Consider the following 42,716-nt stretch of genomic DNA (forward strand, 5'->3'; position numbering starts at 1 on the left):
ACCGCTTCCCAGATCTCGTTCTCCTGTGGCTTCTTCATTCCCCCAGCTTACTGGCTCCCTGGCGGGCACCTTGAAAGGGATGGCTCGAAGGACAGCATCGCGTGCAGCGCCTCCCACACCGGCGTGAAGCAGCCCTGCAGGTTCTCGTGGTCGTAGACCGGGAATTCCGGCGGCCGGCGCGACGCGCTGGCGAAGGTCGCCAGCTCGCCGGCCAGCGCCAGCGCCAGATCGAACAGCGTGCGCGGATGCACCGAGGGCGCGCGCGCCAGCTCGTGCCAGCGCGGCTCGTGGCGGTTGAGCATCTGCAGCATCAGGAAGGCCGAGATCTCCGCGACCCCGTGGCCGAGCTGGCCCATGTCGCGCGCCAGGGACTGCGCACGCTCGCGCAGCAGCGCGTGAACGCGGCGCACGTCGGCGGGCAGCGGCGTGCTGGCGTCGAGCCGCCACGCGCCGGGAATGTGATCGCGGTCGAGCCGCACCGTGCCGTCGCTGCCGCGCTCGAGCACGCGCACCGCCGCGATCGAGGCCAGGCCGCCGCCGAGCTCGCGCTCGCGCAGCAGCCGCAGGCGCAGCTGGCCGGTCTGGATCTCCTCCGGATCGGCCGAGCCGTCGCAGCTGTCGCGCAGCCGCTCGGTGCGCGCCTCGTAGCGCGCCATGCCGCGTGCCGAGCCGGTCGTGATGCCCAGGTCGATCTCGTCGGGCCCGTCGGCGCTGGCGCGGGCCAGCGCCAGGTGGATGCGCTCGCTCTTGAGCTCGGCGGGAATCTCGAGCGGCTCGGGCGGCGCGTCGTGCTGCGGGATCGCGAAGGGCGTGCCGTCGGGCAGCACGCCGTGCGCCCGCTCGATGCCGACGCGCCCCTGGGCCAGCAAGCCCTCGTCGATCACCAGCTCGCCGAAGCCCCAGCCATGCTCGCCGGCGGCGCGCACCCGCGCATCGAGCAGCCGCTCCTGGTAGCGCGATTCCTGCTGGAAGTGGTGCGGCAGCAGGAACATGCCCTGCGACCAGACGACCTTGCTGCGCCAGCTCATCGCGGCATCCCGTCGGCGGCAGTCATGTCGGCCAGCCCGAGTGCGTGGGCGCTGGCGCGGATGCGCAGCCGGTTGGGCTGACTCGGCTGCAGCGGAACCAGCAGGCGCCAGCGAGCGCGTTCCAGGTCACGGTAGGCGGCCAGCACGCCCAGATGGCGTGCACCGGCCGCGGCCTGACGCTGCAGGCTGCGCAGGCTGGCCGGCGGCAGGATCCATTCCTCGCGGCCGAGCAGGTCGGCGCCGAGCACCTCGCGTTCGCGCTCGAACAGCGCCATGAAGTCCGCCGCCTCGAACTGCGCCGGTCCGGCCAGCTCGTACAGGCGCAGCAGCAGTGGCGAGCTGCGGCCGCGTGCATCCGGGTTGAGTTCGGCGTCGGTGCTGATCTGCAGGTCCAGCCGGGTCGGATCGGGCGACAGCAGACGGGCGATCAGCGGCTGCGGCGCTTCGGCCGGCTGTTGCCGTGCCGGCGCCGCGATGGGGGGCGGACGGCGCATCCCGCAGCCGGCCAGCGGGCCGAGCAGCAGCGATCCCAGGATGATCAGGCCGGTGCGGCGCCGCGGCTCGCCGGCGCCGCCGGCGCGCTCGGCGCAGGCATTCGACATGCAGACGAGGATAGCCGCGCACCCGTCGCGGTCACCATGACTAAGGTAACCCCGCGAGCGCGCGACTCCGGTAGGCTCGCGCGCGATTGCCCTTCATGGTCCAGGAGACAGGAGAACCCGATGCCCGCGATGACCCGCGCCCTGCAGATCCGCCAGTTCGGCGGCCCCGAAGCGATGCAGCTCGTCGAGCTGGAGGTCGGCGAGCCCGGCCCCGGCGAGGTGCGCATCCGCCACCATGCCGTCGGCGTCAACTTCATCGACATCTACCAGCGCACCGGCCTGTACGCCAACCCGCTGCCGCTGACGCTGGGCATGGAGGGCGCCGGCGTGGTCGAGGCGGTCGGCGCCGGCGTGACCCATCTGCAGCCCGGCGACCGCGTCGCCTACGCCAGCCAGCCGCCGGGCAGCTACTGCGAAGTGCGGGTGATGCCGGCGCGCTCGGTGGTGGTGCTGCCCGACGGCATCGACTTCGAGACGGGCGCCGCGATGATGCTCAAGGGCCTGACGGTGCAGTACCTGCTGCGGCGCACCCAGCCGCAGGGCGGGCTGCAGCCGGGCGACTTCGTGCTGTGGCATGCGGCGGCCGGCGGCGTCGGCCTGATCGCCTGCCAGTGGGCGCGCGCGCTGGGCCTGCGGCTGATCGGCACCGCCGGCGGCGCCGAGAAATGCGGTCTGGCGCTCGCGCATGGTGCCGAGTTCGCCATCGACTACCGCAGCGAGGACTTCGTCGCCCGGGTGCGCGAGATCACCGGCGGGCGCGGCGTGCGTGCGGTCTACGACTCGATCGGCCAGGACACCTTCGAGGGCTCGCTCGACTGCCTGGAGCCCTTCGGCCTGATGGCCAGCTTCGGCAATGCCTCCGGGTCGGTGCCGCCGGTGAACCTCGGCGTGCTGGCGGCCAAGGGCTCGCTGCATCTGACGCGCCCGACGCTGTTCACCCACCTGGCCACCCGCGAGAGCACGCAGGCGATGGCCGACGATCTGTTCGCGCGGGTGAGTTCCGGCGAAGTGCGGATTCCGGTGTCGCGCCGCTATGCGCTGGCCGACGCCGCCCAGGCCCATGCCGATCTGGCCTCGCGCGTCACCACCGGCTGCCTGGTGCTGCTGCCCTGAACGGGGCGGGGCTCGGCCCGCCGCTCAGCCGCGTGCGTTGCCGTCCGGGTCGCGGGTCTCGTCGATGACCGCGTCCCGGTAGGCATGCCAGCTGGCGTGGCCGAGGATCGGGCCCAGGACGATCAGGCCGAGAAAGCCCGGCAGCATCGCCAGCACCGTCAGCGCGGTCAGCAGCGCGCCCCAGAAGATCATCACCCCGGGCTGGGTCAGCACCAGGCGCATGCTGGTCAGGCCGGCGGTGATCGCATCGACCTGGCGGTCGAGCATCATCGGAATGCTGATGACGCTGACCGCGAAGATCAGCCCGGCGAAGATCGCGCCGACGCCCAGGTAGGTGACGATGAAGCCGATGTTGTTCGGGTCGAGCAGGGCCAGCAGCGAGCCCTTCATGTCCGGCATGCCGTCGAAGCTGACCGCGAACACCACCATCGCCGCCCGGCCCCAGAGCATTTCCAGCACCAGCAGCACGAAGCCGAAGATCGCCATCTGGCCGAGGTGGCTTTCCCAGGCGACCAGGGAGTCGCCGAAATCGGGGCGCTCGCCGCGCTCGAGCTTCATCGACACGTCGTACAGGCCCATGCACAGGAAGGGGCCCATCAGCAGGAAGCCGGCCGACAGCGCCAGCATGTAGGCCGGCGCGTTCTCGTAGACCTTCAGCAGGCCCCAGCCCATCGCGACGAAGCACAGGCCGTAGAACAGGCCGATCGAGGGGTGGCGGCGGAAGTCGGCCAGGCCTCGGGCCAGCCAGCGCACCGGCGCGCCCATCGGCAGCGGGCGCAGCCGGATCGGTGCGGTCTCCCGGGTCGTGGCCGGGTCGCCGGTCAGGGTTGCGGAGGATTCGGCCGGCGTGTTGTCGGTCGACGGATTGATCGGCGTCATTGCGCATCTCCTGTCGCTCTGCATGGAGATTAGCGCCGCCCCCCGACCCTGGACAGCCCGGGGATTCCCGGCCGGCGGCCGGCCGCTCAGCTGCGCCGCACCCGCAGCAGCTCGTCGAGGATCAGCCCGATCGCGCCGGCGGTCAGCGCGCAGTCGGCCAGGTTGAACGAGGGGAAATAGCCGCCCGGGAACATCGGCGCGAGGACGTCCCAGTGGAACTGCAGGAAGTCGATCACATGGCCGTGCCAGGCGCGGTCGATGACATTGCCCAGCGCGCCGCCGAGCAGCATGGCCACGCTGAAGGCGAACAGGCGCTGCTCGGCGTGGCTGCGGAGCATCCAGATGAACATCGCCGAGGCCGCGAAGCCCAGGCCGATGAAGAACCAGCGCTGCCAGCCCGAGGCCTGGGCCAGGAAGCTGAAGGCCGCGCCGGTGTTGTGGAGCCGCACCAGATTGAAGAAGCCGGTGATGACCTGGCCGTCACCGAGCTGGAAGCGCTGCACGATCAGGATCTTGGTGATCTGGTCGAGCACGATGATCAGGAAGGCCAGGGCCAGCCAGGGCAGCAGGCGGCCCGGACGGGCATCGGTGCGGGAGGACGAGGAAGATCGGGGCTTGGAGGACATCGCGGTCGCAAGGGTCGGAGAAAGCCGGCGCGTGGCCGGCGGATGCGCCACTGTAGCCAGTTTCGTCCCGTGAGCCGGGCGGGCCGCTGTTGGCCGGATGCATCGCCCGTTCGCGGCCCATGTGATCTGCATCACAGTACCCGCAGCCGACTGGCCAGCCTCTGATCTGGTCGCTTGTCAGGCATCATGGCGGATGGGAGAAGTCGAGCCTGCATGACCGGGCCGGGGTGGCAGACGGCCGATTGCCGCCTGGGTCGTGACGATGCAGCGCTGCGTCAGCGCAGCACCCCCGCGAGATCCTCAGAGAGTACAAGAGAGCCGATAGCCATGCTGGAACCGATCAAGTCCGCCCTCCGGAGCGCCTACTTCTCGAAGCGACTGAATCCGGTCGCGGTGAAGGCCTACTCCCGCCTGCGTCCGCCGCCCTACATGCGTCCGCGCATGGAGTTCGACTACGACGTCTGGAACGGCATCTGCGCCTTCCATTCCGACGACGGCCGCCAGATCGGCGAGAACAACACCAATCCCGAGATCTACCGCGAGATCGTCGAGACCGAGAGCAAGCCCTGCAAGTTCGAGGGCTCGCGCTACGGCCTGCCGATCAACCTGACGGCGCTGCGCAACGTGATGGCGTCCTGGGACGACGCGCTGCAGCTGGTCACCACGGTGCGCGCGAACTACATCGCGCGCCGCGGTCTGGACCACTCGCGCTTCAACCTGATGGAAGGCTATGTGCTGTCCAAGATGGGCGCGGCCTATGTGTCCTATCTGGTGCGTCGCCGCGGCAGCACCTATGCCGCGACGCCGCCGCTGGAGACGGTGTTCTTCACGCTGGGCGTCGGCCCCTTCATGGTGGTGCGCGCGCTGATGGAGAAGGGCGACCTCACGCCGCTCGATCCCGAACCGATGAGCGGCGAGCGCCTGTACGAGCTGGCCGACAGCTCCGGCTCGCTGCTGTCGGGCCTGAGCGGTCACGGCTGCGCGGGCAGCAAGAAGCTGATCACCCAGTTCCTCGACGCGACGATGAACGGCACCTACGCCAAGGAGCTGAACTCGACCGAGGTCACGCGCATGCTGTCGGCGATCGACGACTGGGACCGCTTCTACGCCTATGTCTATGCCAGCTCGAAGCTGGAGCTGCTGGTCAAGCTGGCGCAGTGCCTGAGCGCGCAGACGCTGCTGGCGCTGCAGGCCGACCCGGCCGCCGCGCTGGCACCGTCCGAGGCCGAGCTGCTCGCGCGCACGCTGGCGGGCTGCTATCACCGCGCCCGGACCGAACTCGACGACCGCACCGTGCTGGCCAATCTGCTGAAGGTGGTGCTGGCGCTGCTGGCCGAGTTCGACGACCACGAGACGCAGGCCGCGCTGACGCAGGCCGGCCTGCTCGGCCCCGACGGCCAGGCGCGCCTGGGCGAGATTTCCGGCCCCGAGGGTCGCGCCGCGGCCGCACGCCGGCTGCGCCGCATCACCGCGGTGCTGCAGCCGCGCTGCCAGCAGGAGCTGGACCTGACGAACCAGTCGCTCGATCGCTTCCAGGGCACGAAGGTCAGCCAGGACGATCTGCAGGTGCGCAGCTGCGGCGTGGCGGTGCGTGCGCTGCTGCAGTCGCTCGATGCCGAGCAGGGCCTGGATGGCCGCGCGGCCAGGGCGGCGGCCTGATGTCGGCGCTGATGGAGCAGGTCGTGCCCGGCCTGGGCACGATCAGGCTGCGACCGCTGGATCCCGAGCGCGATGCTGCGGTGCTGCACGACTGGCTGCGGCGCGACTACGCGGCGTTCTGGGGCATGCATCGGCTGACGCTCGAGCAGGTGCGCGACAAGTTCCGCGCGATCGTGGCCGAGGGCCGCATCGAGGCGCTGGTGGGCGAGCTGGCCGGCAGCGGTCGGCTGCTTTTCCTGATGGAGGCCTACCGCCCGCAGGACGATGACCTGGCGCGCTTCTACCTGGCCCAGGCCGGCGACCGCGGCTTTCACCTGATCGTCGCGCCGGCCGACGGCCCGGCGGTGCCGGGCCTGTCCTTCCACATCATGCGGCTGATGTGCCGCTGGATCTTCCGCGAGGCGGCGGTGCAGCGCATCGTGGCCGAGCCCGACCTGCGCAACGACCGGATGCTCGAGCGCTGCCTGCAGACCGGCTTCCGGCTGGACCGGGTGATGCACCTGCCGCACAAGACCGCGCAGCTGGTCACGCTGGAGCGCACCGACTTCGAGCGCATCGACGCTCGGGGCGAGATGCCGCCTCCGAAGGCCGCGCTGCCCGCCGGACGTGCGCGCAAGGTGAAGCTGCACCTGCTGGCCGGGCGCATCGGGCGCAAGCTCGGGATCTACGAGCGCAACTGGTGAGGCCGTGAGACGCCGAGGCCCGGGGTACCGGGCCTCGCCGCCTCAGGCGCAGTGGCGCGCCTCGCCCTCGCCGTGCAGGTTGCTGTCGCAGCGGCCGCAGATCGTCGGATGCGCCGGGTTGGCGCCGACGTCGTCGCGGTAGTGCCAGCAGCGCTCGCACTTCGGCGCGGTGCTCGGCGTGACGGTGACCGTCAGCGCGTCGCCGGCCGCCAGCGTGACCGCCGAGGTGATCAGCACGAACTTCAGATCGTCGCCCAGCGAGACCAGCAGCTCGAAGTCGGCCTGCGGCGCGGTGATCGCCACGGTCGCCTGCAGCGAGGCGCCGACCGCGCCGGCCGTGCGCACCGTCTCGATCTCCTTGTTGACCGCCTCGCGCACCGCGCGCACGGCCGCCCACTTGGCCAGCAGCTCCGCGTCCGGCGTGCCCAGATCGGCATAGGTCTCGAAGAAGATCGAGCCCTGCGAGGCGCCGCCGGCGAACTGCGTCCAGGCTTCCTCGGCGGTGAAGCTCAGGAACGGTGCCATCCAGCGCAGCATCGCGTTCGTGATCTTCCACAGCGCGGTCTGTGCCGAGCGGCGCGCCAGCGACTTCGGCGCGGTCGTGTACAGGCGGTCCTTCAGCACGTCCAGATAGAAGGCGCCCAGGTCCTCCGAGCAGTAGACCTGCAGCTTCGAGACCACCGGGTGGAACTCGTAGACCGCGTAGTGCTTCAGGATCTCGGCCTGCAGCTCGGCGGCGCGGCTCAGCGCGTAGCGGTCGATCTCCAGCAGCTCGGCGTCCGCCACCAGGTCGGCTGCGGGATCGAAGTCGCTGGTGTTGGCCAGCAGGAAGCGCACCGTGTTGCGGATGCGGCGGTAGGCATCGACCACGCGCGCCAGGATCCTGTCGTCGATGTTCAGGTCGCCCGAGTAGTCGGTCGAGGCCACCCACAGCCGCACGATCTCGGCGCCGAGCTTGGTGGTGATGGTCTGCGGCTCGACGGTGTTGCCGAGCGACTTGCTCATCTTGCGGCCCTGGCCGTCGGTGGCGAAGCCGTGGGTCAGCAGGCCGCGGTACGGCGCGCGGTCGTACAGCGCGCAGCCCAGCAGCAGCGAGGAGTGGAACCAGCCACGGTGCTGGTCATGGCCTTCCAGGTACAGATCGGCCTCGGGGCCCTGGTCGTGGAAGGGCGCGCGGGCGTAGTTCTTGGCGTGGCTGCCGCGCAGCACATGCTGGAAGGTCGAGCCGGAGTCGAACCACACCTCCAGGATGTCGGTGCTCTTGGTGTAGTGCGGCGCGTCTTCCGCACCGAGGATCTCCTCGGTCGTGACCCGGCTCCAGGCCTCGATGCCGCCCTTTTCGACGATGTCGGCCGCCTGGTCGAGGATCTCCATCGTGCGCGGATGCAGCTCGCCGGTGTTGACGTTCAGGAAGAAGGGCACCGGCACGCCCCAGGAGCGCTGGCGCGAGATGCACCAGTCCGGGCGGTTGGCGATCATGTCGCGCAGGCGGGCGCGGCCGTTCTCGGGATAGAACTGCGTCTGGTCGATCGCGTCGAGCGCGAGCTGGCGCAGCGTCTTCGGGGCCTTGTCGGTCGTGAACACGCCCTCGCCCTCGTCCATGCGCACGAACCACTGCGCCGCGGCGCGGTAGATCACCGGCGTCTTGTGGCGCCAGCAGTGCGGGTAGCTGTGGACGATCGGCTGGGTCGCCATCAGGCGGTCGCTCTGGCCGAGCACCTCGATGACGCGCTCGCAGGCCTTCCAGATGTGCTGGCCGCCGAAGAAGGGCAGCTCGTCGGCATAGACGCCGTTGCCCTGCACCGGGTTGAGGATGTCGTCGTACTTCAAGCCGTGCGCGATGCAGGAATTGAAGTCGTCCACGCCGTAGGCGGGCGCCGAATGCACGATGCCGGTGCCGTCGCCGGCGGTGACATAGTCGGCCAGGTACAGCGGGCTCTTGCGGCGGTAGCTGTACTTGCCGCCTTCTTCGGCCGTGACCGTGTCGTGCAGCGGATGGCGGAAGACCAGGCCCTTGAGCGCCTCGCCCTTGGCGGTGGCGATGACCGTGCCGTCCAGCTTGTAGCGCTCCAGGCACCGGGCCACCAGCTCCTCGGCCAGCAGCAGCACGCCGCGCGGCGTGTCGACCAGCGCGTAGCTCAGCTCCGGGTGCGCGTTGAGCGCCTGGTTGGCGGGAATGGTCCAGGCGGTGGTGGTCCAGATGACGGCGAAGGCCTTCTTGGCCCCGTCGCCCGGCAGGCCGCTCAGGCCGAAGGCGGCGGCCAGCGCGCCGGCGTCATCGGCCTCGAAGGCCACGTCCAGCGTGTCGCTCTTCTTGTCGGCGTACTCGATCTCGAACTCGGCCAGGGACGAGCCGCAGTCGAAGCACCAGTAGACGGGCTTGAGGCCGCGGTAGACGAAGCCGCGCTCGATCACGCGCTTGAAGGCGCGGATCTCGCCGGCTTCATTCGCGAAGTCCATCGTCCGGTAGGGGCGCTCCCAGTCGCCGAGCACGCCCAGGCGCTTGAAGTCCTCGCGCTGCTGCCCGATCTGCTCGGTGGCGTAGGCGCGGCTCCTGGCCTGCATGTCGTCGCGCGAGAGCTTGCGGCCGTGCAGCTTCTCGATCGCGTTCTCGATCGGCAGGCCGTGGCAGTCCCAGCCGGGGATGTACTGCGCGTCCAGGCCCATGAGCTGGCGCGACTTGACGATCATGTCCTTGAGCACCTTGTTCAGCGCGTGGCCGATGTGCAGCTTGCCGTTGGCGTAGGGCGGGCCGTCGTGCAGCACGAACAGCGGCGCGCCCCGGCGCGCCTCGCGCAGGCGCAGGTACAGGCCCTCGTCGTTCCAGGCCTGGACCCAGGCGGGCTCGCGCTTGGGCAGGTCGCCGCGCATCGGGAAGGGCGTGTCGGCCAGGTTGAGCGTCGCGCGGTAGTCGGTAGCGGGGGTCTGAGTCATGGCGATTCGTTCAAGCCGTCATTCCCGCGCAGGCGGGAATCCACGACGGGGGAGGTCGGTGGCAAGGGTGGGTTCCCGCGTGCGCGGGAATGGCAAGGCGGGGCGGTTGCGGCGTGGGGGCGCCGCGTTCAAATTCGGTCGCGCGTGGTCTGGCGGCGTTCGGCGGCGTGGCCGTCGAACCACAGGCGCGCGTTCACCACGTCCTGGCGGATCGCGGCGGTCAGGGCGTCGAGGCCGTCGTAGCGGGCCTCGTCGCGCAGCTTGTGCAGAAGTTCCACCCGCACGAGTTTACCGTAGCCCCCTTCGCGGCCCAGCTCGGCCGGCCAGTCGAGCACATGCGTCTCGAGCAGGATGCGTCCGGCGTCCTCGACCGTCGGACGCACGCCCAGGCTGGCCACGCCGTCGAGCGGCTGCGCCGTCATGCCATGCACCCGCACGACATAGATGCCGGCGGCGGCCGATCGGCGATGCGCGAAGCGCAGGTTCAGCGTGCGAAAGCCGTCGTCGGCGTCGGTCGCCGAGGCCCCGAGCCCGCGGCCGAGCTTGCGCCCGTGCGTCACATGGCCGCTGATGCTGTAGGGACGGCCCAGCAGCGCGGCGGTGGCGGTCATGTCGCCGCGCGCCAGTGCTTCGCGCACCGCGGAGCTCGACACCCGCAGCCCGTGCACCTCGTAGCTCATCATGCGCGCGACGTCGAAGCCGGACGCGCTGCCGGCGCGGTCGAGCATCGCGTAGTCGCCGGCGCGGCGTGCGCCGAAGCGGAAGTCGTCGCCGACCAGCACATAGCGCGCGCCCAGGCCGCGCTGCAGCACCTCGTCGATGAAGGCCTGAGGCGACTGCGCGGCCAGGTGCTCGTCGAAGCGCATCAGCACCACCTGGTCGACGCCGCAGCGCTCGAGCTCGCCGAGCTTGTCGCGCAGCGTGGCGATGCGCGCCGGCGCCTTGTCCGGCTGACCGGCCCGCGCGGCGAAGAAGTCGCGCGGGTGCGGCTCGAAGGTCATCACGCAGCTGGGCAGGCCGCGGTGGCGCGCCTCGTTGTTCAGCAGCGCCAGCATCGCCTGATGGCCGCGATGCACGCCGTCGAAATTGCCGATCGTCAGCGCACAGGCCGGCGCCAGCCCGGGATGATGGATGCCACGGAAGACTCGCATGGGACGCGATTATCCGGTGCCGCCCGGATCGTGGCTCAGATCGCGCCCGGATCGACCCAGCACCACTGGCCCGGCGCGAGCCCGTCGGGAATCGTCAGGCGGCCGAAGCGGCTGCGGTGCAGCGCCTCGACATGGTTGCCCACCGCCGCGATCATGCGCTTGACCTGGTGGTACTTGCCCTCGGTCAGCATCATGCGCAGCGTGAACTCGCCGGTGATCTCGCATTCCTCGGAGCGCACCGGCGCCGGGTCGTCGTTGAGCACCACGCCGGCGCGCAGCTTCGCCAGCTGCTCCTCGGTGACCGGGCGCGCGCAGCTCACCTCGTAGACCTTGTCGACATGCTTCTTCGGATGGGTCAGGCGGTGGATCAGCGCGCCGTCGTCGGTCAGCAGCAGCAGGCCGGTGGTGTCCTGGTCGAGACGGCCGACCGGCTGCAGGTCGCCGCCGCTGCGCCAGCGCAGCGGCGGCGGCAGCAGCGTCATCACGCTGGGCCAGTGCTTGGGCTTCTGCGAGCACTCGTAGCCGGCGGGCTTGTGCAGCAGGATCAGCGCCTTCTCGTGCCAGGGCCAGTCGCGGCCCTCGACGGTCAGCACCAGGCCGTCGGTCTCGACCGGCTCGTCCGGATCGTCGATCACCCGGCCGGCGATCGCGACCCGGCCGTTGAGCACCAGGCCGTCGCAGTCGCGGCGGGTGCCGAAGCCTTGCGAGAAAAGCGCCTGCGAGACGGAGAGCGCCGCAGCGCGGCGGGAGGATTTCTTGGCCATCGCGGAAAGTGGAAAAGAGGGTTCGGGGCTCAGGGCCTGGCGGCGGGCAGCGTGGAGGCGGTGCCGCCCAGGCCGTCGAGCGCGGCCAGCAGCGGCGCGGGCTCGCCGGACTGGCGCATGCTGACCACCTGCTTGCCGGTCAGCATGCCCTGGCGCTGGCCGGTCGCATCCAGCACCACCAGCGCCGGAATGCCGTCGTCGACCGGATTGCCGAGCTGCTGGATGATGCGGCCGTTGCGGTCGAAATGACCGATGTCGACCTTGACGGTGACGAAGCGCTCGGCCACCGGCGCCCCCAGCGCCGGCTGCGCCAGGTCATCGGCCAGGCGGCGGCATTCCGGGCACCAGTTGGCGCCGAACATCACCAGCACCCGCCGGTTCTCGCGCCGGGCCTGGTCGACCGCGCGGCCGATGTCGGCCTGGGCGTCGGCGCGGCGGTCGTAGGGGCCGGGCACCTCCGGGCGCAGATAGCGATTCCAGACCCGCTGGCCGACATGGGCCGCGGGAATCGCCAGCACCACGGCCAGTGCGATCAGCAGGGCGCGCGGGAGCTTCTTTCGCGGGGAGGAGGGCTTGCTGCTTGGCTTGCTGCTTGTCATGGGCCGCGATGATGCCAGCCCGCCAGCCGGCTCAGCCGAACACGCCGGCGGTGTCCTGCATCTGCGCGCCGACTTCGCCGAGGTGGTGCAGCGTGTCGCCCCACTGCAGCTCCATGCAGGTCAGGCGCTTGAAGGCATGCGCGCCGACATAGTCGTCGGTCACGCCGATGCCGCCGTGCATCTGCACGCACTGCTGGCCGACGAAGCGCATCGACTGGCCGAGCTGCACCTTGGCCTGCGCGACGGCGCGCCGGCGCAACTCAGGCGCGTCCGCCAGGCGCAGCGTGGCCAGATAGCTCATCGAGCGCGCCAGCTCCAGCGCCATCTTGCAGTCGGCCAGCCGGTGGCGCAGCGCCTGGAAGCTGGCGATCGGCACGCCGAACTGGCGCCGCGTCTTCAGGTAGTCGGCGGTCAGCGCGACCAGGAAGTCCATCAGCCCGACCGCCTCGGCGCACAGCGCGGCGATCGCCACGTCGGCTGCGTGCTCGAGCGCGGGCAGCGCGTCGGTCCCGGCCGCGCTCAGGCGCTGCGCCGGTGCGTCCTTCCAGGTCAGCTCGGCTGCGCGCGTGCCGTCGTGCAGCAGGTGGCCGCGCGCCGTCACGCCGGGCGCGTCGCGCTCGACCAGCGCCAGCGCCAGCCGGCCGTCGTCGTCGCGGGCGCTGACGACGAAGGCCTCGGCGCGGTCGCCGACCGGCACCAGGCTCTTGCGGCCGCTCAGGCGCCAGCCGCCGTCCGCGGCCGCCAGCCTCGTCTCGACCCGGTCGAGCCGGTAGCGCGCGCCGCTTTCCTGGTGCGCGAGCACGACCCGCGCGTCGCCGGCGGCGATGCGCGGCAGCCAGGCCGCCTGCAGCGCCTCGGGCGCGCCCGACAGCAGCACCGGCGCCACCAGCGCCGCCGCCGCATACGGTGCGCCGACCCGCCCGCGACCGAGCTCCTCCATCACCACCATCGCCTCGACCGGGCCGAAGCCCAGCCCGGCGTGCGCCTGCGGCACCGCCAGCGCGGTCAGGCCCAGCCCGGCCAGCTCGGCCCAGACCGCCGCGCTGTCGCCGCCCTCGTCGCGCACGATCGCGCGGTGGCGCTCGAAGCCGTGCGCCCGCTCGGCCCAGCGCCGCACCGCCTCGCGCAGCTGCTCCTGCTCGTCGCTGAAATCGAAGTCCATCGCCGTCTCCTTGTCCTGTGCCCAGCCCTCAGCCCAGCAGCGTCTGCGCGACGATGTTGCGCTGCACCTCGTTGCTGCCGCCGTAGATGGTGGTCTTGCGGTAGTTCAGGTAGGTCGAGGTCAGCGGGATGCAGTGCGCGTGCGCATCGCCGCCCGGCCAGACGCCGCCCAGCGCCGCGTCGCCCTGCCAGCCGGCCTCCATCGCCTCGAAGATGAAAGGCAGGCTGTAGGGGCCGCCGGCGAGCATCATCAGCTCGGTGTAGCGCTGCTGGATCTCGCTGCCGCGGATCTTCAGCAGCCCGGCCACGTCCAGCGACTTCTTCCCCCCGCGCTCGGCCGACAGCACCCGCAGCACCATCATCTCCAGCGCGACGATGTCGACCTCCAGCAGCGCGATCTGATCGCGGAATCGCGTGTCCTCCCACAGGCCCTCGGCGCGCGCGATGCGCTTGAGGCGCTCGAGCTCGCGCTTGGCGCGGTTGACGTCGGCGATGTTGGTGCGCTCGTGCGCGAGCAGGTACTTGGCGCAGGTCCAGCCCTGGTTCTCCTGGCCGACGAGCTGGTCGGCCGGCACCTCGACATCGTCGAACCAGACCTCGTTGACCTCGTGCTCGCCGTCGAGCGTGAGGATCGGCCGCACCGTCACGCCGGGCGACTTCATGTCGATCAGCAGGAAGCTGATGCCGGTCTGCGGCTTGCCTTCCGTCGAGGTGCGCACCAGGCAGAAGATCCAGTCGCCGTGCTGGGCCAGCGTGGTCCAGGTCTTCTGGCCGTTGACGATGTAGCGGTCGCCGACGCGCTCGGCGCGGGTCTTCAGGCTGGCCAGGTCCGAGCCCGAGCCGGGCTCCGAGTAGCCCTGGCTCCACCAGACCTCGCCGCTGGCGATGCCGGGCAGGAAGCGGCGCTGCTGCTCGGGCGTGCCGAAGGCCATGATGACCGGCGCGACCATCACCGGCCCGAAGGGCACGACCCGCGGTGCGCCAGCCAGCGCGCATTCCTCCTCGAACAGGTGGCGCTGCACCGCGTTCCAGCCGGGCCCGCCGAATTCCTTCGGCCAGCCCCAGCCCAGCCAGCCCTTCGCACCCAGGATGCGCGCCCAGCGCTGCAGGTCCTCGCGCGACAGGCGCAGCGCGCCGTGCACCTTGGCGGCCAGGTCGGCCGGCAGGCTCTCTGCGACCCAGGCGCGCACCTCGGCGCGAAAGGCGATTTCCTCGTCGGTGAAGGACAGCTGCATCGGCGGACTCCTCGGGCGTCGGGTGCTGGCGTCGCAGTGTAGAAATCGCCTGCCGGCCGGTCTTGTCGCTGCCGGGACAGCTCCGGGTTGATCCGGATCCGGCATGCGGGCGTCAAGTTCGGGCCTGGAATGCCGATGCTACGAACTGGTACCAGTGCCGGCGATCCGCCTCCGACGACATGAAGAAGACGCTCACCTTCGTCCATCCCGTGCTGCACCGGCACACCGATGTGTCCCTCGGGACCGATGCGGTGCTGGTGCTGGGCGGCGTCGCTGCGGCGGTGGCCGAGCTGTTCGTGATGCTGGACGCCGGCGGTGGCGGCGGTCTGTCCTGGCCGGTGCTGGGCGCCGGCATCGCGCTGGCCCATGCGCGCCAGTGGCGCCATCTGCGCACCTGGCCGGTGGTGGCCTCGCTGGCGCTGGCGCTGATGTCTTCCGGCCTGTCGATGCTGATCACCGGATGGGTGCTCAACCGCGGCATCGCGCGCCGCTACCGGGGCGCCGGCTGGAAGGTGCGCGACACCGAGGGCGAGCTGGGCGAGTATTCCTCGCGCTTCCTGGCGGTCGACGGGCTGGGCTTTCGCGAGAGCGACCTGATCGGCGGGGTGGTGCGCCGCCATCTGAAGGCCGGACTGGAGCCGGCAGACATGCCTGTCGGCGAGGTGCTGGAGCCGGTGACGCCCCCGGCGCGGCGGCGACGGCGCAGCAGCCGCACCGCGACAGCCCAGGTGCTGCCGCCTTCGCTGCCGACGCTGCTGAACCGGCCGGTGGAGCGCCGCCGCACGGCCGAGACCTCCACCACCGCCGAGGCCGACACGCCGCGCTGAGCGGCACGGCGCGTCTCGACGCGCGCGGTCAGGGTCAGCGCCCTCGGTCAGTCCATCAGTCGCGGAAGTTGTTGAAGCTCAGCGGCGCTTCGGTGACGGTCTTCTTCAGCAGCGCCATCGCGGCCTGCAGGTCGTCGCGCTTGGCGCCGGTCACGCGCACCGTGTCGCCCTGAATGCTGGCCTGGACCTTCATCTTGCTGTCCTTGATCGCCTTCTGGATCTTCTTGGCCAGATCGCTCTCGATGCCGGCCTTCACGGTCACCTTCTGCTTGAGCTTGTCGTGGCTCATCTTCTCCGGGGTGGCGGTCAGGTCGAGGAAGCGGATGTCGACGCCGCGCTTGGCCATCTTGCCCAGCACGATGTCGGTGACGTTCTTCAGCTGCAGGTCGTTGTCGGCGAAGAGCGTGATCTCCTTGTCCTTCAGCTCGACCTTGGCATCGCTGCCCTTGAAGTCGAAGCGGGTGCCGATTTCCTTGTTCGACTGGTCGATGGCATTGCGCACCTCGACGAGATCGGGTTCGAGGACGGTGTCGAAGCTGGGCATGGCGGGTTCTCTTTCTGGACGACGGGCGTCGAAGGGGTTCGGAAACAGGGGAAAATTCTGCCATGCGCATCGAAACCGCCGTCAATCTGCGGGCCTGGAACACCTTCGGCCTGCCCGCCATCGCCCAGACGCTGATCCACATCGACGAGGAGGCCGACGTGCGCCGCGTCGTCGATCATCCCGAATTCGGCCGTGCGCCGAAGTTCGTGCTCGGTGGCGGCAGCAACATCGTGCTGGCGCGCGATGTCTCCGCGGTGGTGCTGAAGGTGGCCATCGGCGGCATCCGGCTGCTGGAGACCCGCGACGACGCCTTCATCGTCGAGGCGGGTGCGGGCGTGCCCTGGCATGAACTGGTCGCCTGGACCATCGACCAGGGCCTGCCGGGGCTGGAGAACCTGGCGCTGATCCCGGGCACGGCGGGCGCCGCGCCGGTGCAGAACATCGGCGCCTACGGGCTGGAACTGCAGGACCGCTTCGAGTCGCTCGACGGCGTCGACCTGGTCACCGGCCGGGGCTTCACGCTCGACGGCCGGCTGTGCCGCTTCGGCTACCGCGACAGCGTCTTCAAGCACGAGCTGGCGGGGAAAAGCGTCATCACCCGGGTGCGCCTGCGCCTGCCGCGGCCGTGGCGCCCCGAGCTGGGCTATCTGGACCTGCAGCGCAAGATCGAGGAAACCGGCATCACTGCACCCGACGCGCGCCAGATCTTCGACTGGGTTTGCCAGGTGCGCCGCGCCAAGCTGCCGGACCCGGCGGTGATCGGCAATGCCGGCAGCTTCTTCAAGAATCCGGTGGTCACGCCCGAGCAGTGCCGCGACATCATCGCGCGCGATCCGCATGTGGTGCACTACCCGATGGACGACGGCAGCTTCAAGCTTGCCGCCGGCTGGCTGATCGATGCCTGCGGCTGGAAGGGCAAGACGGTGGGCGGCGCGGGCGTGTATGAAAAGCAGGCGCTGGTGCTGGTCAACCGCGGCGACGCCCGTGGCGCGGAGGTCATCACGCTGGCGCGTGCGATCCAGGAAAGCGTCTACGGCCGCTTCGGCATCCGCCTGGAGCCCGAGCCGGTGGTGGTGGGCTGAAGCGCTGGGCGGGCGCGTCAGCGCTGCCAGCGGCCGCTGCGGATGTCGTCGTGCGTCAGCCGCTCGACCTCGACCGGGCTGACCCCGCCGGCCACGCCCAGCCGCACCGCCGCGCTCAGGGACAGGTCGATGATGCGGCCTGGGTGAAAGGGGCCGCGGTCGTTGACCCGCACGATCACCTCGCGGCCGTTGAGCGGATTGCGCACCCGCGCATAGCTGGGAAGCGGCATCGTCGGGTGCGCGGCGGTCATCGCGTACATGTCGTAGATCTCGCCGCTGGCGGTGGGAGCGCCGTGGAACTTGGTGCCGTACCAGGAGGCCAGGCCGCTTTCGCGCAGCGGCTCGTCGGTGGTCATCGGCACATAGCTGCGCCCGAGCACCTGATAGGGCTTGTTCGGCCCGCCCCGGCGCAGCGACTCGACCCGGGGCTCGGCATCGGGCACCTGGTTCAGGTCGAAGGGCCAGCGTGCCGGCGCGCCGTCGCGTGCGGCCGGATCGACCCGCTTGCCGCGCTGGCCGCGCTCCGGCGTGCTCGAGCAGCCGGCCGCCAGCAGCACGGCCGCCAGCAGCGCCGGCAGGCCGCGCCGGCCGAAGCCCGAGCGGCTCAGGAAGGACAGATCGATCATCATCGGCGTCATGTCGGTTGAACGAGGAGTGATGGATACCATCGCCGCACGAAAAGGCAGCGATGAATGAATCCCCGCATGAAGGGTCATTCTGTATTTTCCGTGCAGCATGTCACGGTTGAATCCAGATCACCCTGTCCAGGGGATGGACGGGGCGCGGTGTCGCTGCCGCCCGTGCGGCTGTCGTGGCAAAACACCATGGCTGTCTGCTGTCCGGGCCTGGTGGTGATTTCTGACCGAGGCATATTCACAGGCGGCGCCCGAGTTTCTCCCGCGTTCACGGGGTCAAGCCAAGAAATGGGTGCATTTTCCGGATCGGGCGGCGTACGCTGCATTCCGTGGGCACTGTCGTCAGCCCCGCGGATGCCGGTCCAGACCGGGATTCCACGGAAACAGGCGGGTCGCGGCTGTCCATCGCGAGCCTTTCCATACCGGGAGAACCATTTCATGCGCAAGACCTTCATTGCCCTGGCCGCCTCGCTGCTGGCCGCCACCGCCGCTCACGCGTCCACCAACCTGGTCGCCAACGGCACCTTCGACAACCCCGACCTGGCCACCGGCACCTTCGAGCAGGTCAGCACCGTCGGCTTCGGCAACCTGCAGTGGGGCTACTACTCCGGCGGCACCGGCGTGACCAAGCTGGTCGACGTCGCGGGCGAGCAGTTCGCCCAGATCGCCACCGGCGACATCCTGTACGCGGGCTTCACCGCCACCGTGACCGGCACCTACGACATCAGCTTCGACTACTCGGGCGGTGGCATCTGGGGCCTGACCGGTGCCGGCTGGACGCCGTCGATCGTCGACTACTCCTTCGTCACCCCGTCGGCCGCCTGGACCAGCCAGGCCGCCAGCGCGAACCTGGTGGCCGGCGAGTCGTACAAGATCTACTTCGGCGGCATGGTCACCCCGCCGGACTTCCACCCGACGCTGAACATCGACAACGTGTCGGTGGCCGCAGCGGTGCCGGAGCCCGAGACCTACGCGATGATGCTCGCCGGCCTGGGCGCGCTGGGCATGATGAGCCGCCGCCGTCGCCTCGGCGGCAAGGCCTGATGCCTGCCTGACCCACCCGCCGCACTCGCGTGCGGCAGGTGTGCGGTTGTTCTCGCCTCCACCCCCCCGGGCCCGCGTCCGGGGGGTTTTTATTTCTGGCGCAGAGCCGAGGGGTTTTGTTTCAGGGTTTCCTGATTGAAAGAATAATATCCTGGATTGACTTGATCCCTCGGATGGGGTGGTTTTTAAGGGTGGGTGGATGATATTTGACCGACCCCTGTTCATGGGTTGGCATCAGTTTGCGGGGGAGATGGGAATCTCCATTCGCCTTAATCTTCGATCGCTGTCCGGGACAGGACCCTAGACTGCAAATGGTGCTTTCTCGGCCCCGAGAGGGGTTTGCATCTCATCCAACCCGCTTCGACTGGAGTATTCCTCATGCGCAAGTCCATTCTTTCCGCCGCCGTCGCCCTGCTGGCGATCGGTGCCACCGCCGGTGCCCAGGCCCAGAACGTGATCGCCAACGGCGACTTCGAGCTGTCGAATGTCGCCACGGGCGGCTTCGAGAACTTCGCCAACATCTCGGCCACCCAGGGCTGGAACAATCTCCAGTGGGGCTCGTACAGCGGCACCTCGTCGATCGTCGACGTGGCTGGCGACCAGGCGGCTCGTGTCAACGGTGGCGACGTCATCTGGTCTGCCTTCCAGGTGACCACCGCCGGCGACTATGAACTCAGCTTCGATGCGGTCGGCGATGGCTACTACTCGCTGTACAACGCCTCCACCAATGTCGAGCTGGACCGTGTCTTCGTGCAGCAGGTCACCGAGACCACGCTGCAGTCGGCTGCCTACTCGCTCAATACCGGTGATGTCTATCGCCTGTACTTTGGCTCGACCGTGCTGCCGCCGACCTTCAGCAACTCGCTGACCGTCGACAACGTGACGGTCGCTGCGGTGGTGCCGGAGCCCGAGACCTACGCGATGATGCTCGCCGGTCTGGGTGCGCTCGGCCTGATGAACCGCCGTCGCATGAACGGCAAGCGCGCCTGAGCGCCTTCTGACCGTTCTTCTCCCGGCATGAATTGACAGGCGCCCTGCGGGGCGCCTTTTTTGTTGCCGCTATCGCAGCGTCACCCAGACCGGCGCGTGATCGCTCGGGCGCTCGTTGCGGCGCGGGCCGCGGTCGATGCCGCAGGCCGAGGCGCGTGCGGCCAGCGGCGCGCTCAGCAGGATGTGGTCGATGCGCAGGCCCTGGTTGCGGCGGAACGCCAGGTTGCGGTAGTCCCACCAGCTCCAGCTGCGCTCGGGCTGCTCGAACAGGCGGAACGCATCGCTCAGGCCCAGGTCGAGCAGCGCCCGGAAGGCGGCGCGCTCCTCGTCGGTGCAGTGGATCTGGCCGGCCCAGGCGACCGGATCGTGCACGTCGCGGTCCTCCGGCGCGATGTTGAAGTCGCCCATCAGTGCCAGCGCCGGATGCGCGTCCAGCTCCTGCGCCAGCCAGCGCTGCAGCGCGGCCAGCCACGCCCGCTTGTAGACGAACTTCTCCGAGTCCGGCGCCTGACCGTTGGGGAAATAGGCGCCGACGATGCGCAGGCCCCCGACCGTCGCGGCGATCACGCGCGCCTGCGCATCGTCGAGGCCGGGAATGTTGCGGGTGACCTCGGTGATCGACAGGCCTGAGCGGGCCAGCAGCGCCACGCCGTTGTAGGTCTTCTGGCCGAACCACGCGCAGTCGTAGCCGGCGGCCTGCAGCGCGTCGGCGGGGAACTTGTCGTCGGTCAGCTTGGTTTCCTGCAGCACGACGATGTCGGGCGTGGCGGCGGCGAGCCAGTCGAGCAGCTGCGGCAGCCGCACCGACAGCGAGTTGACGTTCCAGGTGGCAAGTTTCATGGTGCGCGCATGGTAGCGGGGGCGGCGGCGCAGGCCAGGGCCGCGGCTTCCATCGCCGCGCCGAGGCTGGGCGCCACGCCATGGGTGCCCAGCTGCGCGACGAAGCCCGAGCGCTCCAGCAGCGAGCGCGGCTGCGTGTTGAGCGCCGCGACGATCAGCCGCACGCCGCGGCGCTGCAGCTGGCGGTGAAGCTGCACCAGCGCGTCGACGCCGGAGGTGTCGACCGAGATCAGCCGGTGCATCTCCAGCACCAGCACCCGGGTGTCGGGGCGCAGCCGCTCGGGCAGCGCCTCGACCTTGCCGATCGCGCCGAAGAAGAGCGTGCCGTAGAGGCTGTGCACCTCGACGCCAGCGGGCGCCCCGGGCAGGGTGTCCTGGAAGGTGGTGGCGTCGATCTCGGGATCCGGCGCCAGGCGCTCGATGCGGAAGAGCTGGCTCATGCGCCAGATGAAGAAGCCGCAGGCCAGCAGCAGCCCGACCTCGACCGCCACCGTCAGGTCGAAGATCACCGTCAGGAAAAAAGTGCCCAGCAGCACCGCGCGGTAGGGCAGCCTGAAATGCCGCAGCCGCGCGAACTCATGCCACTCGCCCATGTTCCAGGCGACGAACAGCAGGATGCCGGCCAGCACCGCCAGCGGCACATGCAGTGCCAGCGGCGCGGCCGCCAGCATGATCAGCAGCAGGATCAGCGCGTGCAGCATGCCCGCCACCGGCGAGGTGGCGCCGGCGCGCACATTCGTCACGGTGCGCGCGATGGTGCCGGTGGCCGGAATGCCGCCGAAGAAGGGCACGACCACATTGGCCACGCCCTGGGCCATCAGCTCCTGGTTGGGGTCGTGGCGGGGCGCGTCGATCATGTTGTCGGCCACCCGTGCGCACAGGAGCGACTCGATCGCGCCCAGCAGCGCGATGGTCAGCGTGGGCATCAGCAGCTGCTTGGCGGTGGCCCAGTCGAAGTCCGGCGACTCGAAGCCGGGCAGCGACTGCGGAATGCCGCCGAAGCGCGAGCCGATCGTCTCCACCGGCAGCCCCAGCAGCGTGCTGAAGGCGGTCAGCGTGACCAGCGCGACGATCGGGCCGGGCAGGCGCGAGACCACCCGGGCGCTGCGGCCCTCGACGATCTCGCGCGGCAGGAAGGTTCCCGGCTTGAAGATCCGTGCCCAGACGAACAGCCCGGCCAGGCAGACGCTGCCCAGGCCGAAGGCCCAGGGGTTGAAGCTCTCGCGGTGCAGCCACAGCGTGTGGATCTGTGCGAAGAAGTCGGCGGGCATCTTCGCGATGTCCAGTCCGAACAGGTCGCGCAGCTGCGACAGCGCGATCAGCACCGCGATGCCGTTGGTGAAGCCGATGACGATCGACACCGGGATGTAGCGCACCAGCGCGCCCAGTTTCAGCAGCCCCATCAGGAACAGCAGCACGCCGGCCAGCATCGTCGCGATCAGCAGGTTGGCCAGACCGTGGCGCTCGATGATGCCGAAGACGATGACGATGAAGGCGCCGGCCGGCCCGCCGATCTGCACGCTCGATCCGCCCAGCAGCGAGATCAGGAAGCCGGCGATGATCGCGGTGTACAGGCCCTGCTCGGGCTTGACGCCGCTGGCGATCGCGAAGGCCATCGCCAGCGGCAGCGCGACGATGCCCACCGTGGCGCCTGCGCCCAGGTCGGTCAGGAAGCGGCCGCGGTCATAGCCGCGCAGGCTGTCGAGCAGCCGGGGACGAAAGCGGTGCAGCCGCTCGGGCAGGGCGGCGAGCACACCGGACAGGGTGTCGGACAGGGAACGGGAATTCACGCGGGCACTCCGGAGACGGAACGGAGCCTGGGCCGGGCGCGCGTCCAGCGCGGCGGGCGGAAGGCGCGGGGGCGATCAGGAGAGCGTGCGTGCGGGCGGGCCGCAGTGGTGGCGCAGCGCGATGAAGCGCCGGCGCCGGCTCAGCGGCCGGACGGCGTCTTTCGGGCGGGGCACCGCGTGCATGGTGTCGCGATTGTGCATCGCGATGGTGCGGCTGCGGATCGGTGAATGCGCGCGTGCCGGTGCGGGCACGGGCTGGATCGCCGACGATGGCTGCCTTGTCTCCGGATCGCTCATGTCCTCGCGTTCGCCTTCCTCGTCATCGCCGCGCGGCTTTCGCGGCAACAAGTCCAGCCTGCCCAGCAAGCCCTGTGCCGCCTGCGGACGCGAGATGAGCTGGCGGCGCGCCTGGGCGCGCTGCTGGGACGAGGTGAAGTACTGCTCCGAGGCCTGCCGGCGTGCGCCGGCTGCGGTCAGACGACCCTGATGCGCGCCGTTCAGGCGTGAATGTAGCGCCCGAACACCTCGCCGAAGTCGCGTCGGGCGTGGCGCACCAGCACCGCCTCGTTGAGGTTGTCGAGCAGCGCGTTGAACTGGTCGGGCAGGTCGCGCGGCAGGCCGACCTGGCCGATGCGGTACATCGACGACATCGCGCCGAGCACCTTGAAGGCGTTGCTGCGGCTTTCCTCGTCGCGCGCCTGCAGCCGGCCGATCGCGATCAGTGCCTTGTAGACATCCTTGAGCTGCTCGAGGAACTGCTTGCGCACATCGATGCTGAAGGCGGTGCCGCCGATCGAGAACTTCAGCTCCACGTCCATGTCGACGGTGCCGGCGGTCTCGATGGTGACGCGCTCGATGACCGAGTCGGCGTAGTCGTGGCGCTTGATGGTGCGCTTGGACGAGACGGCCGAGTCGCCGTCGACATGGATCAGCGCCAGGTTGGTGAAGCAGTACTCGTCCTTGCGCGACTTGATCAGGAAGAAGATCTTCTCGCCGTCCTCGTGGAAGAGGTAGTCGTCGGCGTCGACGCTGCCGTAGTCCTTGGGCTGGATGATGGTGCCGATGTCGCTCAGGCCGAGGGCCTCGGAGGCCAGCTTCTTGAACATGCTCAGTCTCCCGGAACTGGAGAAATCATTGGAGGAATCACGGATGGGCCGCAAGGGGCGCGGCAGTGCAGCATAGTCCGATCACGGCAGGACCGCGGAAAGGACAAGGATGATGCAAACGACGATTGACGCGCGGCACTCGCTGCTGCTGGTGGTCGACGTGCAGGCGCGGCTGGCGCCGGCGATCGACGAGGGCGCGGCGGCGGTGGAGAACAACCGCCGGCTGCTGCAGGCGGCGCAGCCTCTGCAGGTGCCGGTGCTCGTGACTGAGCACTATCCGCAGGGCCTGGGCGCGACGGTCGAGCCGCTGCAGGCGCCGATGGCCGCGGCCGGCGCCACGGTGATCGAGAAGATCCACTTCGGCGCGACCCGCGAGCCGGGCTTTCTCGAGCGGCTGCGCGGCTTCGGGCGCAGCCAGATCGTCCTGACCGGCATGGAGGCGCACATCTGCGTGCTGCAGACCGGCCTGGGCCTGCTCGAGGCGGGCTTTGCGGTGGCGGTGGTGGCCGACGCCAGCGCCTCGCGCACCCGGGCGAACCGGGAGGCGGGCCTGGCGCGGCTGGCCCGCCACGGCGCCGAGATCGTCACCACCGAGATGGTGATCTACGAGTGGCTGGAGCGCGCCGGCACCGCGGACTTCCGGGCGCTGCTGCCGCTGGTGCGCTGAGCGGGGCGGCAGCGGGGCGGCAGCGGGGGGCGGGCTTCAGCGCACGCGCATGCCCGGCTGCGCGCCGGGGAAGGGCTCCAGCACGAAGACGCCCGGATTCGTCTTCTCGTCGGCATGGCTGGCGGCCAGCACCATGCCTTCGCTGATGCCGAACTTCATCTTGCGCGGGGCCAGGTTGGCGACCATCACGGTCAGCTTGCCTTCCAGGTCTTGCGGCTTGTAGGCGCTGGCGATGCCGGAGAAGACGTTGCGGGTGCGGCCTTCGCCGGCATCGAGCGTCAGGCGCAGCAGCTTGGTCGAGCCGTCCACCGTCTCGGCCTTGACGATCCTGGCGATGCGCAGGTCGACCTTCGTGAAGTCGTCGATCTTGATCTCGGGCGCGATGTCCTCGCCGCCGGGGATGAGCTTCTCGGGCTCGGGCGCGGCGAAGAGCTCTTCCAGCAGCTTCGGATCGACGCGCTGCATCAGGTGCTGGTACTGGCCGATGGCGTGCGCGCCCAGCGCGCGCTCGGTGGCGCGGAAGTCCAGCGGCTCGACCTGCAGGAAGGCCTCGACCTGCGCGGCCAGCGCCGGCAGCACCGGCTTCAGGTAGATGGTCAGCAGGCGGAAGGCCTCGATGCAGACGGTGCAGACATCCTGCAGCACCGCATCCTGGCCGGCCTGCTTGGCGATCTCCCAGGGCTTGTTCTGGTCGACGTACTCGTTGACGCGATCGGCCAGCGCCATGATCTCGCGCAGGACCTTGCCGAACTCGCGCGCCTCGTAGAGGCCCGTGACCGTGTCGCGGTGCGCGCGCAGCGTGTCGAGCAGCACGCGGCCCTCGACGCCGACATCGGCGCTGAGCCGGCCGCCGAAGCGCTTGGCGATGAAGCCGGCCGCGCGCGAGGCGATGTTGACGTACTTGCCGATCAGGTCGGCATTGACGCGGGCGGTGAAGTCGTCGCGGTTGAAGTCGACGTCCTCGACATGCGAGTTGAGCTTGGCGGCGATGTAGTAGCGCAGCCACTCGGGGTTCATGCCCAGCGACAGGTACTTGAGCGGGTCCAGGCCGGTGCCACGGCTCTTGCTCATCTTCTCGCCGTTGTTGACGGTCATGAAGCCGTGCACGAAGACGTTGGTCGGCGTCCTGCGGCCGCTGAAGTGCAGCGTCGCAGGCCAGAACAGCGTGTGGAAGTAGGTGATGTCCTTGCCGATGAAGTGGTACTGCTCGATGTCGGGCGAGGCCATGAACTCGGCGAAGCTGCGGGTGTCGCCGTACTTCGCGGCCGGGCCGCCCTTGTCGAACCAGTTCTTCAGCGAGGCCAGGTAGCCGATCGGCGCATCCAGCCAGACATAGAAGAACTTGCCCGGCGCGTCCGGGATCTCGATGCCGAAGTAGGGTGCGTCGCGGCTGATGTCCCAGTCGCCCAGGCCGCCCTGGCCCTCTTCATCCTTGGTGAACCATTCCTTGATCTTGTTGAGCACTTCGGGCTGGAGCTTGCCCGGCTCGGTGGTCCAGTTCTGCAGGAACTCGACGCAGCGCGGGTCCGACAGCCTGAAGAAGTAGTGGTCGCTGGTCCTGAGCACCGGCGTGGCGCCCGACAGCGCCGAGTACGGGTTCTTCAGCTCGGTCGGGCTGTAGACCGCGCCGCAGGACTCGCAGGAGTCGCCGTACTGGTCCTTCGCGCCGCACTTCGGGCACTCGCCCTTGATGAAGCGGTCGGGCAGGAACATGCCCTTCTCGGGGTCGAAGAACTGCTCGATTGCGCGGACCTCGATCAGGCCGTTGTCGCGCAGGCCGCGGTAGATGTCCTGCGCGAGTTCGTGGTTCTCGACGCCGTCGGTCGAGTGCCAGTTGTCGAACGAGATGTGGAAGCCGTCGAGGTATTCCTTGCGGCCGGCGGCGATGTCGGCCACGAACTGCTGCGGCGTCTTCCCGGCCTTCTCGGCGGCGATCATGATCGGCGCACCGTGCGCATCGTCGGCGCCGACGAAATGCACCTGGTGGCCCCGCATGCGCTGGAACCGCACCCAGATGTCGGCCTGGATGTACTCCATGATGTGGCCGATGTGGAACTTGCCGTTGGCGTAGGGCAGGGCGGTGGTGACGAAGAGCTGGCGGGTCATGGTGGCGTCCGTGGGCGCTCGTGGCGCCGCTTGAGGCGGTGGCGTGTCGGAAAGCCGTCGATTCTAGGGCGCCGTCCCTGATATCGTCGCCGCATGACGCCTTCGCCGACCTCTCCCGCCCCGGTGCTGACGCTGACCGCCCTGGGTCGGTGCGTGCCGTTGGCGCCGGGCCAGTCGCTGCTGGAGGCTGCGCGCGCCGCCGGCCTGCGGCTGCGCAGCGCCTGCCGCAACGGCACCTGCCGTGTCTGCCTGTGCCGGGTCACGGCCGGCGAGGCCCATCTGCGCTACCGCGTCGACTGGCCCGGCCTGAGCCCGGAGGAGCGCGCCGAGGGCGGCTGGACGCTGCCCTGCGTCGCGCTGGCTGACGGCGACGTGGCGATCGACGCCACCCTGGATCCGCGCACCGCCCCGCGCTGAAGTCCGGGACGACGGCTGATCGCCCCGGTCATCGGCCGATTTCAGCGCGCCGGCCGCAGGTCCAATCGGGCCGGTCGCGGGAAGGTGTCGATGGCAGTTTGGAGTCGATCAGGCGGGATGGCGGGTGTCGGCCCTCGGGGCTCGGCGGCGCGGTCGTGGCCGGCGCCGCGCCTGCTGCACGGGCTCCTGCTGGCGCTGCTGCTGGTGTTGCTGGTGCCGCTGCCGACACGCGCCGTGCCGGCGGCCTCGCCGACCGAGCCGACGATGCGGGTGCTGGAGGATGCCGCCGGCGCACTCGATGCCGCGCGGGTGCTGGCTGCGCCGGGCTGGCGGGCGCTGCCGGCCGGCGCACCCAATCTGGGCTACTCCGACGCGGTCTGGTGGTTCGACCTGCGCTGGGATCCGCCGCCCGGCGGCGGGCGCTGGAGCCAGCTGGAGCTGGCCTATCCGGTGCTGGACCAGGTCGAGATCCGGCTGTTCGACCGCGACGGGGTCGAGCGCGGCCACTGGCGGCTGGGCGACAAGCAGCCCTTCGGCCAGCGTCCGGTGCCGCATCGCCACTTCATCGTGCCGCTGCCGCGTGCCGCGCCCGGCCAGGAGGCGGTGCGGGCCCTGGTGCGGGTGCACACCAGCAGCGCGGTGCAGCTGCCGGCGCAGCTCTGGACCGAGCAGGCCTTCCTGGCCGGCGAGCAGCTCGACCAGCTGGTGCAGGGCCTCTATCTGGGCGTGATGCTGGGCATGCTCGCCTACAACTTCTTCCTGTGGCGGGTGATGCGCGAGCGCGTCTACCTCTGGTATGTGCTGTGGGTGGCGGCGATCGCCAGCTTCCAGGCCTCGATCGGCGGGCTGGCCTTCCAGTACCTGTGGCCCGAGGCAACGCAGTGGAACGACCGTGCGATCGTGGTCTTCCTGGCGCTGGCGGTCACCAGCGCGTCCTTCTTCATGATCGATTTCCTGGCACTGGCGCGCCGGGGCGGCTGGATGCTGCGGCTGCCGCAGGCCACCGCCTGGCTGTGCCTGCTGGCGCTGCTGTCGGCCTTCGTGCTGCCCTATCCGATGGCGATCCGGCTGGCGATCGGCTGCGCGGTGGTGGCGATGTTCGGCGCGCTGCTGGTGTCGGCGCTGCGCGGCCGCGAGGGCTTTGCGCCGGCACGCATCTTCCTGCTGGCCTGGTTCCTGGTGCTGGCGGGCGGCCTGGTGCTGGCGGCCAGCAAGTTCGGGCTGCTGCCGCGCAACGGGCTGACCGAGCATGCCACCCAGGTCGGCACCGCGCTGGAGGTCATCCTGCTGTCGCTGTCGCTGGCCGGGCGGCTGCAGCATGAGCGCCGGCTGCGCGAGCAGGCCCAGGCCGAGGCGATGGCCACCCAGCGCCGCGCCAACGAGCGGCTGGAGCAGCGGGTGGCCGAGCGCACCCGCGATCTCGAGCAGCTCAACCGGCGCCTGGAGCAGGCCAGCCGCACCGATGCCTTGACCGGCGTGGCCAACCGGCGCCATTTCGACGAGCGCCATGCCGGCGCGGTCCAGCGTGCGATCGCGAGCGCAGGGCCGCTGGGCGTGCTTCTGCTCGACCTCGATCACTTCAAGCGCATCAACGACACGCTCGGCCACCCGGCCGGGGACGACTGCCTGCGCGAGGTGGCCCGGCGCGTGGCGATGCTGCTGGCGGGGCAGGACGGTGGCGAGGCGCTGCTGGCGCGCTATGGCGGCGAGGAGTTCATCGCGCTGCTGCCCGATCTGCGCCCGCCGCAGGCGCAGGCCCTGGCCGAGCGCATCCGCCGGGTGATCGCCGAGCGGCCGGTCGACAGCGTGGCCGGTCCGGTGGCGGTCACCGCCAGCCTGGGGCTGTGCTGCCGGGTGCCGCGCGATGCGGCCGACGGCATCGCGATGCTGCGCGAGGCCGACGAGGCGCTCTACCAGGCCAAGCGCAGCGGGAGAAACCGGGTGGCGATAGACTTGCGCACCGCCGCCGCGGGCGCGCCGTGAGCCGTGCGCCCGTGCCTTTCCTCGACGTCTCTCCCGAAGCCCTCCCGTCATGTCCCTGAACGAGAACACCGTCCGCGCCGCGATCCAGACCGTGATCGATCCCAACACCGGCAAGGACTTCGTCACCGGCAAGCAGCTGCGCAACCTGAAGGTCGAGGGCAGCGATGTCTCCTTCGAGGTCGAGCTGGGCTATCCGGCCCGCAGCCAGGTCGACGGCCTGCGCCGTGCGCTGATCGATGCGGTGCGCACGCTGCCCGGCGTCGGCAATGTCAGCGCCAACGTCGGCTGGAAGGTCACCGCGCATGCGGTGCAGCGCGGTGTCCAGCTGCTGCCGGGCGTCAAGAACATCGTGGCGGTCGCCTCGGGCAAGGGCGGCGTCGGCAAGAGCACGACCGCCGTCAACCTGGCGCTGGCGCTGGCCGCCGAGGGCGCCACCGTGGGCATCGTCGATGCCGACATCTACGGTCCGAGCCAGCCGACGATGCTGGGCATCACCGGCGCCCGGCCCGAGAGCTACGACGGCAAGACGATGGAGCCGCTGGTCGGCCACGGCATCCAGGTGATGTCGATCGGCTTCCTGGTCGACAACGACCAGGCCATGATCTGGCGCGGCCCGATGGCCACCCAGGCGCTGGAGCAGCTGCTGCGCCAGACCAACTGGAAGGATCTCGACTACCTGATCGTCGACATGCCGCCGGGCACCGGCGACATCCAGCTGACGCTGGCGCAGAAGGTGCCGGTCACCGGTGCGGTCATCGTCACCACGCCGCAGGACATCGCGCTGCTCGACGCGAAGAAGGGCCTGAAGATGTTCGAGAAGGTCAGCGTGCCGATCCTGGGCGTGGTCGAGAACATGGCGGTCTACTGCTGCCCGAACTGCGGTCACGTCGAGCACATCTTCGGCGCCGACGGCGGCAAGCGCATGGCCGAGGAGTACGGCCTGGCCCATCTGGGCAGCCTGCCGCTGAACCTGTCGATCCGCCAGCAGGCCGATGCCGGCTGCCCGACGGTGGTGGCCGAGCCCGATGGCGAGATCGCCGCGCTGTACCGCTCGGTGGCGCGCGGCATCGCGATCCGCATCGCCGACAAGGCCAAGGACTACTCGTCGAAGTTCCCGACGATCACCATCTCGAAGTCGACCTGATCGGCACTCAAAGCGGCCGCGTCGGCACCACCCGGATGCGGTGCCAGAAGGCGCGGTCGATGATGGCCATCACGCAGGGTCGCACCTGGCGCGGCGGCTGATCGTCCAGGGTGCGCTTGCGCACCGGCCAGTAGAGCACGCCGCCGCTGAGGCGGATCACCCGCGCCGGCGACTCCAGCCGCACCGCCTCGGCCTGGCGGCCCTGCATGTCGGCAGCGAAGACGATCACCCGCTCGCGGCTCCAGCGCACCTTGCGGCCGAGCGCGGCGACCTCGCCCTGCTGCTCGAGGGTGTCCTCCCACTCGGCCGGCGAGTCGATGCCGATCAGGCGCTGCTGACGCCCGGGCAGCGGACAGTGCATGTGGCTGCGGGTCGCGTGAACCCTGAGCAGGGTCGCGCCGCGGCTGCCGTTGCCGCTGCCGCCGATGCGCTCGGGTCCTGCCTCGGCCGCGCCGCCGCCGGGGGCCGCCTGCGCCGCGCCGGCCAGCAGGCCGCCCGTCACCAGGCTCAGCGCCACCAGCGTGCGCAGCAGGCGCTGGCATCCGCCGTGACGCTGACGCTGGCGGCGATGCTCAGGGGCAAAGGCAAGGGCGGACGGTTTCATGGGCTCCCGGTTCTTTCGATTTGGTCGCCGACTATAGCGTTGCGATACATCCTGGCGTCGGGACTGACCCGCAGCGGCAAGCCGGCCCTCAGAATCGCGCCATGAATCTGCTCGACGCGATGCGCTACCTCAGCGCGCTGGCGCAGGCGCGCCACTTCGGCCGCGCCGCCGAGGCCTGCCACATCACCCAGCCGGCGCTGTCGAACGCGATCCGCGCGCTCGAGCAGGAGTTCGGCGTGACCATCGTGCGCCGCGGCCGCCAGTACGAGGGCCTGACGCCCGAGGGCGAGCGGGTGCTGGCCAGCGCGCACCGCATGCTGCACGAGCGCGAGGCGCTGCGCCAGGAGCTGGGCCAGGCGCGTGCCGCGCCCGGCGGGCCGCTGCTGCTGGCCTGCGTGCCGACCGCGCTGCCGGTGGCCGCGCGGCTGGTGGCGCGGCTGCGTGCGGCGCATCCGGCGCTGCGCCCGACGCTGCGCTCGCTCAGCTCGCCCGAGATCGAGACCGGGCTGGAGGAGCTGTCGATCGATCTGGCGCTGGGCTATGCCGAGCGCATCGAGGCGCGCGGCGTGCGCGCGCGGGTGGCGGCCTCCTACCGCGAGCGCCATGTGCTGCTGCGCCGGCGCGATCCGTCGGCCCGCGGCCGCGCCCGCCGTGTGGCGCCGCTGCGCTGGCGCGAGGCCGCCGCGCTGCCGCTGGGGCTGCTGACGCCGGAGATGCACAACCGCCACATCGTCGACGCGGCCTTCGCGCAGGCCGGCGTGGCGGTGCGGCCGGTCTTCGAGACCAACTCGGTGCTGGCGCTGCTGCTGGCGGTGACCGAGGGCGCGGTGGCCGCCAGCATCATGCCCGGCGTGCTCGCCGGCCAGGCCCGGCGCGATGCGCAGCTGGAGATCGTGCCGCTGGTCGAGCCGGAGGTCACGGTGACGATGGGCCTGCTGGCGCCGCAGGGCGGCCGGCTGTCGCTGGCGCAGCAGGCGGCGCTGGGCTGCGTGGCCGAGGCGGGATGGTGGCGAGAGACGGTCGATCTCGGCGGCGGCGATGCTGCGGATGCGGTGGATGCTGCGGCGCATCATTCATCCCCGCTATCGGACGGTTCACCGACGTGATTGGACAGCGCCAGGGCGCCCGCTCGATGATCGGCGCATGGAGACAAGCCCCCCCTCGACGCGCTGCAGCAGACGGCGCTGGACCAGGTGCTGGCCGCACATGCCGGCCAGGCTGGCGCCCTGCTGCCGATCCTGCATGCGCTGCAGGACCGGCTCGGCTTCGTGCCGCCGGCGGCGCTGCCGCCCATCGCGCGCGCGCTGAATCTCTCGCGCGCCGAGGTGCACGGCGTCGTCAGCTTCTATCACCACTTCCGCACCGCGCCGCCGCGTGGCCGGGTGCTGCAGATCTGCCGCGCCGAGGCCTGCCGCGCGATGGGCGCCGAGGCGCTGTGGGCGCATGCGCAGGCAGCCGTCGAGGCGCAGGGCTGCGACACGCTGGAGCCCGCCTACTGCCTGGGCCTGTGCGCGCAGTCGCCGGCCGGCATGCTCGGCGAGCGGCTGCATGCACGGCTGACGCCGGCGCGGCTCGATGCGCTGCTGGCCCAGGAGCAGCCATGAGCGCGAACGACAACGCGACCCCGATGCTGCGCCTGTGGGTGCCGCGCGACAGCGCCGCGCTGGCGGTCGGCGCCGATGCGGTGGCCGATGCGCTGCAGTCGCTGGCGGCCCTGCAGGGCGTGCCGCTGGCGCTGGTGCGCAACGGCTCGCGCGGGCTGCTCTGGCTGGAGACGCTGGTCGAGGTCGACACGCCGCACGGTCGGGTCGCCTTCGGGCCGGTGATGCCCGAGGACGTGGCGGCGCTGTGGCCGGCGCTGTGCGCCGAGGCGCGCGGCGAGGCGAGCGCGCATCCGCTGCGCCACGGCCTCGCTGAGCAGATGCCTTATCTGGTCCTGCAGGAGCGCCTGACCTTTGCGCGCGTCGGCATCACCGATCCGCTCTCGCTCGACGACTACGCCGCGCACGGCGGCTGGGCCGGGCTGAAGGCGGCGGCCGCGATGGCGCCGGCCGACATCCTGCATCAGGTCACGCATTCGGGGCTGCGCGGGCGCGGCGGCGCGGCCTTTCCGGCCGGCATCAAGTGGCGCACCGTCGCGCACGCTGCCGGAGAGACCAAATACATCGTCTGCAATGCCGACGAGGGCGACTCCGGCACCTTCGCCGACCGCATGCTGATGGAGGGCGACCCCTGCCTGCTGATCGAGGGCATGGCGATCGCCGCGCTGGCGGTCGGCGCGACCGAGGGCTACGTCTACGTGCGCTCCGAGTACCCGCACGCGGTGGCGACGCTGCGCGAGGCGGTGGCGCGGGCCGAGGCCGCCGGCTGGCTGGGCGCGGACGTGGCGGGCTCGGGGCGCGCGTTCCGGCTGCAGGTGCGCATGGGCGCCGGCTCCTACGTCTGCGGCGAGGAGACGGCGATGCTCGAGAGCCTGGAGGGCCGGCGCGGCATCGTGCGCGCCAAGCCGCCGCTGCCGGCGGTCCACGGCCTGTTCGGCTGCCCCACCGTCATCAACAATGTGCTGACCTTCGCCGCGGTGCCGACCCTCCTGGCGCGCGGCGCCGACTTCTACCGCGGCTACGGCGTCGGGCGCTCGCACGGCACGCTGCCCTTCCAGCTCGGCGGCAACATCCGCCACGGCGGGCTGGTCGAGAAGGCGTTTGGGCTGACGCTGCGCGAGCTGGTCTTCGGCTTCGGCGGCGGCACCGCCAGCGGCCGGCCGGTCAAGGCGATCCAGGTCGGCGGGCCGCTCGGCGCCTATGTGCCGGAGTCGCAGTGGGACGTGCCGCTGGACTACGAGGCCTATGCGGCCATCGGCGCGGTGGTCGGCCACGGCGGCGTGGTGGTGCATGACGACACCGCGGACATGGCGCAGCTGGCGCGCTATGCGTTTGCGTTCTGCGCGCTGGAGTCCTGCGGCAAGTGCACGCCCTGCCGCATCGGCTCGACCCGCGGCGTCGAGGTGATCGACCGCATCGTGCTGCACAGGACAAATCCCGTCGTGCGACATCAGCAGCTCGAGCTGCTGCGCGATCTCTGCGACACGATGATCGGTGGCAGCCTGTGCGCGATGGGCGGCATGACGCCCTATCCGGTGCTGTCGGCGCTGGACCACTATCCGGCCGACTTTGGCCTCGATGCGGCGCCGCTCGCCGCTGCCGCCGAGGAGGCGACGCGATGAATCACCCTGTCATCCCGATCCAGGCGATCTCGACGATCAGGACGCTGGACGCCTGCCGCCAGCCCGAGATCGACCGCGGCACGCCGGCCAGCCGCTCCACCGAAACCGTCACGCTCAGCATCGACGGCTTCCAGGTCACCGTGCCGCAGGGCACCTCGCTGATGCGCGCGGCGATCGACGCCGGCATCCAGGTGCCCAAGCTCTGCGCCACCGACATGCTCGAACCGTTCGGATCGTGCCGGCTCTGCCTGGTCGAGATCGAGGGTCGGCGCGGCACGCCGGCGTCCTGCACCACGCCGGCCGAGGCCGGCATGACGGTGCGCACCCAGAGCCCGCGGCTGCAGAAGCTGCGCCAGGGCGTGATGGAGCTCTACCTCAGCGACCATCCGCTCGACTGCCTGACCTGCGCCGCCAACGGCGACTGCGAGCTGCAGACCCAGGCCGGCGTGGTCGGTGTGCGCAACGTGCGCTATGGCGTCGGCGACCGCGCGGTGGCCGGCATCACCGGCCGCCACCATCTGGCGCATGCCAAGGACGAATCGAACCCGTACTTCACCTACGACCCGAGCAAGTGCATCGTCTGCAACCGCTGCGTGCGCGCCTGCGAGGAGGTGCAAGGCACGTTCGCGCTGACGATCTCGGGCCGCGGCTTCGAGTCGCGGGTTTCGCCCGGCATGGACGAGCCCTTCATGCAGAGCGAGTGCGTCTCCTGCGGCGCCTGCGTGCAGGCCTGCCCGACCGCGACGCTGACCGAGAAGACGGTGATCGAACTCGGCCAGCCCGAGCACAGCGTCATCACCACCTGCGCCTACTGCGGCGTGGGCTGCAGCTTCAAGGCCGAGATGAAGGGCACGCAGGTCGTGCGCATGCTGCCCTGGAAGGACGGCAAGGCCAACGAGGGCCACAGCTGCATCAAGGGCCGCTTCGCCTGGGGCTACGCGACGCACAAGGACCGCCTGACCCGGCCGATGATCCGCGACAAGATCACCGACCCGTGGCGCGAGGTGAGCTGGGACGAGGCGCTGAGCCATGCGGCCGGCGAGTTCCGCCGCATCCAGGGCACCTACGGCCGCGATTCGGTCGGCGGCATCACGTCGAGCCGCTGCACCAACGAGGAAACCTACCTCGTGCAGAAGCTGATCCGCGCCGCCTTCGGCACCAACAACGTGGACACCTGCGCCCGCGTCTGCCACAGCCCGACCGGCTACGGCCTCGGCCAGACCTACGGCACGTCGGCCGGCACGCAGACCTTCAAGTCGGTCGAGCACACCGATGTGGTGATGGTCATCGGCGCCAATCCGAGCGAGGGGCACCCGGTGTTCGCGTCGCGGCTGAAGAAGCGGCTGCGGCAAGGGGCGCGGCTGATCGTCGTCGATCCGCGCCGCATCGACCTGGTGGACGCGCCGCACGTCAAGGCCGACTTCCACCTGCAGCTGAAACCCGGCACCAATGTGGCCGTCATCACCGCGCTGGCGCATGTCATCGTCACCGAAGGGCTGGTGAACGAGGCCTATGTGGCCGAGCGCTGCGATCCGAAGAGCTTCCAGCAGTGGCGCGAGTTCGTGTCGAAGCCCGAGAACTCGCCCGAAGCCTTCGAGGCGGTCAGCGGCGTGCCGGCCGACGCCCTGCGCGGCGCGGCGCGGCTCTATGCGAGCGGTGGGCGCGGCGGCAACAGCGCGATCTTCTACGGCCTCGGCGTCACCGAGCACGCGCAGGGCTCGACGATGGTCATCGGCATCGCCAACCTCGCGATGGCCTGCGGCATGGTCGGGCGCGAGGGCGTCGGCGTGAATCCGCTGCGCGGCCAGAACAACGTGCAGGGCTCCTGCGACATGGGCAGCTTCCCGCACGAGCTGCCCGGCTACCGCCACATCAGCGACACCACGGTGCGCGCCCAGTTCGACGCCGCCTGGGGTGTGACGCTGAACCCGGAGCCGGGGCTGCGCATCCCGAACATGCTGGACGCGGCGCTCGAAGGCAGCTTCAAGGCGCTCTACGTGCAGGGCGAAGACCCGGCGCAGTCCGACCCGAACACGCAGCATGTCGCGGCGGCGCTCTCGGCGATGGAATGCGTGGTCGTGCAGGACATCTTCCTGAACGAGACCGCCAAGTACGCGCATGTCTTCCTGCCGGGCGCCTCGTTCCTGGAGAAGGACGGCACCTTCACCAACGCCGAGCGCCGCATCAGCCGCGTGCGCCAGGTGATGCCGCCGCTCTCCGGCAAGGCGGACTGGGAGGTCACGCAGGCCTTCGCGAACGCGCTCGGCTACCCGATGCACTACACCCACCCGTCGCAGATCATGGACGAGATCGCCGCGCTCACCCCCAGCTTCGCGGGCGTGAGCTTCGACAAGATCGAACGCCTGGGCAGCGTGCAGTGGCCGTGCAACGAGACGACGGACGAGGCCGGTACGGCGATCATGCACGTCGGCGGCTTCGTGCGTGGCAAGGGGCGCTTCCTGCCGACGCAGTACGTGGCGACGGACGAGAAGGTGACGCGCCGCTTCCCGCTGATCCTGACCACCGGCCGCGTGCTCAGCCAGTACAACGTCGGCGCGCAGACCCGCCGCACCGAGAACAGCCGCTGGCACGAGGAAGACCGGCTCGAAATCCATCCCCACGATGCCGAGGAGCGTGGCGTGCAGGACGGCGACTGGGTCGGCATCACGAGCCGCGCCGGCGAGACGGTGCTGCGCGCCACCGTCACCGAGCGGGTGCAGCCCGGGGTGGTCTACACGACCTTCCATTTCCCCGAGTCCGGCGCCAACGTCATCACCACCGATTCCAGCGACTGGGCGACCAACTGCCCCGAATACAAGGTGACCGCGGTGCAGGTGGCGCGGGTCACGCAGCCCGCACGCTGGCAGCGCGACTTCTCCGACTTCGACCGTCTGCAGCATGGCCTGCTGCCGGAGCACGCCCGATGAGCCCCACTGTCGACGCCGCCGCCACGCTGGTGCGACTGGCCAACCGCATCGGCGAGTTCTTCGCCGCCTTTCCCGAGCGAGAGGAGGCGCTCGACGGCATCGCCCAGCACCTGGCGAAGTTCTGGGAGCCGCGCATGCGCCGCGCACTCTATGCCCACCTCGACGGTGCCGCGCAGGGCGAGGGTCTGGCGCCGCTGGTGCGCGAGGCGGTGCTGACGCGGCGCGGGCGGATCGATCCGGCGCTCAGGGCCGAGCCAGCGTGAGGCTGGCCGCCAGCGGATCGGCCGGGCGCCAGCTCATGGTCGCATGGCTGAGGCTCGACACCGCGAAGGTGGTGGACGCCAGCGTTCGAGGCAGGGTGCCGGTGTCGAGCAGGCAAAGCCCCTGAGCGCTGGTGGTGCAGGTGATGCGCTTGTCCAGATGGCTGTAGCGGCCCTCCATTCGGACGCCGGCCACCGGCTGGCCCTGCGGCGTGTGCACGGCCAGCGTGATCCTGGCCTGCCAGCGCACCAGCTGGCCACGCTGACGCTGAGCGCTCACCGTGCCGGTCGGTGGCAGCAGTCGCAGCTCGGTCGATATCGGCAGTTCGACCGCATGCAGTGCGCTGATATGCAGCAGCCGGTTGGGCGTCTCGGTGCCGGCCTGGTTGATGAGGTCGGGTGTCGACTGCCGGATCAACTCGGCGCTGACCTGGCGTGCGCTCATCGAGGGATGACGCTGCAGCAGCAGGGCTGCCGCACCGGCCACATGCGGCGAGGCCATCGAGGTGCCGCTCTTGTAGATGTAGGCTCGGGACCCTGGATGGGCCGGACCCTTGATCGACGAGCCTGGCGCGAACAGATCGACGCAGCTGCCGAAGTTGGAGTAGCTGGCACGGCTGTCGAGATAGGTGCTCGCCGCCACCGTCAGCGCGTCTGGCGCCGAGGCCGGCGACTGCTGGCAGGCCGGCTTCTGGGCGTTGCCCGCCGAGACGACGACCACGAAGCCGGCGTCGGTCAGGCGCTTGACCGCGTCGGTGATCCAGCTCAGTGAGCCGTCGATGCCCAGGCTGAGGTTGACCACCGCCGGCCGCACGCCGTTGGCCAGCACCCAGTCGAGGGCCTTGAGCACGCTGCTGGCGTAGCCGCTGCCCTTGCAGCCCAGCACCCGCAGCGACACGATGCGCGCGCCCGGGGCCACGCCGGTGGTCTTGCCGGCGATCGTGCCGGCGACATGGGTGCCGTGCCCGTTGCAGTCGGTGCCGCTGGTGCTGACATCGAAGCCCCGGCCTGTGCCGAGTCGCCCTTGCAGTTCGACATGGTTCGACACGCCCGAATCGATCACATAGGCGGTCACCCCGGTGCCGTCGAGTGCCGGACGCCGCACCAGCGTGCTGTTCAAGGGCAGCTTGCGCTGGTCGATGCGGTCCAGCCCCCACAGGTCGGCGACGCTCTGGTTGACGGTCGTGTCCAGCGTGGCTGCGGCGCTTTCGACGGACAGGGGCTCGACCTCGGCCTGGATCGGCAGGTCCAGAGCGACCGACAGCACCGCAGGATCGGCCAGAAGCTGCTGCGTCAGTGCGGCTGACCGTGCGGCCGGCACCTCGACGATCAGCCCCTGGGCCACATGCGTGAGCACCGCGTCGATGCGGGCCTCTGCGGTGCCGGCGATCAGTCGCTGCCCGAAGGCTCGCACCGTGGCGGCTGTGCGTGCCGTGGGCGTGTCCTCGGCGGTCGGGACGGCCAGCGTGCGGGCCTGGCGCATCCGGTCCGATCCGGCCACCGCGGCTTCGTTGAGCAGCACCAGATGGCGCACGGTGTCGCCGAGCGTGTCCGACGTGGGTGTCGCCGGCGGGTCCTCCGGCGCCGAACCGCCGCAGGCGCTCAGCAGCAGCGCGGACACAAGGCTGCACAGCAGGCCGGGCACGGGCCGGATGGCGGGGCGTCGCCGCATCGGTCGCGGCGATGTCAGGGTCGAGGTCATCAAGGAACTCCCTGGGAATCGGGCCGGTCATCGGCCGGCCGGGTGGATCTGTCCTGGTGTGCGGCAGGCCGGTGTGTCCCGGTTTCCTGCTCGACGTCGGTGGTGTGCTCAGCGCGGCGCCAGCCCGCCCGGCCGCTGGATCGTGATCGCGCGGGCCTGGTCGCGCTCGCGCCGGTAGGTGAAGGCTGCGCCTTCGAGCGCCTGCACGGCGACCGACAGCTGGGCCACATCGGCACCCTGCGGCAGCGAGACCAGCGTGCACAGGCCGCTGGCTGCCGTGCTGCAGCTCACCGGTGCGCTTGCCCCCTGGAACAGGCCGCTGACCTTGACGCCGCCCATCGGCTTGCCGCTGGCGTTGACGACGCGCACCGTGGCGCGTGCGGTCCAGCGGCCCCGGCTGACGGCGGTGTCGCCCTGCAGCAGGCCGATGTTGAGCTCGTGCGCAGGCGGGAACTTCAGGGCGGTGGCGCTGCCCGCGAACAGCAGCCGGTTCGGACTGCCCGAGAGCTGCGCCAGCACCGACGGGGTGGACTGCGCCAGCAGCTGCTGCGTCAGCTGCGTCGGTGTCAGCGTCGGGCGGGACTCCAGCAGCAGCGCCAGCGTGCCGGCCACATGCGGTGCCGCCATCGAGGTGCCGCTGAGCATGCGCTCCGCGGTCTGGCTGCGCCAGTCCGGTGCCGACACCCACTGGCCCGGCGCCAGCAGGTCGACGCAGCTGCCGAAATTCGAGAAGACCGCGCGCTTGTCCGTGTTGTCGCTGGCGCCGACCGTGATCGCGCCCGGCACCCGCGCCGGCGAGCGCAGGCAGGCATTGCTGTTCTCGTTGCCGGCCGACACCACCACATGGAAGCCCGCCAGCAGCAGGCTGCGCACCGCGTCGTCCAGCATCGGGTGGGCATCCGCGCCCAGGCTCATGTTGACCACGGCCGGGCGTTCCTGACGGTTCAGGATCCAGTCGATGCCGGCCAGCACCTTGCTGATCGGCCCCGAACCGTTGCAGCCCAGCACCCGCACCGACACCAGCGTCGCGCCCGGCGCCACCCCGGCCAGGCTGCCGCCGATCGTGCCGGCCACATGGGTGCCGTGGCCACGGCAGTCGGCGCTGCCGTAGCCGTCGCGGATGTAGTCGGTGCCGGGCGCCAGGCGCTCGCCGAACTGCTGATGGGCGGAAATGCCGGAGTCGAGCACGAAGATGGTCACGCCCTGGCCGCGTGTCGTTGTGGCCAGACGCTGGTTCAGCGGCAGCCTGCGCTGGTCGATGCGGTCCAGGCCCCAGTGGCCGAACTCGCTCAGCATGCGCTCGGAGACGGTCTGTCCGGTCGAGGCCAGCGTGTCGGGCTGCACCGACAGCACCGCCGGATCCTGCTCGAGGCGCTGCTGCAGCGCCTGCGCCTCGTGCCCGGGCACTTCGACGGTGAAGCCGGGCCAGATGCGCGAGAAATGCAGTCCGGCCCGCGGGCCGCCCGGACCCAGCAGCCGCAGGCTCTGGGCCTGGATGGCCGCCTCGGTGCGCTGCTGCAGCGTGCCGGCTGCGGTCTGCAGCGCTCGGGCCCTGCCGGCCTCATCGGCGGCGAGCGCGGCCGGGTGCAGCTGCACGATCAGCCGCTGCGGCTCGCGGCCAGAGGCCTGGGGCGTGCTCCCGTCCTCGCCGCCACCGCAGGCGGACAGCAGCAGGACCAGCCCCAGCGTGGCCAGGGTGGGGGACAAGGGGTGGGATCGGGGGCGGTGGCGGTGACGGATCTGGGCGAGGGCGCAGTCGGACTTCTCTGACATCTCGATCTCCTCGGGGCGATCAGAGGATTTCGATCCGCGCAAAAGAAAGTGAATTCCCGGCTTTTCCGGTTGCGGCCCCGGTGGGGTTCGCGGCGGGTGTTGCCGCGAAGAATGTCACGCTCCGGACCCGGGGTGGCCGGGCTGAGGACATCAGCCGGTGGCGTCGATCCGGTAGCGCTGCTGCACGAAGCCGAAGCCGTAGGCGCGGGTCGACACCAGCGAGAGCTTCAGGTCGGCCTGCAGCGGCCCGCCCAGCGGCCGGCCCTGGCCGATCAGCACCGGCACCACCGTCAGCGTGATCTCGTCGACCAGGCGCTCGGCGAGAAAGGCGGCCAGCAGCCGCGCGCCGTCGACATAGACATGGCGCGCGCCGAGCCGGCCCAGCTCCTCGAGCACCGCCTTCGGGGCGGCCGCGCTGGCCTGCACGGTGGCGCGCAGCGCCTCGGGAATGGCCAGCGGCCGGCGGCTCATCACCCGCACCGGCCGGCTGCCGTAGGGCCAGACGCCATCGCCCAGCAGCAGCTCGAAGGTGCCTCGGCCCATCACCACCGCGTCGACGGTGGCCAGGAAGTCGGCGGTGCCGCAGTCCTCGCCGGGCGGAATGTGCCGGTTGGCCTCGTCGAGCCAGTCGATGCGTCCGTCGGGGCGGCTGATGTAGCCGTCGAGCGTGGTGGCGAGGAACAGGGAGCAGCGGGGTTTCATGCGTCAGGCCGGACTTCGGAGCATCGATCTTGCGAACCCGCGATCATCCTCCATTCGCGGGGCTTTTCCGGATCCGGGCGCACATCTCCGCGTCCGCACCGTGACACGATGCCGGTGCCAGAATCGCTTCCATGCATGAAGACGATCACGAATCCCTGCCCGATCCGACCGGAACCCGGCCGGTCGAGCGCCTGCAGGCCGGCCGGCGCGAGCCGCACGTCGAGACGCTGGCCGAGGAGCTGCCGGTCGCGCTGGTCTACAACGGCATCTCGCATGCGGTGATACTGGCCTCGCCGGCCGACCTGGAGGACTTCGCGCTGGGCTTCTCGCTGTCGGAGGGCATCATCGATTCGCCCGACGACCTGCTCGATGCCGAGATCCTGCCCGCCGACCTGGGCGAGAGCGTCGCGCTGGCCGGCACCACCGAGCGCGGCCTGTCGGTCGAGCTGAAGGTGACGCTGCGCTGCTTCATGCGGCTGAAGGAGCGCCGGCGCACGCTGGCCGGGCGCACCGGCTGCGGCCTGTGCGGCACCGAGAGCCTGGCCGAGGCGGTGCGCCCGGTGGGCCGCGAGGCGGCCTGCATCGAGATCGAGGCCGCTGCGCTCGAGCGGGCGATGGCGGCGCTGCCGAGCCACCAGCACCTGCAGAAGGCGACCGGCGCGACTCACGCCGCTGCCTGGTGCGCGCCCGACGGCGAGGTGCTGACGCTGCGCGAGGATGTCGGCCGCCACAACGCGCTCGACAAGCTGATCGGTGCGCTGGCCCGCGCCGGCACCGATCCGGCCTCGGGCTTCGTCGTCGTCACCAGCCGCGCCAGCTACGAGATGGTCTACAAGGCCGCGCATGCCGGCTTCGGCCTGCTGGCGGCGGTGTCGGCGCCGACCGGGCTGGCGGTGCGCACCGCCGAGGCCGCCGGCCTGGTGCTGGCCGGCTTCGTGCGCGGCGACCGGGCGGTGGCCTACAGCCACGCCCGCCGGCTGCTCACGCCAGCCCCGGTCAGTTCCAGCTGACCTCGCTGGCGAAGAGGTAGCCCGCGCCGTAGACGGTGCGGATCATCTTCGGGTTGTGCGGATCGGTCTCGATCTTGCGGCGCAGCCGCGAGATGCGCACGTCGATGCTGCGGTCCAGCGGCGAGAGGTCGGGGTCGCCGCAGATCTGCTCGCGCGCGAGGATGCGGTTGGGCCGCTGCAGGAAGGTCGCCAGCAGCCGCGCCTCGCCCGAGCTCAGCGTCCATTCCTGGCCGCTGGCGCTGCGCAGCAGGTTGGTGTCGGGCTGGAAGGTCCAGCCGTTGCCGAAGCGCGCCAGCTGCGGGCCGCGCTCGTCGCCGCCCTGGCCGCGCCGGCGCAGGATGCTGCGCACCCGCGCGACCAGCTCGCGCGGCTCGAAGGGCTTGGTCACGTAGTCGTCGGCGCCCAGCTCCAGGCCCATGACCCGGTCGCCGATCCAGGCGCGACCGCTCAGGATCAGCAGGCCGCAGTCGTGGCGGCGCTGGATCTCCTGCATCAGCTCCATGCCGTCGCCGTCGGGCAGGCCGAGGTCGAGAATGCACAGGTCGGGCACCTGCTGCGCGAGCTGCTGGCGGGTCTCGGCGGCGCTGCGGCAGCCATGCGTCTCGAAGCCGAAGTCGCGCAGCACGGTCTGGAGCAGCCGCGCCACCTCGGCGTCGTCCTCGACGATCAGGATGCGGGTGCCCTCGCCGGGCGACCGGCTCATGGGCGTGTTGATGTGGGCTGAGCCCCTGAGGCTCGTCGGGGTCATCTCAAGGTCTCCTCGATGACGGATTCCAGCTCTTCCGGGGTGAAGGGCTTGCGCAGCAGCGGCCAGGGATCCTGCAGTCCGGGCTGCTCGTCGGAATAGCCGCTGATCAGCAGCATGCGCAGCCCGGGCCGGGCGCGTGCGGCGTGGCGGCACAGCGC

Annotated in this window: 37 protein-coding genes and 1 pseudogene; 17 read left to right on the top strand and 21 right to left on the bottom strand. The window is 70.6% G+C overall.

Annotated elements, in window-relative coordinates:
- Window positions 1-47: 47 nt before the first annotated feature.
- Together tssK and tssJ are read right to left on the bottom strand one after the other, a co-directional pair.
- Complete coding sequence (tssK, locus tag NFT33_RS07890; RefSeq protein WP_251674423.1) at window positions 48-1,028, bottom strand: type VI secretion system baseplate subunit TssK; 981 nt, start codon at window positions 1,026-1,028, stop codon at window positions 48-50.
- Entirely contained in the window at window positions 1,025-1,630 is a 606-nt protein-coding gene (gene tssJ, locus NFT33_RS07895) for a type VI secretion system lipoprotein TssJ (RefSeq protein ID WP_251674426.1), read from the bottom strand. The genes tssK and tssJ overlap by 4 nt, the downstream gene beginning before the upstream one ends.
- Window positions 1,631-1,759: 129 nt before the next feature.
- Between tssJ and NFT33_RS07900 the strand changes: the two genes are divergently transcribed.
- Complete coding sequence (locus NFT33_RS07900; protein ID WP_251674541.1) at window positions 1,760-2,743, top strand: quinone oxidoreductase family protein; 984 nt, start codon at window positions 1,760-1,762, stop codon at window positions 2,741-2,743.
- A 24-nt stretch (window positions 2,744-2,767) separates the two neighbouring features.
- Here NFT33_RS07900 and NFT33_RS07905 read toward each other — a convergent pair whose 3' ends face one another.
- Both NFT33_RS07905 and lspA read right to left on the bottom strand, forming a co-directional pair.
- Window positions 2,768-3,622 (bottom strand): DUF2189 domain-containing protein, encoded by an 855-nt coding sequence (locus NFT33_RS07905; RefSeq protein ID WP_251674428.1) that lies wholly within the window; start codon window positions 3,620-3,622, stop codon window positions 2,768-2,770.
- 86 nt (window positions 3,623-3,708) lie between these two features.
- The gene (gene lspA / locus NFT33_RS07910) at window positions 3,709-4,248 is read right to left on the bottom strand and encodes a signal peptidase II (RefSeq protein ID WP_251674430.1); all 540 of its coding nucleotides are present in this window, start codon (window positions 4,246-4,248) and stop codon (window positions 3,709-3,711) included.
- A 327-nt stretch (window positions 4,249-4,575) separates the two neighbouring features.
- On the opposite strand from lspA, the gene NFT33_RS07915 reads away from it, so the two are divergent.
- A complete protein-coding gene (locus tag NFT33_RS07915; protein ID WP_251674432.1) occupies window positions 4,576-5,907 on the top strand; it encodes a hypothetical protein in 1,332 nt (443 codons plus the stop codon).
- A complete protein-coding gene (locus tag NFT33_RS07920; RefSeq protein WP_251674434.1) occupies window positions 5,907-6,590 on the top strand; it encodes a GNAT family N-acetyltransferase in 684 nt (227 codons plus the stop codon). The genes NFT33_RS07915 and NFT33_RS07920 overlap by 1 nt, the downstream gene beginning before the upstream one ends.
- 42 nt (window positions 6,591-6,632) lie before the next feature.
- Here the strand turns inward: NFT33_RS07920 and ileS are convergent, their stop codons facing one another.
- The 6 genes from ileS to NFT33_RS07950 form a co-directional block, all read right to left on the bottom strand.
- Window positions 6,633-9,524: an isoleucine--tRNA ligase gene (ileS, locus tag NFT33_RS07925; RefSeq protein WP_251674437.1), complete on the bottom strand. Its 2,892-nt coding sequence runs from the start codon at window positions 9,522-9,524 to the stop codon at window positions 6,633-6,635.
- Between the two features lie 128 nt (window positions 9,525-9,652).
- Window positions 9,653-10,675 (bottom strand): bifunctional riboflavin kinase/FAD synthetase, encoded by a 1,023-nt coding sequence (locus NFT33_RS07930; protein WP_251674439.1) that lies wholly within the window; start codon window positions 10,673-10,675, stop codon window positions 9,653-9,655.
- Between the two features lie 35 nt (window positions 10,676-10,710).
- Window positions 10,711-11,439: a pseudouridine synthase gene (locus NFT33_RS07935; RefSeq protein ID WP_251674442.1), complete on the bottom strand. Its 729-nt coding sequence runs from the start codon at window positions 11,437-11,439 to the stop codon at window positions 10,711-10,713.
- Window positions 11,440-11,468: 29 nt separating this feature from the next.
- Entirely contained in the window at window positions 11,469-12,038 is a 570-nt protein-coding gene (locus NFT33_RS07940; RefSeq protein WP_251674444.1) for a thioredoxin family protein, read from the bottom strand.
- A 31-nt stretch (window positions 12,039-12,069) separates the two neighbouring features.
- A complete protein-coding gene (locus NFT33_RS07945; RefSeq protein WP_251674446.1) occupies window positions 12,070-13,200 on the bottom strand; it encodes an acyl-CoA dehydrogenase family protein in 1,131 nt (376 codons plus the stop codon).
- A 28-nt stretch (window positions 13,201-13,228) separates the two neighbouring features.
- Window positions 13,229-14,434, bottom strand: coding sequence for an acyl-CoA dehydrogenase family protein (locus NFT33_RS07950; protein WP_220785083.1), 1,206 nt, complete (start codon window positions 14,432-14,434; stop codon window positions 13,229-13,231).
- 179 nt (window positions 14,435-14,613) lie between these two features.
- Here NFT33_RS07950 and NFT33_RS07955 point away from each other — a divergent pair, with 179 nt between their 5' ends.
- Window positions 14,614-15,261, top strand: coding sequence for a hypothetical protein (locus NFT33_RS07955; protein ID WP_251674449.1), 648 nt, complete (start codon window positions 14,614-14,616; stop codon window positions 15,259-15,261).
- Window positions 15,262-15,316: 55 nt separating this feature from the next.
- Here NFT33_RS07955 and NFT33_RS07960 read toward each other — a convergent pair whose 3' ends face one another.
- Window positions 15,317-15,805 carry a YajQ family cyclic di-GMP-binding protein gene (locus tag NFT33_RS07960; protein ID WP_037479714.1) on the bottom strand — a complete coding sequence of 163 codons (489 nt, stop codon included), beginning with the start codon at window positions 15,803-15,805 and terminating at the stop codon, window positions 15,317-15,319.
- Between the two features lie 62 nt (window positions 15,806-15,867).
- Here NFT33_RS07960 and murB point away from each other — a divergent pair, with 62 nt between their 5' ends.
- Window positions 15,868-16,887: a UDP-N-acetylmuramate dehydrogenase gene (murB, locus tag NFT33_RS07965; RefSeq protein ID WP_251674452.1), complete on the top strand. Its 1,020-nt coding sequence runs from the start codon at window positions 15,868-15,870 to the stop codon at window positions 16,885-16,887.
- A 17-nt stretch (window positions 16,888-16,904) separates the two neighbouring features.
- Here the strand turns inward: murB and NFT33_RS07970 are convergent, their stop codons facing one another.
- A complete protein-coding gene (locus NFT33_RS07970) occupies window positions 16,905-17,525 on the bottom strand; it encodes a septal ring lytic transglycosylase RlpA family protein (protein WP_251674454.1) in 621 nt (206 codons plus the stop codon).
- A 435-nt stretch (window positions 17,526-17,960) separates the two neighbouring features.
- On the opposite strand from NFT33_RS07970, the gene NFT33_RS07975 reads away from it, so the two are divergent.
- Window positions 17,961-18,566 (top strand): PEP-CTERM sorting domain-containing protein, encoded by a 606-nt coding sequence (locus NFT33_RS07975; RefSeq protein ID WP_251674456.1) that lies wholly within the window; start codon window positions 17,961-17,963, stop codon window positions 18,564-18,566.
- A gap of 378 nt (window positions 18,567-18,944) precedes the next feature.
- Window positions 18,945-19,556, top strand: a complete 612-nt coding sequence (locus NFT33_RS07980; RefSeq protein WP_251674458.1) for a PEP-CTERM sorting domain-containing protein — start codon at window positions 18,945-18,947, stop codon at window positions 19,554-19,556.
- Window positions 19,557-19,625: 69 nt separating this feature from the next.
- Here NFT33_RS07980 and xth read toward each other — a convergent pair whose 3' ends face one another.
- Both xth and NFT33_RS07990 read right to left on the bottom strand, forming a co-directional pair.
- A complete protein-coding gene (gene xth / locus NFT33_RS07985) occupies window positions 19,626-20,396 on the bottom strand; it encodes an exodeoxyribonuclease III (protein ID WP_251674460.1) in 771 nt (256 codons plus the stop codon).
- Complete coding sequence (locus tag NFT33_RS07990) at window positions 20,393-22,150, bottom strand: SulP family inorganic anion transporter (RefSeq protein WP_251674543.1); 1,758 nt, start codon at window positions 22,148-22,150, stop codon at window positions 20,393-20,395. Before NFT33_RS07990 ends, xth begins: the two co-directional genes overlap by 4 nt.
- 331 nt (window positions 22,151-22,481) lie before the next feature.
- On the opposite strand from NFT33_RS07990, the gene NFT33_RS07995 reads away from it, so the two are divergent.
- The gene (locus tag NFT33_RS07995; protein WP_251674462.1) at window positions 22,482-22,673 is read left to right on the top strand and encodes a DUF2256 domain-containing protein; all 192 of its coding nucleotides are present in this window, start codon (window positions 22,482-22,484) and stop codon (window positions 22,671-22,673) included.
- A 10-nt stretch (window positions 22,674-22,683) separates the two neighbouring features.
- Here NFT33_RS07995 and NFT33_RS08000 read toward each other — a convergent pair whose 3' ends face one another.
- On the bottom strand, window positions 22,684-23,292 hold the full coding sequence (locus tag NFT33_RS08000; protein WP_149502820.1) for a PH domain-containing protein: 609 nt from the start codon (window positions 23,290-23,292) through the stop codon (window positions 22,684-22,686).
- 112 nt (window positions 23,293-23,404) lie between these two features.
- On the opposite strand from NFT33_RS08000, the gene NFT33_RS08005 reads away from it, so the two are divergent.
- Window positions 23,405-23,959, top strand: a complete 555-nt coding sequence (locus tag NFT33_RS08005; protein ID WP_251674464.1) for an isochorismatase family protein — start codon at window positions 23,405-23,407, stop codon at window positions 23,957-23,959.
- Window positions 23,960-23,995: 36 nt separating this feature from the next.
- Here the strand turns inward: NFT33_RS08005 and metG are convergent, their stop codons facing one another.
- The gene (gene metG, locus NFT33_RS08010; protein ID WP_251674467.1) at window positions 23,996-26,065 is read right to left on the bottom strand and encodes a methionine--tRNA ligase; all 2,070 of its coding nucleotides are present in this window, start codon (window positions 26,063-26,065) and stop codon (window positions 23,996-23,998) included.
- 93 nt (window positions 26,066-26,158) lie between these two features.
- Here metG and NFT33_RS08015 point away from each other — a divergent pair, with 93 nt between their 5' ends.
- From NFT33_RS08015 to apbC, 3 genes are all read left to right on the top strand, one after another.
- Entirely contained in the window at window positions 26,159-26,482 is a 324-nt protein-coding gene (locus tag NFT33_RS08015) for a 2Fe-2S iron-sulfur cluster-binding protein (RefSeq protein ID WP_149502823.1), read from the top strand.
- 117 nt (window positions 26,483-26,599) lie between these two features.
- A complete protein-coding gene (locus NFT33_RS08020; RefSeq protein WP_251674469.1) occupies window positions 26,600-28,465 on the top strand; it encodes a sensor domain-containing diguanylate cyclase in 1,866 nt (621 codons plus the stop codon).
- Between the two features lie 49 nt (window positions 28,466-28,514).
- Window positions 28,515-29,609, top strand: coding sequence for an iron-sulfur cluster carrier protein ApbC (gene apbC, locus NFT33_RS08025; RefSeq protein ID WP_220785059.1), 1,095 nt, complete (start codon window positions 28,515-28,517; stop codon window positions 29,607-29,609).
- 7 nt (window positions 29,610-29,616) lie between these two features.
- Here the strand turns inward: apbC and NFT33_RS08030 are convergent, their stop codons facing one another.
- Entirely contained in the window at window positions 29,617-30,213 is a 597-nt protein-coding gene (locus tag NFT33_RS08030; RefSeq protein WP_251674471.1) for a hypothetical protein, read from the bottom strand.
- 101 nt (window positions 30,214-30,314) lie between these two features.
- Between NFT33_RS08030 and NFT33_RS08035 the strand changes: the two genes are divergently transcribed.
- From NFT33_RS08035 to NFT33_RS08055, 4 genes and pseudogenes are all read left to right on the top strand, one after another.
- Entirely contained in the window at window positions 30,315-31,319 is a 1,005-nt protein-coding gene (locus NFT33_RS08035) for a LysR family transcriptional regulator (RefSeq protein WP_251674472.1), read from the top strand.
- A gap of 63 nt (window positions 31,320-31,382) precedes the next feature.
- Window positions 31,383-33,436 (top strand): annotated as a pseudogene (locus tag NFT33_RS08045) (NAD(P)H-dependent oxidoreductase subunit E).
- A complete protein-coding gene (gene fdhF, locus NFT33_RS08050) occupies window positions 33,433-36,363 on the top strand; it encodes a formate dehydrogenase subunit alpha (protein WP_251674476.1) in 2,931 nt (976 codons plus the stop codon). The pseudogene NFT33_RS08045 and the gene fdhF overlap by 4 nt, the downstream one beginning before the upstream one ends.
- The gene (locus NFT33_RS08055) at window positions 36,360-36,626 is read left to right on the top strand and encodes a formate dehydrogenase subunit delta (protein WP_251674478.1); all 267 of its coding nucleotides are present in this window, start codon (window positions 36,360-36,362) and stop codon (window positions 36,624-36,626) included. The genes fdhF and NFT33_RS08055 overlap by 4 nt, the downstream gene beginning before the upstream one ends.
- Here the strand turns inward: NFT33_RS08055 and NFT33_RS08060 are convergent.
- The 3 genes from NFT33_RS08060 to NFT33_RS08070 form a co-directional block, all read right to left on the bottom strand.
- Window positions 36,607-38,268 carry a S8 family peptidase gene (locus NFT33_RS08060; protein ID WP_251674481.1) on the bottom strand — a complete coding sequence of 554 codons (1,662 nt, stop codon included), beginning with the start codon at window positions 38,266-38,268 and terminating at the stop codon, window positions 36,607-36,609. The two genes, NFT33_RS08055 and NFT33_RS08060, sit on opposite strands and share 20 nt — an antisense overlap.
- Window positions 38,269-38,433: 165 nt before the next feature.
- Complete coding sequence (locus NFT33_RS08065; RefSeq protein WP_251674484.1) at window positions 38,434-40,032, bottom strand: S8 family peptidase; 1,599 nt, start codon at window positions 40,030-40,032, stop codon at window positions 38,434-38,436.
- A 216-nt stretch (window positions 40,033-40,248) separates the two neighbouring features.
- Window positions 40,249-40,800 (bottom strand): dihydrofolate reductase family protein, encoded by a 552-nt coding sequence (locus NFT33_RS08070; RefSeq protein WP_251674486.1) that lies wholly within the window; start codon window positions 40,798-40,800, stop codon window positions 40,249-40,251.
- 131 nt (window positions 40,801-40,931) lie between these two features.
- Here NFT33_RS08070 and fdhD point away from each other — a divergent pair, with 131 nt between their 5' ends.
- Window positions 40,932-41,810, top strand: coding sequence for a formate dehydrogenase accessory sulfurtransferase FdhD (gene fdhD / locus NFT33_RS08075; protein WP_251674488.1), 879 nt, complete (start codon window positions 40,932-40,934; stop codon window positions 41,808-41,810).
- Here fdhD and NFT33_RS08080 read toward each other — a convergent pair.
- The gene (locus NFT33_RS08080; protein WP_251674491.1) at window positions 41,797-42,513 is read right to left on the bottom strand and encodes a response regulator transcription factor; all 717 of its coding nucleotides are present in this window, start codon (window positions 42,511-42,513) and stop codon (window positions 41,797-41,799) included. The genes fdhD and NFT33_RS08080 overlap by 14 nt on opposite strands.
- Window positions 42,514-42,716: the final 203 nt, after the last annotated feature.

The organism is Sphaerotilus sp. FB-3 (assembly GCF_023706025.1).
Lineage (GTDB): Bacteria > Pseudomonadota > Gammaproteobacteria > Burkholderiales > Burkholderiaceae_C > Sphaerotilus > Sphaerotilus sulfidivorans.

Bases quoted from the DNA above. Each gene is read 5' to 3' on its own strand.
- tssK (WP_251674423.1), bottom strand. From the start codon at position 1,028: ATGAGCTGGCGCAGCAAGGTCGTCTGGTCGCAGGGCATGTTCCTGCTG.
- tssJ (WP_251674426.1), bottom strand. From the start codon at position 1,630: ATGTCGAATGCCTGCGCCGAGCGCGCCGGCGGCGCCGGCGAGCCGCGG.
- NFT33_RS07900 (WP_251674541.1), top strand. From the start codon at position 1,760: ATGACCCGCGCCCTGCAGATCCGCCAGTTCGGCGGCCCCGAAGCGATG.
- NFT33_RS07905 (WP_251674428.1), bottom strand. From the start codon at position 3,622: ATGACGCCGATCAATCCGTCGACCGACAACACGCCGGCCGAATCCTCC.
- lspA (WP_251674430.1), bottom strand. From the start codon at position 4,248: ATGTCCTCCAAGCCCCGATCTTCCTCGTCCTCCCGCACCGATGCCCGT.
- NFT33_RS07915 (WP_251674432.1), top strand. From the start codon at position 4,576: ATGCTGGAACCGATCAAGTCCGCCCTCCGGAGCGCCTACTTCTCGAAG.
- NFT33_RS07920 (WP_251674434.1), top strand. From the start codon at position 5,907: ATGTCGGCGCTGATGGAGCAGGTCGTGCCCGGCCTGGGCACGATCAGG.
- ileS (WP_251674437.1), bottom strand. From the start codon at position 9,524: ATGACTCAGACCCCCGCTACCGACTACCGCGCGACGCTCAACCTGGCC.
- NFT33_RS07930 (WP_251674439.1), bottom strand. From the start codon at position 10,675: ATGCGAGTCTTCCGTGGCATCCATCATCCCGGGCTGGCGCCGGCCTGT.
- NFT33_RS07935 (WP_251674442.1), bottom strand. From the start codon at position 11,439: ATGGCCAAGAAATCCTCCCGCCGCGCTGCGGCGCTCTCCGTCTCGCAG.
- NFT33_RS07940 (WP_251674444.1), bottom strand. From the start codon at position 12,038: ATGACAAGCAGCAAGCCAAGCAGCAAGCCCTCCTCCCCGCGAAAGAAG.
- NFT33_RS07945 (WP_251674446.1), bottom strand. From the start codon at position 13,200: ATGGACTTCGATTTCAGCGACGAGCAGGAGCAGCTGCGCGAGGCGGTG.
- NFT33_RS07950 (WP_220785083.1), bottom strand. From the start codon at position 14,434: ATGCAGCTGTCCTTCACCGACGAGGAAATCGCCTTTCGCGCCGAGGTG.
- NFT33_RS07955 (WP_251674449.1), top strand. From the start codon at position 14,614: ATGAAGAAGACGCTCACCTTCGTCCATCCCGTGCTGCACCGGCACACC.
- NFT33_RS07960 (WP_037479714.1), bottom strand. From the start codon at position 15,805: ATGCCCAGCTTCGACACCGTCCTCGAACCCGATCTCGTCGAGGTGCGC.
- murB (WP_251674452.1), top strand. From the start codon at position 15,868: ATGCGCATCGAAACCGCCGTCAATCTGCGGGCCTGGAACACCTTCGGC.
- NFT33_RS07970 (WP_251674454.1), bottom strand. From the start codon at position 17,525: ATGACGCCGATGATGATCGATCTGTCCTTCCTGAGCCGCTCGGGCTTC.
- NFT33_RS07975 (WP_251674456.1), top strand. From the start codon at position 17,961: ATGCGCAAGACCTTCATTGCCCTGGCCGCCTCGCTGCTGGCCGCCACC.
- NFT33_RS07980 (WP_251674458.1), top strand. From the start codon at position 18,945: ATGCGCAAGTCCATTCTTTCCGCCGCCGTCGCCCTGCTGGCGATCGGT.
- xth (WP_251674460.1), bottom strand. From the start codon at position 20,396: ATGAAACTTGCCACCTGGAACGTCAACTCGCTGTCGGTGCGGCTGCCG.
- NFT33_RS07995 (WP_251674462.1), top strand. From the start codon at position 22,482: ATGTCCTCGCGTTCGCCTTCCTCGTCATCGCCGCGCGGCTTTCGCGGC.
- NFT33_RS08000 (WP_149502820.1), bottom strand. From the start codon at position 23,292: ATGTTCAAGAAGCTGGCCTCCGAGGCCCTCGGCCTGAGCGACATCGGC.
- NFT33_RS08005 (WP_251674464.1), top strand. From the start codon at position 23,405: ATGCAAACGACGATTGACGCGCGGCACTCGCTGCTGCTGGTGGTCGAC.
- metG (WP_251674467.1), bottom strand. From the start codon at position 26,065: ATGACCCGCCAGCTCTTCGTCACCACCGCCCTGCCCTACGCCAACGGC.
- NFT33_RS08015 (WP_149502823.1), top strand. From the start codon at position 26,159: ATGACGCCTTCGCCGACCTCTCCCGCCCCGGTGCTGACGCTGACCGCC.
- NFT33_RS08020 (WP_251674469.1), top strand. From the start codon at position 26,600: ATGGCGGGTGTCGGCCCTCGGGGCTCGGCGGCGCGGTCGTGGCCGGCG.
- apbC (WP_220785059.1), top strand. From the start codon at position 28,515: ATGTCCCTGAACGAGAACACCGTCCGCGCCGCGATCCAGACCGTGATC.
- NFT33_RS08030 (WP_251674471.1), bottom strand. From the start codon at position 30,213: ATGAAACCGTCCGCCCTTGCCTTTGCCCCTGAGCATCGCCGCCAGCGT.
- NFT33_RS08035 (WP_251674472.1), top strand. From the start codon at position 30,315: ATGAATCTGCTCGACGCGATGCGCTACCTCAGCGCGCTGGCGCAGGCG.
- fdhF (WP_251674476.1), top strand. From the start codon at position 33,433: ATGAATCACCCTGTCATCCCGATCCAGGCGATCTCGACGATCAGGACG.
- NFT33_RS08055 (WP_251674478.1), top strand. From the start codon at position 36,360: ATGAGCCCCACTGTCGACGCCGCCGCCACGCTGGTGCGACTGGCCAAC.
- NFT33_RS08070 (WP_251674486.1), bottom strand. From the start codon at position 40,800: ATGAAACCCCGCTGCTCCCTGTTCCTCGCCACCACGCTCGACGGCTAC.
- fdhD (WP_251674488.1), top strand. From the start codon at position 40,932: ATGCATGAAGACGATCACGAATCCCTGCCCGATCCGACCGGAACCCGG.
- NFT33_RS08080 (WP_251674491.1), bottom strand. From the start codon at position 42,513: ATGAGCCGGTCGCCCGGCGAGGGCACCCGCATCCTGATCGTCGAGGAC.